The following is a 57671-nucleotide window of genomic DNA, read 5'->3' on the forward strand; positions in this document are numbered from 1 at the left end:
AGTAGTTTTTGGATAATTAGATGTATTATTTAAATTTAACATTTTATTATGAGACAATATTGTATAGAGATGTTATGATATTTACATAAACTATAAATGGAATAATAAAATTGAAAATGGATAAAAACAAAGAAATAATAGTGTGAAATTAAAAAAGACAAGATAATCGATATAATATAATTTTTTTATTTACTGAAGCAACAAAGCAAAAAAATAAAAATATTAAATCATATAGATGAGTGCAACAAATCAAATTTTTCGTATTTTCATAAAATAACAATACTAGTTGTTTTCACTTCTTTACCAAAAAACCATCTATATTGACACTATAGTTTTAATTCTCATTTTAGTTTATAACATTTAAAAGTATGAGATGGAATTCTATATTTTGCAGGTGGTAACTTCATATAATCACCATAATATTTTTTTAAATGTTTATCATAACCATTCATACAAGGATATATTTTATCTTCAAAAGGAAGATTAACTATGCCACTAAAGTATTCTTTTGGCATGATAGATTTATTTAATTCTGTCCATTCACCTATACACAAAGCCACATTTTTACAATTTTTACTAGTATATTTTAAACGCCATTTTTTTAAAAAAATCATAGTTTGCTTATCAAATATATCAGCGAAATATAAGAAGAAGTTTTTCATAAAAGCAAATTCATTAGATCTCTTTACAAAAGATCTAGTAAGTTTTTTTAAAAATTTTAATTTCTTTGATGCTTTATATATCAGTTTAAAATCATCCGGAACAAAGTCATAAATAAAAATATCTAAAAAAAGAGGGCTATTTTCTTGTTTATAATTTTCTATTAAAAATTTATGATCATAAATTTTTGCAAAATGATGAAAAAGCCCAAAATTTTTATCATATAAATTAGAAAAAGTAATATTATCCGTATCTTTCCAATATTTTACAAATTTATCATATTGATCATAATACATATAAATATCAATATCATCATCCCATGGAATAAAACCTTTATGTCTTACCGCTCCTATTAGTGTTCCGCCACCTAAAGAATAAATAATGTTATGTTTTTTGCAAAATTCATCAAAATAGTCAAGTAATTTTACCAAAGCTTTCTTTTGCTCTTCTAAAGTTACCTCTTGCATTTATTTAAAATCTCCTCGTATTCTTTTAAATTATCCATTTCATAACATTTTTCAACTTCAATTGCTTGTATTTTAAGCTCTGAGAGCAAATCCAAGACAATATTATCCCAATACATTTTCTCGTCTAACAAATAACTAGATGTAAGATATTTTTTTAAATTTTTTATTATTTTTTTACAATCTTCTGTACAAAAATAAGAAACTCCCAATAAAGCAAGTCCACTCGATAAAGTAGTATCGATTTCTTCTATCAGCCCATCTTTTGTTTTTACATACCACTCACCTTTAGAATTTCTTAGGATACAATAATAGGTACTCAAAGTTTGTTTTTGCAAAAAAATATTTTCATTTAAAACCACATCACAATCAATCACAAAACTATCACTGAAAAAACTACTAGCTTTATAAAAAGAATAAATGCTATTATATTTTCCATAATTTTCATTAAAAATTAATTTGACATTATATTTTTCTTCTAGATATAAAAATTGCTCTTTTAGATGTCCTATTACTATATAAATATCATCAACCATTGCTTCTTTAAGATAAACAATAGTACGCTCTATGTTGGCGACTCCTTGTATTTTAAGCATAGCTTTATGAGTTATCTTTGAAAGCTCTTGAAATCTGCTTCCTGACCCAGCCGCTAAAATAATCGCATTCAATCTTTATCCTTTTTAGAAAATAAAACCAAATTTGCTCCAATAAACACTAAAAAAATTAAAGCTATTTGTTTAAAGTCAAACTCACTTTGTATTATAACAAGCCATATTACATAAGAGATATTCAACATCATAGCTTTTATTAATCCAATTTTTGAAATCGTAAAATAATATAAAAAATAAGATAACCCCCAAAAAGATACAGCACATAACAGCAATACAATAAAATTAAATGATAAGATATCATCGAAAGCAAAATTTGGTTCTTGAACAAAAATTAATATCGCATATCCAAAACTTGCTCCAGTTTGCCTTGAATAATAAACACTCGTCGTAGACAACTCCTTTAAAACAATAGAACTTAAAACCAATTCAGTTCCCCAAGATAATGCACATATTAAAGCCAAAATTATCCCAAAAAAATTAAAACTTAAACCATTAAAAAATAACAAAAATAAAGATGTTAAAGCCAATAATAAACCAAAAAAACCTTGTATGTTTATTTTTTGTTTTAAAAATATAAATGCTAAAAAAGTTGCAAAAACTGGATATAAACTAGTAATTGAAGCACTGAAACTTAAGCCTATAAGTGAAATTGCATTAAGATAACAATACATTGCAACAGGACCTGCGAGCAATCCAGCGAAAAATGGAAATATAAGTTTTCTTTTAAAAATAACTTCTTTTTTAAAAAATAAAATAAGCAATGTTAAAAATAGCCAAGGTATAAACTCGATACAAAAAAGCAATATAAAAACAAAATAAGAAGAATCAACAACCTTATCTGTAACTTTTACATAAAATATTCCAGCTAAAGCCCAAAACAATCCAGATAAAATACCAGAAATATATCCTATTTTATTCATTATAAATTTAAACTTTCTAATCGCTGATATGCTCTATTAATCCTAATAAAACCATAGTCACCATAAAATTCGTTATTTTCTTCTTTTAAGGCAGTCCAAAGCGTCCATAAAACATCACACGAAAAAGCATAAAAATCTAAATGCATTTTTTCTTTTTTTGTGACCTCGCGATTAAAATAACATTCTAAAAAATATCTCTTTAACTCTTCATCCAATCTACATTCTATCATAAAATTTGCTAATTCCCATAAAATATCATTTTTTCCAGAATACTCCCAATCAATAAAATAAACTCTATCTTTTATTAAAATATTTTCAGGAACGAGATCATTATGGCACGGTAAAACAGTAATGTTTTGCTTTTGAAAATACAATGCAATTTTATTAAAAACTTTTAGAATACAATCCATTTGACCGTGATACTTGTAAAAAATACTTTTGTTGTTTAACAAAGAAAAATATTGCTCATACAAATTAAATACATTAAAGGTGTTTTTAAATTCTAAATCACTTTTGTGAAATTCTTCAAGTTTAAGTGCTATTTCTTTTAATATGGTTTTATTTTGGATTTTCTCGTGATTAAGTGCATAAGAATTATCTAGAAATTTAGTGATTTTAATCCCAGTTTTTTCATCAAAATAAACACATTCTACACTAAATTTTGCTTGACTTGCTAGAAAATCATTAATTTTTTCATTTTTTCTATGAATCAGTTGGTTTGTTTTTTGATTTGTTAATCTTAAACAATAGCTCTCTAAATTAGTGGATTTTTTTTGGATTTTCACAAGGTAGTTTTGATTTGTCATACCTCCAATTTTCTCTATACTGAAAATCTCATCCCTTGAAACTCCAAGAGCATGACTTAGAATACTTACCAATTCATCCATAAAACACTGATCCATATTTTGATTTAAAAAAAGGTTTTAATTTTATCAAATTATAACTTAAAAACTAATGCTAAATATTTCATTATTACAATACACAAAAATTATTTAAATAACTTTGTAGATCTATTTTCAATTTTCAAGATTTATACAAGTGGTGCGGATGAAAGGACTTGAACCTTCACGCATTGCTGCACCAGATCCTAAGTCTGGCGTGTCTGCCAATTTCACCACATCCGCAAAAGTGGTACGCTCAAGAGGATTCGAACCTCTGACCTACGGCTTAGAAGGCCGTTGCTCTATCCAGCTGAGCTATGAGCGCATAAAAATAAAAGTAACAATGGGCTTATGGTGCGCCCGATAGGAATCGAACCCATAACCTACAGATCCGAAGTCTGTCGCTCTATCCAGTTGAGCTACGAGCGCTGATGGGGTGAGTGATGGGAATCGAACCCACGACCCTCAGGACCACAATCTGATGCTCTAACCGACTGAGCTACACTCACCATTTATAAAAATGGTCGGGGTGAAAGGATTCGAACCTTCGGCCCCTTGGTCCCAAACCAAGTGCGCTAACCAGACTGCGCTACACCCCGATGTACAAAAATAAAGCGTTATTTTACATAAAAAAATATTAAAAGTCAAGATAAAAAAATATTTAGCATAAAAAATGCTAAATATTTTAAGAATTGTCTGTTTGTTTTTTTTGTGAAATGATATTTAAAATTTCTACTATCAAAGAAAAAGCCATAGCTGTATAAATATATGCTTTATCTATATGGATATCAAAACTTTCACATACTAAAACAAATCCTATCATTACTAAAAATGCCAAGGCTAAGATTTTAATGCTTGGATATTTTTCTACAAAATCTGCAATTGGTTTAGAGGCAAAAAGCATAACTAAAACTGCAATAATCACAGCAATAATCATAATCTCTATATCTTGAGCAATGCCCACAGCAGTAATAACACTATCAAGAGAAAATACTATGTCTATCACAGCTATTTCAGCTACTACAACCCAAAGCTTATTGCTAATTTTTATATTACTTTGACTTTCCTCTTGGTGCATTATACTTTCTTTAATTTCCTTAATAGACTTAACTATTAAAAACAACCCTCCAAGTAAAAGCACCAAATCCCTACCTGAAATTTCATTGCCTAATATACTAAGTAAAGGCGCAACAAGCTTCATCACCCAAAATAAAGACAACAATAATAAAATTCTAGTAATCATCGCAAAAGCAAGACCTAGAATTCTACCCTTATCTCTATGTTCTGGTGGTAATTTAGAAACTAAAATCGCTAGAAAAATGATATTATCAATACCTAGTACAATCTCCAAAGCTGTAAGAGTAAGCAATACCACCCAAGCATCTACACTAAAAATCCATTCAAACATTTACTTTCCTTAAACAAAAAGCGTAATTATAATGATGAAAAATTAATCATTTTCAAAAATTTTTACAATGGTTTCAGGCAAAAGTGTATGTTCGAGCTGGTGGATTTTATCTTCAAATTCTTCAAAGTTTAAATTAGCTTTTTCAAACGCCTTTTGTGCAATGATTTTACCACCATCAAGCTCTTCATTAACCCAATGCACGCTAATGCCTGCTACTTTCATATCACTTTCATAGCTTTCTTTGATAGCATGAGCACCTTTGAATAAAGGAAGCAAAGAAGGATGAAGATTAATAGCTTTTATATTTTGAGTGAAAATAGGACTTAAAATTCGCATAAATCCTGCTAAGATGGTCAAATCTGCTTGACTTTCTTTTATAATTTTTACTAATTCTGCATCAAATTCTTCTCTTGAAGTAAATTTTTCATGTTCTATGATTTTAGTATCAAGACCATATTTTAAAGCTCTTTGTATGCCATAAGCTTCTTTTTTATTGCATACACACAAAACCACTTCAAAGGTATTTTTACCAAAAGTTTTTTTATGTAATTTTTCTAAAATATTTTCCAAATTGCTTCCATTGCCACTAAATAAAACTGCTAATTTTATAAGCATTTTAACCCCTTTATTAATTTTAAAGCATCAAAACTAATTTTATTTTTCTTATAATTTTTAGCTACTAAAGCATGAGCTAATACTGCATTTTTAGCAGCTTCTAAAGCATTAAATTTAGCTCCAAGTAAGGCTGCTATCATGCCACTTAGCACATCCCCACTTCCACCTTTTGCCAAAGCTTCATTGCCACAATTTACTACAAAAAGTTTTTCTTTTTGAACGATGATGGGATTAGCCCCTTTTAACACCAAAGCACATTGGAATTTAGAACTAAATTTTCTTGCATAAAAAAAGCGTTTGTTTTGAATTTCTTCTACACTTACATCCTCATTAAAACAAAGTTTTAAAAGTATAGAAAACTCTTTAGGATGAGGGGTTAAAACAACATCTTCTCTATTAAGATATGAAAGCAAATTTTCACTTTGAAAGCAATTTGCATCTAAGACTAAAGGAATGTTTTTTAATCTTTCATCTTTTAAAATACTTAAATCATCAAGTCCCATACCTATAGCAGCTGCATTTATTTTGCCTTCAATATCATCTTTTAGCATAATCAAAGGCGAAAAGCTTTCTTTAGCCACCAAAGACACAAGCCCTGCCCCAAACTCCAAAGCACCAAGTCCAGCTAAAGCACCCGCGCTTTTATTGGCAAAAATATAAACATGGCCAAAATCACCTTTATTTGAGTTAGCCTTTTTTGTAATGAGTTTTAAATCTTTTTTTTCTAGTAAAAAGCTTGAAGTATTTTGCATATAAGGTTTTAAACCCAAATTCGCAATTTTAATTTTACCTACAAATTCTTTTGCGAAATCTTCTAATAAAATTTCTTTAATTACCCCCATGCAAAGAGTATAATCAGCCTTAAAACATAGTTCTTGTCCAAGCCCGCTAGGAATATCACAAGCTATTTTTAAAGCTTTGCTTTTAGCAATTTTTTTAAAAATTCTTTGTAAATTTTCATCTAAAGCTTTATTTAAACCACTTCCAAAAACACAATCAACTATAATGTCAAAATCTTTAAATTTAGGTTCTTTTTTTAAGAAATTAAAACCTATATTTTTTAAAATTTGCTCTTGCTTGATAAATATCGTATTTTTTTTATATGGCACAACATAAGCAAAAGCTTTTTTTAAGTGTCTAATGGCCACAAGTCCATCAGCTCCATTTCCACCAGTACCAAGCAAGAATAAAATTTTAGCATTTTTTATGTTTTTACTTTTTTTCTTAATCAAATTTGCAAGCTCTATACCTGCATTTTCCATCATTAAAAACTCATCCAAACCTTTTTCAACAAGCTCTTTTTCATAAGAAATATTATCTTTAAATACTACTTTCATCGCTCATCTCACATTTTATAAGCTTTTGGGTTTTAGCGCCTAGCTCTTTAAGCTTTATCACTCTTGAAGCGATATTTCCACTTCCATGAGTAAGTTTTGTTTGCATATTATCTACATTTGTATTTAATCTTTTGATGTTTTCTTTGATTTTTTCAAAATCATCTAAAACACCTGCAAATTTATCATGAAATTTGCCAAGCTCATCAAAAGCTTTTAAGATATTTTCATTACTTTGTATATTTTTCCATGAAATATTTATCGTATTTAGCGCCATAAAAAGAGTGTTTGGTGTAGTTAAATAAACCTTTTTTTTATAAGCGTATTGATAAATTTCAAGATCTACATTTAAAATCAAATCTAAGATATTTTGATAAGGTATAAAAAGCAAAATAAACTCATAAGTGTGTTTATCATACTGCATATAAGGCTTTTTGGCTAACTCATCAATTCTTGATTTTAGATTATAAGCTAGATCAAGACAGGTATTTTGACTAATATCTTCAAAAGCAAAATCACTTGGCAAAGAAAATTTTGCATCTATGATTATACTTTTTTGCTTATCTAAAAATACTACCGCATCAGGAATATAGGTTTTACCCTCTTCTTGAAATCTCTCTTGCAATTTATACTGTACGCCCTCTACCAAACCACTATTTTCTAAAACTGATTTTAGTTGCAATTCTGCAAAATTACCACGAATTTTTTTATCACCCTTTAAAATTTTAGCTAGCTTATCTGCATTTTCTGTCATATTTTGACTAAATTTAAACATATTATCAATATGGGTTTTAAGACTAATTTCATTTGAATTCAATCTTTCATTGTATTCTTTAACACTTTTTTTCACAGGCAAGAAAATTTCTTCTAATATTTTTTTTGTATCTTCATTAAGCATAAGTTTGTTTTGGTTTAAAATGCTAGCATTTTGTTTTTGTAAATTTTGTTCTAATTCTTGTTTTAATTCCACTAAACCTTGCTTGTATTTTTCTTCTAGTTTTATTAAAGTTTGAGTATATTCTTCTTTTAAATTCGCACGCTCTTTTAAATGTATATTTAAAAGTTCTTGTTGGGTTTGTTCTTTTTGAGCTAATTTTGCTTCTAAAGCCTCATTTTTAGATAAATATAATATTTTTTCATCTAAAAGTTTGGAATTTTTTTCCATGAGTGTAGTTTTTTCAAGCTCTAAATTAGCAAGTTGATTTTGCAATGCTATATTGTTTTGGTCTAAAAACTCCAATTTTACTTTTTCTTTTTGGCTTTTAAACACATACCATATAAAAGCTAAAATTACAACAACTAAAAAGGCTATCAAGATATTTTCCATTATCAAGCCTTTGTTTTTTCAATAAGAAAATAAATATTTTTTTCATTACCTTCTTTAAATTGTTTCATTTGTGGTAAAAACTCTTTTACTAAAGCTCTAAAATTTTTAAAACCAAAATTTTGAGGGATAAAATTTGCGTGTTTTCTATTCATATTAGTGCGAATTTGAGCATATTCAGCACGGCCTTTTTCTTCTATTAAGGCTTCTGTGATATTGATTAAATCTTTGATATATTCTTTAGTGCTTAATATTTTTTCTTTGGATTCATCTTGATCTAAATAAAAAAATTCACTAAAAGAATTCACATAAGATTTTACAGCTTGTTTTAAACCCATACCTATAACTTGCTTTTTACCCTCTTTAAGTCTTTGAATTAAACTAGTATAATCACTATCGCTTGAAACAATGACAAAAATATCAATATCTTTTTCATAAAAAAAACTCATAATCTCAGTGATTAAGTACATATCACTTGAGTTTTTATTAGCTATAAAATTAAATTGTTGCATAGCGATGATAGAATATTGTGCGATTTGTTCTTTCCAATTTTGTATATTTTTTTGTGTCCAATCTCCATAAATTCGTTTTATAACGATTTCTCCATAATCAGAAGCGATATCAAAAATAGATTTTGCATATTTTGAAGGAATATTTTCTGCATCAATAAAGATCGCCACACTTTTGTTATCCATTTTTTCTCCTATGTAGTTCTCATTCTAAAACTTAACGCTTTTAAAATATGAGTTTTTAAAATCAACTCACTTTGCTCTAAATCTGCAATGGTTCTTGCTACTTTTATGGTTTTATTTACCCCTCTTTGAGAAAGATTATATGAATTTATAGCCTTTTGTAAAATTTCATTCGCAGTAGAATCTAAAATACAAAATTGTTTCAGCTGTTCATCATTTAATTTAGCATTAAATTCTTCTTGTTTTCTTTGCTTTTGAAATAAAAATCCTTTAAAAACCATTTCACTCATTTGTTCAGAGCTTAAACTTGTTTTATCTTCATGTGAAATCTCATCCATAGCTACATAAAGATCAATTCTATCTAAAATAGGAGATGAAATTTTATTTTTATATTTTTTAATTTCTATCTCTTGGCAACGACATGTAAGACTTTTAGAAAATAAATTTCCACAAGGACAAGGATTTTGCGCACAAGCAAATAAAAATTTAGTTTCATAAATTACTTTGGTATTAACTCTTGAAATAAGAATTTTAAAATCCTCTAGTGGCTCTCTTAAACTTTCTATGATTTGTTTTGAAAAATGAGGAAACTCATCAAAAAACAAAACTCCTCCATTTGCAAGTGCTATTTCTCCTATCTTAGCATTTTTAGTTCCTCCGCCAAAAATACTAGCTCTAGTGCTTGTATGATGAGGACTTCTAAAAACCCTACTAGCACTAAAATCATCATCTAAAGAATTTAATGACTTATAGGCATTTTGGGCTAAAATTTCTTTCAAACTTTGTGGTGGCATGATGAAAGGAAGTCTTTTAGCGCACATACTTTTACCACTACCTGGACTACCTTCAAATAAAATATTATGCATACCCAAAGCTGCTATTATGCAAGCAAATTTAGCATTTTCTTGACCCTTAACTTCTTTAAAATCATAAGGATAAATAGAATTTTTTATATATTTTTGATTATTAATTTCTATGGCATTTTCAAATAAAGGATGAGCATTATTTATATGATAATTCTCATAATTTTTTTCTTTAAAAAAATCCATAGCTTGAGCTAAATTTTCCAAAGCATAGATTGTTAAGTTAGGTATCATCGAAGCTTTTTGAGCTATAGCTTTTGGCACCACTACTTTGGCATTTTGTACTTTTGCACTTAAAAAAAGTAAGATAGAAAATAAACTAGCAGTACTTTTTATACTTCCATCTAATCCAAGTTCTCCAAAAACAAAAAAGTCATCTAAATTTTCTTTTTGAAATAAAATCAAAATCGCAATAGCCAAATCAAAATGAGAGCCATTTTTAGGGATATCTGATGGACTAAGATTGATAGTGATTTTTTGAGCTGGGAAATTGAAATTTTGACTTAGTAAAGTTGCCTTAACTCTTTCTGTGCTTTCTTTGATAGTAGAATTTGCAAGGCCTACTATACTAAAACCTGGCAAACCTCTTGTGAAAGTTGATTCTACATCGATAATATCAAGCTCTGTAGAAAAACTTGCACATTTTAGTTTTTTCATTTGTTCTTTTTGGATTTTTTCTTAAAGTCTTTATCAAATTTTTGGCGTTTTAAAAAAGAAAGTTTTTCTATAAATAAATGTCCATCAAGATGATCAACTTCATGTTGAATAGCCACTGCTAAAAAATCATGCGCTTGTAAACTTTGTGGCTTGCCAAATCTATCTTGATAATCAAGTTGTATATTTTTATAGCGCATTACATCTTCATAAAAACCTGGTATACTTAAACAACCCTCGTTGCAAGAAATTTTTTCATCATCTAAAGGTGTTATAATGGGATTAATAATTTCTAAAAGAGTTTGCTTATCTTCTTTTTGCTCACCTTCTTCATCACCAATATCTACAAGCAAAGCTCTAATTGGTACATCAACTTGAATAGCAGCCAAACCTACACCCTTATTAGCTATCATTGTTTCATACATATCATCTAAAAGTATATGTAAATCTTTATCAAAATTTTCTACTTTTTTTGACTCTAAAAATAATCTTGGATTAGGATAGGTAATTATTTTTCTTATCATTTTTCTTTTTCCACTATTATAAAGGGTTCTAAATTTTTTCCTGAATCTTTTAAAGCTTCAATGCATTTTTCTATTAATTCTTCACCCTTGCTATCTTGATTAACAGCACTTATAGCCACTTCAACATCTACTTCTATTTCTTTATCTGCTAGGAAAAAATTTGAATTTTCTAAAGATTCTAAAATTTTATTGCATATTTCTTGTGCTTTTTCTAAATTTGTATGAGAAATCATCATAGCAAAAATATTGTTTCCACAATGAGCAACTATATCACTTGAAGAGACATTTTTACTAAAAATTCTACACACGCCTTTTAAAAAAGCATTTTTTTCTTTTTGAGTATAAGTTTGCTCAAGAATTTCTTCTTTTACTCTAAAAAATATTAAGGAAGTATGATAATTATATTTTGCATTGCTTTCAATGCTTTTTTCTAAATTTTCTAAAAAATATTTTTTATTATAAACTCCAAATTTAGAATCAAAATCACTTTGCTCTTCTATATGTTTATAAGTTTGTCTAACCTCATCAAAATTTTCTTTAATCTCATCTGAATATTTATCTAAAATACTAGAAAATCTTGAAAGATCTGCTTCAAGAGCGTGAATTACATTAGATACTGCTAAATTTCCTGTGCTAATTGCAAGTTCTGAATTACGTCTTCTTAGCATATCTTTAACTGTTTCAAGATGCCTATAAATCATAGCAATGTATTGTAATAATGCCGAAGTAGAACTAAAACTTTTTTTGATTTCTTGCTCTATATTTGCACGTTTGATACCATCATCATTTTGCTCAAATTCCATAATCTCACTAACTTTTTTCTTAAAAGCTACCGGACGTTCTTCAAGCATTTTTTGAAAATAAACTCCATAATTAGTTGGCGTTGGAGGTACATTATCTTTCACAAGCTCAGTCAAAATAGACTTTGCAAATTTTTCAAATTCACCTCCACTAATTTTTTGAATTTTTGGAGCTTCTTTGGCTGGAGTTGGATCGCTACTTAAATTTAAATCGGCAAATAAATCATCATCTAACATTGCTATGTTTTTCCTTATTTAAAACTTTTTTCCAAAACCTTATCGATTAAGCCGTATTCTTTAGCCTCTAGCGCACTCATAAAAAAATCTCTATCGGTGTCTTTTTCTATTTTAGAAAGTTTTTGCTTAGTATTTTTAGCCAAAATATCATTTAAAATTGCTTTTAATCTTAGAATTTCTTTTGCTTGAATTTCTATATCAGTTGCTTGTCCTCTTGCCCCACCTAGTGGTTGATGGATCATAATTCTTGAATTTGGTAAAGCAAATCTTTTCCCTGGAGCACCACAACTTAGCAAAAATGCACCCATTGAAGCAGCTTGACCAATACAAATAGTACTTACATCAGCTTTAATATAATTCATTGTATCATAAATACTAAATCCACTGGTTACAACCCCACCTGGTGAGTTAATGTAAAGATAAATATCTTTTTGAGGATCTTCAGCCTCTAAAAACAAAAGCTGAGCTACGATAGAAGCAGCAAGATCATCATTGATCTCGCCACTTAGCATGATAATTCTATCTTTTAAAAGCCTTGAGTATATATCATAGCTTCTTTCGCCCCTGCTTGTTTTTTCAACTACATAAGGTATGTATGAGCTCATTATTTTTCACTTTCTTTTTCAGTTTTCTTTTTATCGTTTTTTTTGAAAATATCAGCAAAAAGCTTTTCTTCAATTAAAGACATTTTAATGGCAGGCAATGCACCTTGTTTTTTGTAATTGTCTAAATGTTCTTGTGGGTTAAAGCCATATCTATAAGCTTCAAAGTAAATCGCTTGGATTAATTCTTGATCGCTTACTGTAACATTTCTAAGTTTTGCTAACTCATCTATAATGAAAGTTAATTTTACGCTTTTTTGTGCATCTTCTTTGAAACTTTCTCTTTTTTCTTTATATTTAGCCTCATCTTTAAATTCTTTTAATTCTTCTTCGCTTAAAGTTCTCAAAGAGCTTCTAAATTGCATATCTGTTTCTTGTTCTACTATATTTCTTGGTAAAACAAAGTCAAACTTAGCTACCAAAGCTTCTGCAAATTGATTTTTAAGCTCATCATTGATAAGTTTAAAGATTTTTTCATTTTTTAGTTGCTCTTTTAATTTTGCGTCTAATTTTTCAACACTTGGTTCTTTTTCTTCAGGCAACAAGCTTTTTAAAAGCTCTTCGTTTAATTCAGGTAATTTAAGTTCTTGAATTTCATGAATTTTTACTTTAAATACCGCATCTTTTCCTGCTAAATGCGCTGCGCCATATTCTTTTGGAAAAGTTACATTAATATCTTTTTCCTCACCTGCTTTTAAACCAACCATACCTTCTTCAAATCCTGGTATGAATTGTTTTGAACCAATTTCTAAAACATAATTTTGAGCTTTTCCGCCATCAAAAGCTTTACCATCAACAAAACCTTCAAAATCAAATTTAGCAAAATCGCCTTCTTTTAAAGCTCTTGCTTCTTTAATCGCTTCAGGAGTAGCAAATCTTTTTAATAATTCTTCTTTTTTTGCATCAATTTCTTTTTGAGTTACTTTTGGTGTATTATAAGTTGGAATTAGTTCTTCATATCCATCTAATTTTACTTCTGGTCTAAAAGATAATACCATTTGAGCCTCAATAGCACCATCTTTTCTATCAAATTTTTCAAAATATGGCTCACCTACTAAATCTTTAGCCTCTTTTTTAACCTCTTTTAAAGCACCATCTACAGCATTTCTTAAAAGATCTTGCTCCGCATCTCTTGCAAGCTCTTTTTCATATCTTTTAAGTATAGCAGCAACAGGAACTTTTCCTGCTCTAAAACCATCCATTTTCATAGTTTTAGACGCTTTTTTAGCTAATTTTTCAACTTCTGCTTTAATAGCTCCTTGAGCAATTTTCACAGTAGCATTTGCATTTGCAAAATCAATTAGTTTTGCTGTAACTTCCATAATATTTTCCCTTTTTAAATAAAATTTTTTGATAATATACCAAAATTTTCCTTATCACTTTATATAAAAATAAAAATATGTTAAAATTTTAATTTTTGATGGAGAAAAAATGCAAGAAAAATTTGAACAATCAGTAAAAAATATGTTAGAAATTATCGGGGAAAATCCACAAAGAGAAGGGCTTTTAAAAACTCCTACAAGAGTTTTTAAGGCTTTTGAATTTTTAAGTAGCGGTTATAAACAAGATCCAAAACAAATACTAAATGATGCCTTATTTGAAAGCTCAAACAATGAAATGGTTTTAGTAAGAGATATAGAATTTTACAGTCTTTGCGAACATCATCTTTTGCCTTTTTTTGGGCGCGTGCATGTTGCGTATATACCAGATAAAAAAGTCGTAGGTCTTAGTAAAATTCCACGCCTTGTAGAAGTTTTTGCAAGACGCTTACAAATTCAAGAACAACTCACAGAGCAAATCGCAGAAGCTTTGATGGAACATGTAGGTGCAAAAGGCGTTGGGGTGGTTATTGAAGCAAGACATATGTGTGTTGAAATGCGTGGGGTGCAAAAGGCAAATTCTACTACTAGCACTTCAGCATTAAGAGGTAGCTTTTTAAAAAGTGAAAAAACAAGAAAAGAATTTTTTACCTTAATTAACTCAGCAAAACAGGTTAGGTTTTAATGGGTTTAGAAAAACTTCGTAGCAAAGTTGCTTCACAAAATCTTGCTAGTGTTTTTGGGCAAATTACTAAAATTTCAAGTACTAGTATAGAAATAAATGGTTTAAAAACTAGCATAGGTGATATTATTAAAATAGTTTCTAGTGAAGATGAGAGTAAAGAAGCTATGGCTATGGTAGTAGAAGTAGATGAGAATTTAAGTTATTTAAGTCCTTTTGGTTTTGTGGAAGGTTTTAAAATAGGCGATCGCGCTTTTATTAACGATGCGGGTATGCAAATAGGTGTTAGTGATGAACTTTTAGGAAGAGTGGTTGATCCTTTTATGCGACCAAAAGATGGTAAAGGGCCTATTGAGGCAAGTAAATTTATGCCTATTATGCGTGCACCTATTGATGCAATGAAACGAGGTTTGATAGAGGAAGTTTTTCCAGTAGGTGTTAAAACAATAGATGCGCTTTTAACTTGTGGGGTAGGACAAAAGCTTGGGATTTTTGCAGGAAGTGGGGTTGGTAAATCAACCCTTATGGGCATGATAGTAAAAAATTCCAAAGCTCCTATTAAAGTGATAGCTTTAATAGGGGAGCGTGGTAGAGAAATTCCTGAATTTATACAAAAAAATCTTGGTGGCAAACTTGATGATACTGTCATCATCGTTGCAACAAGTGATGATAGCGCGCTGATGAGAAAATACGGAGCATTTTGCGCTATGAGTGTGGCTGAGTATTTTAAAGAACAAGGCAAAGATGTGTTATTTATCATGGATAGTGTAACGCGTTTTGCTATGGCTCAAAGAGAAATAGGTCTTGCTCTAGGTGAACCACCTACGACAAAAGGCTATCCGCCAAGCGTTTTAAGTCTTTTACCTCAGCTTATGGAGCGCGCAGGAAAAGAAGAAGGTAAAGGCACTATAACGGCTTTTTTTACCGTGTTAGTTGATGGAGATGATATGAGTGATCCAATAGCTGATCAAAGCAGATCAATACTTGATGGCCATATAGTACTTAGTCGCGAACTTACTGACTTTGGAATTTACCCGCCTATAAATATACAAAATTCAGCCTCAAGGGTTATGGGGGATATTATTAGTGATGAACACAAACTAGCTGCTAGAAAATTTAAGCGTTTAAATTCTTTGCTTAAAGAAAATGAAGTTTTACTTAGAATTGGTGCTTATCAAAAAGGTACCGATAAAGAACTTGATCAGGCTATCGCTAAAAAAGACTTTATGCAACAATTTTTAAGTCAAAATCCTGAAGAAAGTTTTGAATTTGAAGATACAATTAATATGCTAAAAATGATTGATACGCAATAATTGGAATGATTTTTGCTTTTTTATGATAAAAAGTCATGAAAAAAGGATGGATCATGTCAAATGTAGCATTTTTAGATCATCAGCAAAACTTAGGTTTAAAATATACTGATATTTGTCAAAATATTTTTGAAAGAGAAATCTTTACACATATGTTTTTAGAGTGCGTAAGCTTTGTTTTACTAGAAAATAAAGCTAAGCTAAAATACTTAAAGATTATTAATTCAAAAGAAGAATTTATCGTTGAATTTAAAATTAATAATCAAAAAAAATCTTTTATTATCAATGATAAAAAAAGCTTGAATGCAGAATTTAGTGCAAAAAGAATGACTCAAGATGAGTACGAAAGAGAAGTAGCTAGAATTTATCAAATAGAAAGATATTTAAAAACACAAATCAATCTTCAAAATTTTTCTAGCGAAATTAGTGCTACTATGAAAAATCTTTTTAAAGATATGGATGAGTTTAAAAACTATATCGATATGCTTGAAGCAAAAGAAAACACTCACAATCACTACTTATCAAAAATTTATAATATAGCTTAATATTAATCAAACTTTGCCGATAATATTACTAATCCAAACAAAAGGAGTATGTTATGGGCGAAGTTACTAACAATCAAGCAAGTTTAATGCTTAACATTGCAACTACTATGATGAAAAAAACTATAGAAGTTAATGAAAATGCAGTAATGCAAGTACTTGAAGGCGTAAATGCAAACCCTGCTCCAACTACTACTCCTACTGCTAGTTCAGGATTACTTGACATTTACGCTTAATTTTTCTCTTCAATTCAAAAATTTTGGCATAGCTTTTGCTTTTTTAAAGCTAAGCAATATTTTTGAAGAGAAGAGTTATGTTTGTAAATTCTAATGTTAATCCGTATCAGAATTTTGCAAATTATCCTTTTGCAAAAACTGGACACGCAGAAGAAAAAAAAGAAAATACCAATATTAAAAGTGATTTACTTGATATAAAAGGTTCTAATTTAGATTATAAAGTAACTTATGCAAGTGAATTTGGTTTTAGAATCAATGAGCAAGGTTTTTTTGAAAAAGATCTTAATAAAACAGCTGCTTTACCTCTTGATTATGATATTAATATAAAAAGTATAAGAGAAATTTCAAAACAACTTATAAAGCTTGATGAGAATTTAAACTATAACAAAATAGACTTACCAAGACTTTTAAACACTTATCACAATACATTAAAAACTATAAATCCACAGTTTCAAAACAATGACAATGATTTTTTAAGTAAAACACAAATTTCTGAGTTAAATCAAGGCTATAGCTATACTTATGAAGGAAAAATTTTAAAAGTTTATGAAAATGCCAAAAGCTTACAAAATGCAAAAGAAACAAATAAAAATCTAAATACCTTAATGCTTGATAATAAAATAGGAGATTTTGCATTCAATGCAAGCATTGAAAACACAGCTAGCAATCCTATTATAAAACCTTATTTAAACCGTCAAGGCGCAGTTTCTAAAAGTGGATTATTGCTTAATTATATATATCAAGATTTAAAAGAACAAAATCATCAAAAGGCTAATTTCTTTCTATCTCCTATTGAGTTAGATATGTCTTCTAATGTAAATTTTCAAAAACTCATGAGAGGTCAAATGAGCATGCAAGATTATCTAAGTGAAAGCAATAAAGAAAAAATGAGTTTTGATTTATACTTACATATTAATGGGGTAGATAAAAACAATACTTCAGAAGATAAGCTTTCAGTTTTCTTTCAACAATACATTAACTATCAACATAGTATCAATATGCAAGAATTTGCCAATTCAAGTTCTATTTATAGTCTTTATAGTGAGCAAATTAGCAAAGATTTTGAAGCTTTAAAAAAAGAGTTCAATCAAAATGATTCTAATATAGACCTTGAAAAAATAAACACCCAAAAAGAACTTTTAGATACTCAATTTTTAGAAAATCGCAAAAGACAAGCAAGTATTAATAAAATTTTACACTCTTATTTAAATGCTATGGCTTAAACTTGTGCTAAAATAATAACAAAAATTTTCGCACAAGTTAAAAACTTACTTGATTTAATATTAAATTTAATATTTTAGTGTATATTAACAAAAAAGATAAAAATTATCCTAATTAAAGGAGTATAATTTGAAAGTATATTTAGATAATAATGCAACAACACAGCTCGCACCAGAAGCTTATGAGCTTATGAAACCTTTTTTAAAAGAACATTATGGCAATCCAAACAGCCTTCATCAATGGGGTAGTGCAACTCATCCTGCTTTAAAAGAAGCTATGGATAAACTTTATGCAGGACTTGGAGCAAGCGATTTAGATGATATCATTATCACTTCCTGTGCTACAGAGAGTATTAATTGGGTATTAAAAGGTGTGTATTTTGATAGAATTTTAAATAGCGATAGAAATGAAGTAATTATTTCTAGTGTAGAACATCCTGCAGTAGCAGCTAGTGCTATGTTTTTAAAATCTTTAGGAGTAAAAGTCATAGAACTTGGCGTTGATCATGAGGGTGTTTCTAGTGTAAAAGATTTAAAAGAAGCTATTTCAGATAAAACTGCGCTAGTAAGCATTATGTGGGCAAATAATGAAACTGGTATGATTTTTCCTATAGAAGAAATGGCTCAAATTGCTCATGAATATGGAGCATTATTTCATACTGATGCAACTCAAGCTGTTGGGAAAATCAAGGTTAATTTTGCAAAAGCTGGGGTTGATTTTGCTTCATTTTCTGCACATAAATTTCATGGTCCAAAAGGTGTAGGTGGACTTTATATTAAAAAGGATATAGAATTAACTCCACTTTTGCATGGTGGTGAACATATGGGTGGTAGAAGAAGTGGAACCTTAAATGTACCATATATTATAGCAATGGCAGAAGCTTTAAGAATTGCAAATACTATGCTTGATTTTGAAAACTCACACATTAGAAGATTAAGAGATAAATTAGAAGATTTAATTTTAGCTATGCCTGATACAAGTGTAGTTGGGGATAGATCAAGAAGGGTTCCTAATACCATCTTAGCAAGTATTAAAGGTGTAGAAGGCGAAGCTATGCTTTGGGATTTAAACAAAAATGGTATAGCAGCAAGCACTGGTTCAGCCTGTGCTAGCGAAGCACTTGAGAGTAATCCTATCATGGAGGCAATTGGTGCTGAAAATGATTTAGCTCATACTGCTCTAAGACTTTCTTTATCAAGATTTAACACAGAAGATGAAATTGATTATGCAGCAGAGCAAATAAAAAAAGCAACGCAAAGACTTAGAGCAATCTCAAGTACTTATGCATATAAGCCTGAAAATATTTAAAGGATAAAAAATGGCAAAGAATAATTTAATTGGCGGATCAATTTGGGATGAGTATTCTCAAAAAGTACAAGATAGAATGAATAACCCTCAACATATGGGTGAATTCACACAAGAAGATGCACAAAAAGCAAATGCAAAACTTATTGTTGCAGATTTTGGAGCTGAAAGCTGTGGCGATGCGGTTAGGCTTTATTGGTTGGTAGATGAAAAAACTGATAAAATCATTGATGCTAAATTTAAAAGCTTTGGCTGTGGTACAGCAATAGCAAGTAGTGATACTATGGTTGATCTTTGTATAGGTAAAACTGTAGATGAGGCTGTAAAAATTACAAATTTAGATGTTGAATTTGCTATGAGAGATAACCCTGAAACTCCTGCGGTTCCACCGCAAAAAATGCACTGTTCGGTTATGGCTTATGATGTTATCAAACAAGCTGCAGCGCATTATAAAGGTGTTAATCCTGAAGACTTTGAAGATCAAATTATAGTTTGTGAGTGTGCTAGGGTAAGCCTTGGAACCATCAAAGAAGTAATCAAACTAAATGATTTACATACAGTAGAAGAAATCACGCAATTTACTAAAGCAGGTGCTTTTTGTAAATCTTGTGTTAAGCCTGGAGGACATGAGAAAAAAGATTATTATCTTGTAGATATTTTAGCTGAAACTAGGGCTGAAATGGAAAGAGAAAAGCTAAAAGATCAAAGCAAAACAGATATTGCTTTTGATGATATGACCATGGTTAAACAACTAAAAGCAGTAGAGACTGTTTTAGATAGCGATGTACGTCCTATGCTACACGGTGATGGTGGAGATTTAGAAGTAATTGATATACAAAAAAGTGAAAATAAAAATATAGATATTTACATACGCTATCTTGGAGCATGTAGTGGCTGTTCAAGTGGGAGTGGTGCAACCTTATATGCTATAGAAAATATCTTACAAGAAGAACTTAGCCCAAATATACGCGTTATACCTGTTTAAGCAGTTTTTCTGCTTAAACTTTAAATTTCAAGCCTTTTTATGTTAAAATAACACGTTAATAAAAATTTAAAAAGGCTATTTATGCAAAGACTTCAAACCTTTGTTAAAAGTGAAACTTTTCCTGGTGTTTTGCTAATATTTTTTACCGTACTTGCACTCATTTTACAAAATAGTTCTTTAACGGATCAATATACCAATTTTTTAAATATTCCTTTTGGTTTTCAAGCAGGAAGTTTAGAAATTTTTAAACCTTTGCTTTTGTGGATTAATGATGGACTTATTGCGATTTTTTTCTTTGCCATAGGGCTTGAATTAAAATATGAAGTTACAAGAGGACAACTCAATAGTATAAAAGCTATGTCTTTACCTGTATTTGCTGCACTTGGCGGTATGATAGTACCTGCTTTGATTTTTGCGTTTTTTAACTATAAAGATCCTTTTGCTTTGCAAGGTTGGGCTATACCAACAGCTACTGATGTGGCTTTTGCGGTTGGTATTTTAATGCTTTTAGGTAAAAGAGTGCCTACTTCTTTAAAATTATTCTTACTTTCTTTAGCTATTTTTGATGACTTGGGTGCGATTATTGTGATTGCTTTATTTTATACAAGCGAACTTTCAGTTTTTGCTATGATTGCTGCCTTGGTGTGTATTTTAGCGCTTTATTTGCTAAATCATTTCCATATTACTAAAAAATCTTTTTATATCATCATAGCTATAGTATTTTGGATAAGCATGTTAAAAAGCGGGGTGCATGCGACTTTAGCAGGTGTGATTACTGCTTTATTTATACCACTTCAAACAAAAAGTGGTGAGTCTTTTTTAAAAGAAATAGAACATGACTTAGCACCTTGGGTGAGTTATTTCATCTTGCCTATTTTTGCTTTTGCAAATGCAGGCGTTGATTTAAAAGATATGGATCCAAGCTTTATGTTTTCTTCGGTTAGCTTAGGTATTATTTTAGGATTATTTTTAGGAAAACAAATTGGAGTATTTTTATTTTCATATATTAGTATAAAGCTAGGACTAGCAAAACTTCCACAAAATGTTAATTTCAAACAACTTTACGGGGTTTGTATACTCACAGGTATAGGTTTTACCATGAGCTTTTTTATAGACGGCCTAGCTTATCAAAATAGTGACATTTTTGCGTATTCAGACAAGCTTGCTATTTTAGTAGCTTCATTATTAAGCGCTATAGTTGGATATGCTTACTTAAAACTTATTTATAGTTTTAAAAAATGAAATTGAAAAGTTTCCAAAACTTTTTATCACTTGAAATTTTAGGAGGATTGTTGCTTTTATTAGCAACAATCTTTGCCCTACTACTTAAAAATAGTCCTTACGGGCAACATTATATGGACTTTTTAAGTGTAGAAATGGGTGTAAAAGTGGGTGCTTGGGAACTTTTCAAGCCTTCTTTATTGTGGATTAATGATGGTCTTATTGCAATCTTTTTCTTTGCCATAGGACTTGAATTAAAAAAAGAATTTGTTCAAGGAGAGTTTAAAACTCTTAGTAATATTACCCTACCCTTAATGGCTGCTATAGGCGGTATAGTTGTGCCTGCTTTAATATTTTGTGCTATCAATTTTAACGATGCTTATGTTTTAAAAGGTTGGGCTATACCTACTGCAACTGATACTGCATTTGCTCTAGTTATACTTGCAATGCTAAAACAACGCATACCAAGTTCTTTAAAAATATTCTTAGTATCTTTAGCAATTTTTGATGATGTAGGAGCTATTTTAATCATTGCTATTTTTTATACAGGAGAGCTTTCAACTTTAGCCTTTTTTGTTGCCTTTTGCTGCATTGTAGGTTTATTTTTACTTAATCGCTTGGGTAATGAAAGAAAATCATTTTATTATATACTTGGAGCATTGCTTTGGCTTAGTGTATTAAAAAGTGGAGTGCATGCAACTTTAGCAGGTATCATCACAGCTTTATTTATACCTGTATTTACAAAAAACAATCATGCTTTATTAGAGGAAATCGAGCATGGTTTAAAATTTTGGATAGCTTTTATAATACTACCACTTTTTGCTTTTGCCAACGCAGGGGTTGATCTTTCAAAAATTGAAGCACATATGCTATTTAGCGGTGTAAGTGTAGGGATTTTCTTGGGCTTATTTGTTGGAAAACAACTAGGTGTATTTGGCTTTGCTTATATAGCAATTAAACTTAAACTTGCAAAACTGCCAAAAGATGCTAATTTTAAACAACTCTATGGAGTTTGCATACTCACAGGTATAGGTTTTACCATGAGCTTTTTTATAGACGCCCTTGCCTATGAAGTAAGTGATATATTTAATTTTGTAGATAATTTTGCTATTTTACTAGCTTCCTTAGCTTCAGGTGTATTTGGCTATTTTTATCTGCGTTTTGTAAAATAATTAAGCTTTTTTTAAATTAAATAAGATATAATTTCATTTCTTAATTTAATGTTTTGGCCCATTCGTCTAGCGGTTAGGACATCGCCCTTTCACGGCGGTAACACGAGTTCGAGTCTCGTATGGGTCACCACTTTTAACCTCTAATTACAAAATATTATAAATAGTGATTTTCCATAACGAGGTTTGATTTATAATCAATACATCAAATAAATATTTTAAAAGCAAAAAATATAAATAAATTTACCTACTAACAAGCTTGTAAGATTTTATGAAAATACTATGGATAATAAGGCTTATCCTTTAAGAGTTTATAAGATAAAATTTTAACTTTCTTTATTTTCTCCATCTTTAAAAGAAAATATGGGCAAACTTAAACCATAATATATAGCCAAAAGTCTTGCTATGGTTCCTACAATCAATGAAGCAAGAATTACCCATAACTCATCTACGCCCAAAATATACAATATATAATACAAAGCCCCTGTTAATATAGCAACACCCGCATAAATTTCTTTTTGAAATACAAGTGGTATCCTAGCACATAGTATATCTCTTAATATCCCACCAAACACACCAGTAATCACAGCTGAACTCACAGCCACTATAAAACCATACCCCATTTCTATTGCAATTTGAGCGCCTAAAACACTAAAAACAACCAAACCTATAGCATCTAAAATCAAAAAAAGTTTTTCAAGTTTTATAACATATTTAGCAATTTTTGTTGTAATCATAGCTGCAACACAAATTAAAATCACATACTCAGGAGTTTTAATCCAAGTTAGCGGATGATGATCAAGTAAAATATCTCTAATCGAACCTCCGCCAATAGCTGTTACCAAAGCTATAAATATCACTCCAAAAAGATCCATTTTATGTCTTCCTGCAGCAATAGCTCCTGTCATCGCATCAACAGTAATTCCAATAATATAAAGTATAGTTAAAAGCATAATGAGTTTAAAAAACCCTTGTTAAAACAAGGGTTAATTTTTACTTACAATATCAATGATATTTTGAGCTACTTTTTTAGCAATAGGCTCAACAAATTCAGCAGGAGAGGTAAATCCTACGCAAGAGCAATTAATCTCACCTAAAACATATTTATCTTTACCATTTTCATCTGTATCTAAGATAAAATCAGCAGTCCAAATCAAAGGAATATCATAATTTCCAAGTTTTGAACGAATTTCAGGTAAGGTTGCTAAAAACCAATCTACTAATTCTTGCCAATCTTTTGGCTCATCATATCTGTATTTTGCACCCGAAAAAAGTGTAGCAGAGAACGCATCAGCACCTTCTGCAGGCTTTTTATGCACTACATAAATTGGAGTATGATAAAGCATTAAAATTCTAATTTCACCTTCTTTAATACGCGGTAAGAAAGTCATATCTACAAGCATACCATTATCACCTATAATGTATTGCTCACAAAAGTCCATAAACTCACCAAGTTCTCTTTCTTCTGTGTGATTATCTTTTGCTTCTGTGCATTTGATTTTTGCATTTAATGGCACGCTCACAGCTCCTGCTGGTAGTTCATCTATCAATCTCACACGCCAAATTCCCTCACCCGTTGAGCCACGATTTTGTTTTAAAACCCTCTCGCCCTTTGCTAAAGTTTTTGGGAAACTTTCTTTAAAAGTTTTAATATCATAATACGCATAAGTATCTTCAGGTACTAAAGCTGTTTTATTAAGCTTAGTAAGCGCATCTTTAGCGCCATATCCTATCATCGCATCAGGATGAGGCATACCTATAACACCATTTGCACAAAGTTTTCTAAGCATATCAAAATACTCATTTTCTTCTTTTAAATTTCCTGGGTTGATTCTAGAAACATAAGCATCAGCATTGTTTTTTACATATTCATAAATTTCGTCTTTCTTTTCTACTTCAAAAAAGATAACCTCAGCATTCCAACCTTGTTCTTTTAAGGCATTTACCATAGGCATAGTATCTTTTCTATGACCATCCTCGCCTTTATCGCTACCACCTCTAACTTCAAAAAACACAATATTTTTTTTCATATTTCTCCCTTTTTAAAGATATTTTATCATCATATCTAAATAAGTATTAAATTTTTATTTATTTTTTACATAAATACGTTGTAAATTTTGCAAATTTGAACTTGCATTTAAAAGCAAAGCATCAGCCATGCAAATTGCCACCATAGCATTTACCACAACACTACCTCTTATACCCACACAAGGATCATGTCTACCTTGTAACTCGTGTATAATATTTTCTCCTTGAATATTTTGTGTTTGTTGGGGTAAAAATATAGAAGGAGTTGGCTTAAAATATGTTTTTATATCAATAAAATCCCCATTAGAAATTCCACCTAAGATCCCGCCGCTATGATTGCTTAAAAACACCCCATCTTTTAGCTCATCATTGTTTTGACTTCCATACATATAGCTACTTTGAATGCCACTTCCTATTTCTATAGCTTTAACCGCATTTACCCCCATAATCGCATGAGCAAGTTTAGAATCAAGCTTATCATACAAAGGCTCACCTAAGCCTTTTATAGGGTTTTTTACTCTAGTAAAAACTCTAGCACCTATGCTGTTTTTAGCTTTTTTAGCTTTTAAAATTTCATCTTTAAAACTTTGCTCTAAATTTTTATCTAAAGCATAAACTTCACTATTTTTAGCATAATCAAAATCAAACTCATCATTACTAAGTTTGCTATCAATGCTTCCTACTCCAAAAACCCCACTCATTATCTCTATGTCAAATTCTTTTAAAAGCATTTGTGCCACAGCTCCTGCTGCTACTCTTGCTACACTTTCTCTAGCACTAGCTCTTCCACCGCCTCTATAATCTCTAATGCTATATTTGTGATAATAAGTAAAATCAGCATGCGCAGGACGAAATACATCTTTTTCATAATCTTTTGAGCGTGTATTTTCATTATACACCAAAACACTTATAGGGGTTCCTGTTGTATAACCCTCAAAAACCCCACTTAAAACTTGAGCTTTATCTTCTTCTTTTCTAGGGGTGCTAAATTTATTTTGACCTGGTTTTCTTTTATCTAGCATTTCTTGTAAAAAATCAAAATCAAATTTCACCCCTGCTGGCATACCATCTATCACACAACCTATAGCTTGACCATGAGATTCGCCAAAGCTTGCAAATTTAAATCTTACTCCAAAGCTATTCATAGTTTTCCTAATTTCTCAAGTGCGATTTTAGCACATTGTTGTTGGGCTTCTTTTTTACTACCTGCTGTAGATCTTGCTACTTCTATGCCTTGAATTTTCACTGCGATTTCAAATTGCTTTTTATGATCAGGCCCAAAAGCCTTTACTACAATATACTCAGGTGTGCCTGCCATATTTGCTTGTGTGATTTCTTGCAATCTTGTTTTATAGTCTTTAAACAAACTTTGTGTATCAATATGTGGATAAACCTCATTAAGTAAATTTAATGCTATGTTTTTAGTTTTTTCAAAACCTATTTCTAAATACAAAGCCCCCATTAGTGCTTCAAAAGCATCAGAAAGTATGGAAGGTTTATTGCGTCCATCGTTATTTTCTTCTGCAATAGACATAAAAATACATGCTCCAAGATCAAGTTTTTGCGCTAAAGTTGCAAAAGATTTTTCATTCACCAAAGCTGCTCTAAGTTTAGAAAGATTTCCTTCTGAGTCTTTTTGAAATTTAAAAAACAAAAACTCCCCTACCACTAAATCCATCACAGCATCGCCTAAAAACTCTAATCTTTCGTTATTATAAGGCTTTTTATAGCTTTTATGCGTCAAAGCTTCGATGAGTAATTGCTCATTTTTAAAATGATAATTTAATCTTTCTTGGAGTTTTTTAAGCATTTATTGACCTTTCTTCTTGGAGCTTTAAGGCTGCATTTCTTGCTAGCTCATCACAACGCTCATTTAATTCATGGCCATTGTGTGCTTTGATCCAAAAAGCAGTTATTTTATGATCTTTAGCTACATTTAAATACTCTTTCCAAAGATCAATATTTTTTTTACCTTTAAAATCTTTTTTTACCCAACTTTCAAGCCATTCATTAATACTTTGCACCATTAAATTTGAATCTGTGTATAATTTTACCTCACATGGTTCTTTTAAAGCTTTTAAAGCCTCTATAATAGCCATTAACTCCATACGGTTATTTGTTGTATTCTCACACGCCCCACTTTGTTCTTTTTGATGATTTTTATAAGTTAAAACATAAGCCCACCCTCCAAAGCCAGGGTTGTTTAAACAAGAACCATCAGTATAAATTTCAATATTTTTCAAGCTTTTACCTCATAATAAATCTCACATTTTCCAAATTCATAACAAAATGGACAATGATAAAAAAACAAAGGACTTTGATTTTTACAATTATTACACACATAAGTAAAGCTAAGATTTGCACTTAGCTCATTATCGTTTAAAATTTTTAAAATTTTTAGTTTATGATTTTTAATAGAAATAGCTTTGGTGCTTAAATTTTTTGCATAAAAAAACTCATGGTATTTTTCATCTTCAAGATTAAGCGGACTTTTGCATTCATTAAGCAAATCAATGACATTTTCAAATTGAGGCATTTGAGTAAGTTTATCTTTATAGTGTAAAAAACAAAGTCTTAAAATATACTCATTATCCTTGCTCAAAGCTAAAATTTCTTTTAGTTTTTGCTCTTGCTCTTTAGAACTTGCTTGAATTTTCAAAGCTTTTATCAAAGCTTTTTCTGCATATATATTTTCTCCTAGCTCAAACAAACACTCTAAAACATCTAAAACCTTATCATAATCTTTGAGTTTTAAATAAACAATTTTTAAAAGTTTTAAGCTTTCTTTATTACGTGCTTTGATTTTTAAAGCATTTAATAAAGCCTCTACGCTACGCTCTAAAAACCCTGCTTTTAAATAAACTTGTGCTAGTGAAAAAAAGATAAATTCTTTTTGGCTTGCTTCATTTGCTTTTTGCAAAGCTATGAGATAAATCCCCACAGCTTTTTCAAATTCACCGCTTTTAGTAAAAATTTGAGCTAAGAAATTTAAATTTTCTATGCTTAAATTAGCATTTTTTAAAATTTGTTGGTGTGTAGAATTAATTTCAAATTTTTTTACAAAACGATCAAGTTTGCTTTTTTGGTCTTTACTTGCAACAATACGCCATATATAATGTGAGCTAGCTATGATAAAAACCAAAGCAGTTAAAACAATAAGACCAAATAAAGGATCGCGGTATTCTACAAAGAAAAAATCCATAACCTTGCAACTTAATTTTCAAATTTATAACAATTATAGCTAAATGCTTATATAATTTTCTTTAAGGTTTACAAGATGATAGAACAAGCAAGTATAGAACAACTTTTACAAAAAACAGATATTGTTGATATCATAGCTCATTATGTTGAAGTAAAAAAACAAGGCTCAAGCTATGTTTGCGTTTGTCCTTTTCATGATGATAAAAATCCTAGTATGCATATTAATTCTATTAAAGGATTTTATCATTGTTTTGCATGCAAGGTTGGGGGTAATGTTTTTAAATTTGTAATGGATTATGAGAAATTAAACTTTGTTGAAGCGGTGGAAAAAGTTGCTTCATGGAGTAATTTTTCACTTACTTACACCTCGCAAAAACAAGATAATAAAAAATCTATCATTCATATCTTGCCTACTCTTAATGCTTTTTATAAGCAAAACTTAGCTAAAAACAAAGAGGCTTTAGCTTATCTTTACAAAAGAGGCTTAAATGATGAGGATATTAGAACCTTTGAGCTAGGTTTTGCACCAAGTTCTAATGAAACACTAAGACTTTTACAAAATGAGCAAATCACTCAAGAAGAAGCTCTAGAGGTAGGTGCGATAAAACAAAATGAAAATGGTGCTTATGCAAGCTTTATTAATCGCATTACTTTTAGTATTTATGATCATAAAAATTTACTCATAGGCTTTGGTGGTAGAACTTTAGATGAAACAAATATGGCAAAATACGTTAATTCTCCCCAAAGCAAACTTTTTGATAAATCACGCGTTTTTTATGCACTTAATTTAGCAAAAGATGCCATTTATAAACAAAAAGAAATGATAATTTGCGAGGGCTATATGGACGCTATAGCCTTTCATAAAGCAGGATTTAAAAATGCTGTAGCGGTTTTAGGAACAGCTTTGGGTGAAAATCACATACCTTTGATAAAAAGACTAGAAGCAAGAGTGATTTTGTGTTTTGATAATGATAATGCAGGGCTTAATGCTGCTGTGCGTTCGGCACATTTGCTTAGTTTAGCAAAAATTGATGGAAAAGTGGTCTTAATAGAAGGTGGAAAAGATCCGGCTGAACTCGTAGCAAGCCATCAAGAAAAATTACTTTTTAATATTTTAGAAAAAGGCATAGAGCTTGGAGAATTTTATATAAGAAGTTTGATTGCAAGTTGTGATTTAAACTCAGCACTTAGTAAGCAAAAAGCCTTAGAAGAGGTACAAAAATACACTTTTAATCTTGAGCCTTTAGTAGCAAATTCCTACACTATCTTAGTAGCAAATCTTTTGGGTGTAAATATTAATGATATTAAACTTTCTAAAAATACAAGAAAAAACATAAACTTTACTAATCCCATCAAACAAAGTAAAATCAATAATATAAGCGAGTTAGAGCTTTTGAAATTTTTATATGAAAATAATGAAATCATAGGGCTTTTTAAACTTTTAAGCGCAAAAGAATATTTTTTACACCAAGATATTACTAAAGCTATTTTAGAGCAAAAAAACTTTGAAGATCCTAGTATAAGAGAGCTTTATGAATTTGAAAATATCAAAAACTTAAGCAATTTAGAAGAATTTTTATATGCTATTTGCAAGATCAACCTTGCATATTTTAATAAATTAAAAAGTTTAAATTTAAAACAAGCCTTTAAAAAACAAATTTATAATTTGCTCAATCAAAATTTAGAAAAAATCAAAAAAAGCTATCAAAATGATGAAGTTTTTTTTAATCACTTGATAGAAGTTTTAAAAAGCGTGCATTTTTTAGATGATGAGGAAAGCTTGGAATTATTTTTAAATAGACTACAAAAAAATATCAAAGATAAAAAAGCAATTCATTACAACTTTGAAGAAGAAGTTTTTTAAATAAAAACTTGCATAAAAATTAAAAAATATTCATTACAATATGCCAAAAATTTCGAAAGGAAAAAATGAAAGCATTAGCACTTTTTAGTGGCGGGCTTGATTCTATGCTTGCTATAAAACTCATAAGCTCTCAAGGCATAGAAGTAAAAGCTTTAAATATCAATATAGGCTTTGGTAGCACAAGCGATAAAAGCGAACTCATGGCAAAACGCGCTGCTATGGCAGGGGCTAGTTTTGAAATGATAGATGTAAGAAATGCATATTTGCAAGAAGTTTTATTTAACCCTCAATATGGATATGGAAAGCATTTTAATCCTTGTATAGATTGTCATGCTTTTATGTTTAAAACTGCTCTTTCTATGTTAAAAGATGAAAATGCAAGTTTTATCATCACAGGAGAAGTAGTTGGTCAACGCCCAATGAGCCAAAGAAATGATGCTATGGCTAAGGTTAAAAAACTAGCACTTGATGAAGAAGATTTAATCTTGCGTCCAATGTGTGCTAAAAATTTACCTTTAACCAAACCTGAGCGTGAAGGTTGGGTTGATAGAGAAAAGTTAGAAAACATAAGTGGAAGAAGCAGAAAAAGACAACTTGAACTAGCCGCCAAATTTGGTTTTGAAGATTTTGAAAGTCCAGGTGGTGGATGTTTGCTCACACTTGAGAGTTTTTCAAATAAAATCAAAGATTTCATTAAATTTGATAAAAATATGCAAGTTAATGATGCGCAACTTTTAAAATACGGACGCCACTTAAGACTTCCAAATGGCTCTAAAATGATAGTGAGTAGAAATGAGCTAGAAAATCAATTTTTAAAAGAATTAAAAACTCAAAAGTATGAAGAATTAAAACTTTTTGATTTAATAGGTGCTTATTCTTTAGTAGATGAAAATATTAATCCACAAGATCTTGAACTTGCTCTAAGCATAGCACTAACTTATGCTAAAACTCAAAATAATACAAAATACAAAATAGGCTTTAAAGATAAAATTTTCCAAAGTATGGCTTTTGAAGATAAAAATAAAATTCAAGAGTATTTTATAAATTAAACTACCCTTTAAAGGGTAGTTTTTTAGAATTTCTTTCTTCTAACTTCTGCTACAATATCAGCTGACATAGAATCAACTTCATTTGCTACAGAATTAGTTGCATGGGCAATTTGTGAGTTTTCTTTAGTTAAACCATCAATTACTGAAACAGATTGATTAATTTGTGAAATTCCTAAAGCTTGTTCTTTAATACTCTCACCCATTTCATTAATAGATTGAACTAAGATATTAGTATTAGCTTCAATCTCACCTAAAGACTTTTGAGTTCTTTCTGCTAGATTTCTAACTTCATCAGCAACAACAGCAAAGCCACGTCCATGTTCTCCTGCGCGTGCAGCTTCAATAGCAGCATTTAATGCAAGCAAGTTAATTTGATCTGCAATATCTCTAATAACATCAGTTACATCTTTGATATCACTACTTTGTTTAATAACTTCTTCAGTTCTTGCTGCTACTGCATTCATAGAAGCACTCATTTCTTCAACCGCAGCAGCACTTTCTTGTAAAGAATCAGCTTGTTTTTGCGCACCTTCATTAAGTTTTAATACACTTTCTTTTAAGGAATCAGCCTTAGTTTGAAGCATTTCACCTTGACTTAGTGAAGCTTGAAGCATTTTTCTAATCTCTACACCTACTGCATTAAGTGATTTTTCTATCTCACCTTCTGCATTATCAAGTTTATCTGAAAAGTCAAGATTTTGAAAGCTAGCAAAAACTCTTTCTATTTCATTTAAATCTTTGCCTATTTTCATTTGCATATCTTCAAGCATTTTGTTTAACACTTCTTTTAATTCTACAAGTTTTGGATTTACAGGATTTGCTTCTATTCTTTGGGTAAAATGTCCTTTTTCTATATCACAAGAAACTTCTAAAATATTTTGCACAGTAATATCATCTTTTTCTAAGCATGTATGAATATATTGAACATTATCATTAATCATTAATGCCATTTTCCCAAGCTCATCGTTATATCTAGGTGTTAAAACTTCAACAGTAGACACCTCATGATTTAAGTATTTAAAGAATTTCATCATATGCTCTTGCAATCTTGTAATTCTATTTGTTATTATAGTTTTCATACTAATTCCAAGAACTAATATTATAACAACTATAGCAACTAAGCCGCTTATTAGTATAACATTTCTTAACTCAGCAATAGGCGCATTAATAACCTTTTGCGGTGCAGTAGCAAGCATAGACCATAAAATTCCTGTATTAGGCCATACTTCAAAAACTCTTATCGCACCATGATATTTCGAGCCATCATCTGCAATATAATCAATACTTGTAACTTGCACTTTCTTTGTTACTTCTAAAATATTAGTAGCGTTTTTATTTACTTCTATGATTTTTTTAGTTACAAAATCTTCATTTGGGTGTGTAGCTATAACTCCACCATTTGATAATAATATTCTTCTATCTCCTTCAAAAACAGATCTAGAAGGATCATTAAAATCATTAGCTAATACTTTCATGTCAAATATCATACCAAGCACACCTAACACTTTTCCTTTTTTATCCATCAAAGGCATAGCTATATTTGAGCCAAAGATTTTTTCTCCATTAATATTAAACCATCTAGGCTCTCCAAAATACATTTTATCGCCACCCATAATATGCCCAATACCTCTTAACTGAGCTATATCACTACTTGCTTGTAAAGTTCTCATGCCTCCAGGTTTCAATACATCTGAGTCTTTCATTAATACCATAAATTCATTCTTACTTGTAAAGTATTTATTATCCAACCCCATATTTTTGTAAGTCGATCCATCTTTTAAATAATAATACCCATAAGCAATAGTAGAACTAGCATCTATAGTTTCACCAAGAATATTTTCTATTCTTTTTTCTGATATAGGACCTTCTTCAAGTAAAGTATTGAATATTTTTTGTGCCCCAATAGCAGAAATAAAAAATGATTTTATAGCAGCTTCAGCAGAATTTGTATAACGAAAAACTGAAGTAATAAGCGTTTTATCAATCTGCTGAGTTAAAGTATTTGTAGATTTTTGCACAATCAACAAAGACAAACTAGCTAAAATCAAAACAACTGTTGCAACAACAATAGCAATAACTTTTGTACTAAGTTTTAATTGCTTCCACATTATAATACTCCTTAAACGTAATAAAATATTTTGCAATTATAAAAACTTATTATTAAACTAAAATAAAAAAATATTAACTAAAATAAAAAAATATTAAACATTTAACTATATTACTCAAATATCTATAAAATGGGGGGGGGGAATGGATTTTTAGCTAATAAAATTTATTATTTATATTTAAAATATATTAAAATTGATAAAATCATTTTGTCCGTTTTCGCTAATAATATTAAGAGTATATTTACCTTTTTTTAAATCTAAAGATAAACTTTCTTCTTTTCCTTCAAAAATCAATTCTTGATTTAAATACCAAAAAAGTTTTTCTTTTTTAGGATTTATAAGTTTAATTAACAATTTTTGCTTACTTTTTAAATCTTTTGGCAAAATGATATTAAGATTATTTAGCGGATATATGATTTTTAAATTTTGACTAGAACTTTGCAAATTTTGCTTTTCTTTTGCAAAAAAAGCTTGTGCATTAAAAGGTAAATTTAAAATAGTCTTTTTCTTTGCATGGATGAAATTTTCATCTAAAGAATCAACTTCTTTGTTTTTATACATAAAAACTTCCTTTAAAAATGGTGAAGTTCTTAAAACATTTGCACTTTGTGGGTAAAGTACTTCTTTAAAATCAAATTTATAATCATATCTATACCCTGTTTGATTTTCTATCTTAATAGAAATTAGATCACTAGGCTTTTCAAATTCTAAATTAACCCCATCAAGTAAAGATAAAAGCTCAAAAAACAATTCTCCCGCTATATTTACTCCATATAAATTTGCATTTGCTTCGCCATTAAAATTTCCAACCCATACTCCTAAAGTGTATTTTGGAGAAGTTCCTATAGCCCAAGCGTCTTTTCTGCCATAACTTGTGCCTGTTTTCCAAGAAATGATAGTATTAAAATCATATTGTCTTAAACCTGCTCTATCTAAATCCTTTAAGGTTTGTAAGGTTAAAAAGCTTGCTCCATCACTAATAAGTTTTTTATTTTCTTTAGTAAATGTATTTTCTTCATACAAAAGCTCTTTAAAGTTTCCATAATTTCCAAGCCCTAGATAAATTTTTACCATATCTTCTAAACTAAATTCTTTTGTACCCAAAATCAAAGAAAGTCCATATTTTTTAAAATTTTCATCTTCAAAATCTAAAATATCTTTGAGTTTATAAAAAAACTTCTCATACCCATATTCTGCAAGCAAGCTTACGAAAGGGATATTAAGTGATTTTTGCAAAGATTCTTTTGCACTAATAAAACCATGATATTTTTTATTTGCATTTTGCGGGGCAAAGTTAGAAAAAAATGTAGGTACATCAAGCATTAAAGATTCAGGCGCTATAAGCCCCTCATCTATGGCAAAAGCAAAAAGCAAAGGTTTTAAGGTTGAACCCACACTACGCTTTGCTATCACTCCATCAACTTGACCAAAACTTGTAAAATCATAAAAATCATTAGAACCTACATAAGCTAAAACTTTATTTGTTTTAGTATCTGCTAATAATATAGCTAAATTTTTTATACCCTTTTGCTCTAATTTATAAGAATATTCTTTAGCTTTTTCTTCAAATTTGATTTGAATTTTTTTATCTATACTAGAAATGATTTTTTCTTTATCCGCTAAAAGCCTACGCGCTAAATGCGGAGCTAAGTTTTTTCTTGCTTTAAAGCTAGGAAGTTTTTCAGCCTTTGCAAGAGTTAAGATATCTTTAGAAAAATATCCCTTTTCAAAAAGTCTATCAAGCAAAGCATTGCGTTTTTTTAAAAGCTTATCTTTGTTTTTTTCAAGATTAATCAAACCTGGATTATTAGGAAGCACTGCAAGCAAAGCTGCTTCACTCCAAGTAAGATCTTTTAAATCTTTTTCAAAATAAAACAAACCCGCACTTGCAACACCTACTAAATTTCCTCCATAAGGAGCATTGTTTAAATAAAGCTTTAGAATTTCATCTTTTTCGTAAGCACTTTCTAAAGCAAAAGCTTTGATGATTTCGTTAAATTTATTAAAATATGTGCGTTTATTTTGCTCTAGAAGTTTGATTGTTTGCATAGAAATCGTGCTTGCACCACTTCTTTTACTTGAAAAAAGATTATTTTTAAAAGCTCTTATAAGTGCTAAAAAATCTACTCCATAATGAGAATAAAAATTTTTATCTTCATACAAAATAACTGCATTTTTTAATTTTTGTGGTATAAAATCACTCTCTAAATGCCATTGTTCATTAGCATCTAAAAATACACTAAGAATTTCTTTGTTTTTATTAAGCAAAACCTTGCTATAAGTGCCTTTAAATAAATCCTTGCTATCAAAACTAAAATAAACTAAGCCTATGTAAAAACATAGGCTTAAAAAGCATATCGCAAGGCTTATTTTGATTTTCACTGCACTACTTTGACTCTTTTACTCTCACTTAAAGCTTTATAAGCATTATCATACATTGCTTCAGCATAAGCTCCACTCAAAGTATAAACACCTGGAGTAACAGCACTTAATTTCACAAAAAATTCTCTTGATTCATCAGAATATAAAGGAAAGAAATACATGATTTTATCATCTCTTATATCGACAAAGTCATAATAAGAATTTTTCACAAAATCAGGAGTTTCATCATCTAAAAGATCATGCACTATCTCCCATCCACTTGGTAAAATTTGAGTTAAAGCTATATTAGAAGCGCCTGGATAATTTTTATTTGATATTTTTAATTTCATATAAAAAATTTGAGAACTTTTTATAGCACTTTCATCTATTTCATTTCCATTTTCATCATAAAAACTTCTTTCTATATACATACGCTGCGCAAAAGGTTCAGCAATACCTTTTTTAATACCCTCTACTCCAAAATGTACATAAGTATCTTCTTTAGCTTCTATCAAAGCGCTGCCTTGATTAAACTCAAATTTAGAAAAACTTGTATTGAGCTTTTTACTCTCATCATTAATTTTTACTCTTGCATTGATAGTTTTAGAACTTTCATCACTAAAACTATTTGCCAAAGCATATAAAGCATAACCTGCACTTTGAGTGCTAAGCCAAACTTGGCTTTCTAAAGTTTTTTTAATATCATCTAATAATTCATCATTATCTTTACCATAGATTATTTTATACGCATTTGCAATAATAGCTTCATCTCTTAGAAAAGATCCATAAGTATGAGTATAATTAGCTTTTTCATCAGGCTTTGTGCTTAAATTTTTAGCTATATTTAAAGCTACCTCATCAAAACCTGCTAATTTATAAGCTGCGCTAAGTTGCCAGAGACTTACATTATTTAAGCTTTGCAAATAAGTACTATCTTCATAAATAGCATTCATTATGCTTAAATTTGGCTCTTTAGCTAAAGCTAAAAGATATAAAGAATTTATTCTAATTTCTTTATTTGTTTGAGCTTTTAAAACATAGCGTTTTTGATAATCAAGCCATGCTTTAAACATTCCCTCACTCACATAATAACCTCTTTCTTTGGCTAAAATCATAAACATACCCGCATAATTACTTCCCCAAGCATCAGAATCTTTAAGTCCTTGCCAATAAGCAAAGCCACCATTAGCAGTTTGAAAATTTGCGTATTTACTTAACAATGCATTGATATTGTTAATATTTTTTTGCTCATTTGCCCCTTGATCAAGTTTTTGTAAAAAAAGTTGTGGTAAAACTGCTGAAGTACTTTGCTCTATACATCCATAAGGATAATTTTGCAAGTATTTTAATCTATGATTTATATTTAAAATAGGCTTAGAACTCACACTTAAAAATGCCACTGGATTAATATAATCTTGTGTGATTTTAAATTCCATAGAAGTATTTGCAGGAATTTTAAAAGATTTACCCTCATAAGTAATGGTATTTAGCGCTTTTATATCAATTTGCGTATTTTGAGTATAGGTGTAATCTTTTGCATTTAAACTTAACTCTATTTCTTCTACTCCAAGCTTGTTTGAATTTACTTTTGCATTAACATAAATATCTTTGCTTTTTTCATCACCAAAGTCAATTAAAATTTCATCGTTTTCAAAATTTATGAGTGAATTTTTTGTTTTTAATTTAAGTTTTACATTTTTTACATCATCATCTACTTTAAATACTTGCACCAAAAGCTTAAACTCATCATCAAGCCTTAAAGCCCTTGGCAAAGTTTCAAGCATTACAGCAGGTGCGCTAACTTGGATATCTTTAGAAGCGCTGCCAAAACCTGCTAAGTTGTTTGCCACCACCATAACTCTAACCGAACCTAAGTATGATGGCATATTAAATTTTAATTTTGCATAACCATTTTCATCACTTTGTACTGGCTCTTGAAACAACACAACAGGTTTAAAGCGTCTTGCTTTTTCATCATTTTTGCTTTTATTTGCTCTACTTTCTAAGAAAACATCACCACCCGTAGTTAATACCTTAGAAGCATTAGAAATATTTTTAGCAATGATTTTATCATAGGTATCATATATGCTCATGTTAAAGCGTGTTTTTTGGTAAAAATATCCCCAAATATCTGGGGTTTTAAAAGCATTCACATCAAGCAAGCCCTCATCTACAATAGCTACAGTATAAGTATAACTTTGCTTGTTTTTACTTTGAATTTCTACTTCAAAATCTTGTTTTGGCATGATTTTATCCGGTACTTTTAAATCAAACTCGATTTTACTTTGCTCATCTACTACATTTAAAGGCACCACGCCAAAAAGTCTTAAAGCTCTATCGTTAGTGTATTGATCATAATCTTGAAGTAAAATCACACTCACATAAACATTTGGCATATATTCTTTAAGAATAGGAATTTCAACCTTTGTAATATCTTCATGTGTATCTATCACAAAGCGTTTTAAAACCTTTGCATTATCATTTAAAGTAACAATAGCTTTTGCGCCCTTAACACTTTCAAATTCAATATAAGCTGTTTCGTTTGGTTTGTATTCTTTTTTATCACTTTTAATCTTTAAAGAACTCACTATATCAGCATTACTTGGCGTACCAAAACTACTAATATAAAAAAACTCTCCTGTGCTTGTTTTACTTTGTACATCTTCAAGTTCTATGAACATTTCACCATGATATTCTTTTGGATCAAATTCTATTTTAACCGGTTTATCCTTACTTAAAATACTTCCTTGAGTAACGATTTGTGTGTTTTTATCTTTTTTGAGTGATTTTAAAAAATCATCATAATTATCATAATCCCACCACCAAGAATAATCATTTGCATAAATAGTATATTTAATTTCCCTATTTGCTATCAAATTCTCATCTAAATCACTTACAATGGCTTCAAAATTGATAATAGAACCTGAGCTTAAATAGTGATTTTTTAAACGCTTAATACCTACAAAATATTCATGCAATATTACTTGTGAATTTACAAGCGCTTCAACTGATCTTGAACCTTTTTCAAAAACCCTGGCTCTTATGCTAGCTTCTAAATTATATGGAGTATTTTTAAAAAAGTCATTTAAAGCAAATTCTTGCTTTGTAAAGCCATTTTCATCTAACATACCTTTTAAATTATCTTGATATTTTTGCACTAAAACACTAGGATTTGAAAAAATATATTCTGGGTATTTTGAATTTTTATATTCTTTTTTACTCACAAATAAATCAGCTTGATATTGTAAATTACTCGCTGGTGTTCCAAAAAGATATTTTGAGCTAATATTAAAATCTAATTTTTCATTTTCTTTTATACTTTTTGGAGCTTGCATAGATACTTTTATACGATTTGGCACTATATTTTGCACTAAAATTTCTTTATCAAAAATCGTATTTGCAAATTCAACCCTAGTTAAATACACTCCACTTAAAGCTTGTTGATCAAGTGAAACCTTTTTGTAAAAAGTTCCATTACTTAAAGGATCAAGTTTAATTTTATCTAAAAGCTTTTTATTGCGTGGATCAAAAAAACTTAAAAATATAGGGTGATTAACAGCTCCTTTATCATTTCTTGCAACCATAGTTAAATAGATATCATCACCTGGTCTATAAACCCCTCTTTCTGTGTAAATAAATACTTTATTTTGAGAAGTTAAATCAAAACCATCTACATCAAAACCATCATATAATAAAGGTGAGCTTAAACGTAAGATAGAAGCTTGTTTATCTTTTGAAGCAATGATAAATAAAGCTTTCGATTCATCAATATCATCAAAAACAGCCAAACCATTATCATCACTCATTTTAGAAGCTAAAACTTGATTACTTTTACTAATCACATCAACCTTAACCCCATCTAAAGCCTTTTGCGTAGTAAAATCTCTCACATCTACAAATAGCTTTTTGTTTAAATTTTGAGCAATCAAAGCTATATCTGAAAAAATTAAATTCTTACTTACTTTTGCTTTTTGATTAAAAAATCTATATTTTTTCCAACTCTCCATTCCCTCATCAAAAGCATAATCAACATCTTCTTCTTTAAAATAAAGCTTGACTATAAACACACCACTTAAATCTTTTAAACCATCTAGCACTATTTCATTTTCTTGCCATTGATTTTTAGTATTTTTTATATCAAAGTCTTTTTTTAACACTATTTCGCTAGTATAATCACTCTCTGAAAAAATATCACTATCATAATCACTTAAATTTTTAGCACCTTGAAGATTTTTATATCTTAAATATTCACTTAAATTATTTGAAAACACTTGATGAACTTCCAAATGAACCTTTTTAATATTCATACTCTTAAAAGCTATTTTTTTACTTGCTTTGCTAGATAAAAATACACCTTGATTTGTAAAACTTATAGCAGGTTCATAGTCTTTTAAGCTTACTTGAGTTTTATAATCTTCTTTTGTGCCAATTCCATCAGCACTTTTAATCCCTTGAGCAAGTTGAATTTCATAAGTTTTATTTGGAGAAAAATCACCTGTAAGTTTAATTTTATTTCCAAAAGCTAATGCTTTAAAATCTACTTTGGGAGTAATAAAAATCAATTCTTTTAAATTTTGATCTTGCGAAATATTTTGAGAAAAAAGTAATTCTATGTTTTTATTAACTATATTTGCATTTTGAAAAACAAATTCGCTCTTTGCAAGCAAAATATATTCTAAATCTATATTGTTTTCTAAACCTAAAATGTCTTTATTAAAAACCACTTTTACATTAGTATTAGTATTTTTAATACTCAGCGCTTTAGAATACACACTTGCCATATCACCTTGAATGATAATTTTATCTATTTGAATTTCTTTTTCTTGTGCAGTAATTTTAATAGCTTTTAACAATTCGTCTTTATCAAAAGTATAAAAACTTTGAACATTTAAAACTAATACACTCTCATCATTTGAAATATTTTGAAAATATCCTTTAATATCTAGTTTTTCAAAAGGAGTTTGGACTTTTAATTGTACTTTTTCATTTGCTAAAATATCATTTAAGTCTATAAAAATATCATATTTTTGATTTGCTTTTAAAGCTGTAAAAATATTTAATCTTGTAGGCGTTTCAAGCTCATATTTTACTTTTGTCTTTTGACTATTAACAACAATTTCTCTTTCTTTTACAACGCCTATTTCTTGATTAATAATATTAGTATTAAACTCTATAAAAATACTTTGTGTATTTTCATTAAAACCATAAGCTCTTATAGCAGAACTTTTATCCTCATTTTTAGAGCAAGCAAACAATAAACTTGCAAGCAAAAAAGCAAAAAAATAATGTAAAAATCCTCTCATATAAACCTCATTTAGTAAATTTTTCAAATTATATCTAAATTCACTCTTGCTTCACTCAAAAAATTATATAATTCTTGCATAAAAAATAAAGGAGAAAAAATGAAAAAGAAAATCGCTACATTATTAACGGCTTTAAGCCTTTCAAGTCTTGCTTATGCAGATGGAATTTATGGTGTAATAGTAGATGTAAATGATGGTGCAAAGACTATTTTAATTGACACTACTTATGGTCAAAAAATGAATGTAAAAATTCTACCAAATACAGAGATTGATATGGATGATTGTGGTATTTTTGGTATGGATAAATACGGCACTTTTAGAGATTTAAAAGTAGGAACTTTTATAGAAGCTGAAGTTTTCCATGGTTATGCTCAAACAACACCAAATCCACAAACACCAAATCAAGTTCAAAATATAACCGCTAAAGAAATCAAAATCGAATGCAAAAAAAGAGCTTATTAAGCAAAATAACTCCTAAAAAGGAGTTATTTTAATGCGTTTTTTTCTTATATTAATTTGCATTAGCACTTTTGCATTTGCCTATAAAGTTCAAGGTATCTTAAAAAACACCACTGCAAATACATTAAGCATTCAAACAAGTTTTGACAATAATTTAATCATCACGGTTTTACCCCAAACACGCATTGATATTTATAGCTGTGGAATTTTTGGAAGCAATAAAAAACAAGCTAACGTACAAGATTTAAAAAAAGGAAGTCTTGTTAAAGTTAAGGGTAGTAAAAATGGAAGTATTATCATCGCTGAGAAAATTATAGTAGAATGTGATGATCAAAGAAGAGCTTATTAAGATAATAACTCTTCTTTATCTTCTTTGTTGATTTTTTCTATATAAAGGCTTTGTGAAGGAAAAGCAAAGCTAAGCTTATTTCTTTCAACAATTTTCATCAACTCAAGCAAAATACTTTGTCTTGCCTCTCTAAAACCTGCAGCATCTACTGCTTTAGTATAAAAATATACTTCTATATCAATGGAGCTTGCACCAAAACCACTCACAGCCACATAAGTATTGTTTTTATACCCTTCTAAGTCATTTACTGAAACTAAATTTTGTCTGTATCTAGCACGGGTTCCACCATGATTTAGCGCACTATCATCAACTTGAGCTATCAAAGGACTAGTTGCTAATAAATATCTTATATCTTCTACACATTGTTCAAGTTGCTCAGGTCTTGCATCATAAGTTACACCGATAAATAATTTTACATGACGCCCTATTTTTCTTTTGCTCCAATTTTTTATATTTGTTCCCATGATGGTTGAGTTTGGTAAAAATACTAAAGAGTTATCAAAAGTTCTAATAGTAGTTTTTCTAAGTCCAATTTCTACTATAGTTCCTTCTACACCTGAAATTTCCACCCAATCACCTTGATTAAAACTATTATCAAAAAGCAAAAGCACAGAAGCAAAGAAATTTGCGATAATATCCTTAGCTGCTAATGCTACAGCCAAACCACCAATACCTAAAGATGCAATCAATGCTGAAATATTAAACCCTAAATGCGCTAAAACAAATAAAACAGCTATCACTATAATGATAAAATATAAAATTTTAATGATTAAATTTACTACCTCACGTTTGCCACTTTTTTCAGCTAGCTTTGCTACTATCACCATGCCATAACTATCAAAGATATTTATCACAAGCCAAGCAGTTAAAATAACATAAACAATTGATAAAATATTACCAATTCTTACATCAACAGGCGCAGGATAGTAAAAAATAGTAAAACAAATTCCTATAGCATAAGCAAACAAAAACCAACCCACTGGCCCTTGGAGCTTTTCTAGAAAATAAGTTTTTATTTCCATATTATCTGAATTTTTTCCAAGCAAGCGTATAAGTATAAAATACAAAATCTTTGCTAGATAAAACTTCAAAGAATAAAAAAAGACAATTACAACAATAGAAATAACTATTTTTCCAACATTTACACTACTAATAGAAATTTGTTCATTGATATAATTAATTGCATTTTGCAAGCCCAAACCTGCAAATAAAAAGTTAGTTTCAAGTAAATTTGCATTGTTTCTTAGATAAACTAAAATTTCATTATAAGATTTAATAGCATTTCTTAAATTATTTTCATTGATTTCTAAGGTTCTAAGCTGAGCAATATCATTAATTTTTTCTTTATCTAAGGTAAAATTAAACACCATATCTTCTTTAAGCACATCAATACTTTTATCAATAATGCTTCTTATAGTCTGACTTTGTGCTCCTTCGATAAAAACTTTTTCTAATTCAAAGATACATAAATAAAAATGCTCCGCGGAAGTTAAATTTAAAAGTTTGATTTTATTATCCACATAATCATAATATCTTTTTTTAGCTTGAGCATTTTCAACACTTTTTTGTAAAGCATTTTTAGTTTTTAAAAAATCTTTTGCTTCTTTATCATCAATTTTTTGAGATACCATTTTTAAAGGTAAAGTAGTTAAAATCGCAGCTTTTTGTTTTTCTATTTCTTTAATATTATCTTGAAATTCGCTACTATTTGTATCACTATTTTTAAAGCTTTCCAAAAGTAAATTAAGCTCTATATAATTTTGCACTAGGGCAAAAATACTATTTTTATTTTCTAAAATATTTTTTTCTTGCGCTTGCAAGGTATTAATAAATAAAAAAAATAAAACAATACTAATAATCTTTTTCATACTTTTTTTACCCTCTCTTGAATTAAAACAAAATTTTCAAAATTAAAATCATATTCATAAATTTCACCTGTTTCTATAATGTAATACCAAGCATGAAGTTCAATTTCTTTTTTATTTAAAGCCTCTTCAACACCTGGATAAGTTAATAAATTTTGCAAAGAATTTACCAAATTCATTTTTTCAGTCATCCAAGCACGCATAGCTAAATCATTACCCGCAACTTTTAAAACCTTATTTTTTATAGGCTCAAGTAAGGTAAGCCATTTTTTAACATTAGGCATATTTTTTAAATCATTTTTATTTGCATATAAAGCCGCACAGCCACCACAATTACTATGACCACAAACTATAATATTTTTTATATGTAAAGAATTAAAAGCATACTCAATAGCTGAAGTTGTTGCTAAAAAATCATCTCCTACTCTATAAGGTGGGACTATATTGCCTATATTTCTAACAACAAAAAGCTCCCCTGGCCCTGTATTAGTGATTAAATTTGGTATCACCCTTGAATCAGCACAACCTATAAAAAGCGTATGAGGATTTTGCTTGTTTTTTAAACTTTCAAAAAGCTCTGCATGCTCTTTAAAATCTTCTTGCATAAATTTTAAAGCACCTTCGATCAAGTCTTTCAAGAAAAGTCCTTTTTTGGTTTTAATAAAACATTATACTAAATTATTTTTACTTAAAATAAATCTATAAATTTATTTTTTGTTGTATTTTTATGTGGTTTTAATCTTTCATTTATCTTTTTTTTGTAAATTTTAGTTTTAAAAATTATTGGAGGATTTTAATGAGTCTTTATGATAGAGATTATTCTAACTCTAAAACTCAAGAATTTGAAGGTTATGCTAGAAGTGATTTAAGCATTTTTATAAAACAAACTTATCAGCTTTTTGCTGCTTCATTGTTAGCTGCAACAGCGGGTGCTTACATAGGAATTTTTGCCCTAGCGCATTTATTTGCACAATCTCAAGCAACTTTTTGGATTTTATTTATCGTTGAAATTGGTTTATTGTTTGCATTGCAATGGAAAAAAAGAGAAGCTCCGCTTAATTTAATTTTGCTTTTTGCCTTTACTTTTGTTTCAGGGCTTACTTTAACACCGCTTTTATATTCAGTTTTAGCGCTTCCTGCAGGGGCTAGCATTATTGCTCAAGCTTTTGCTTTAACAACAGTAGCTTTTGGTGCTTTAAGTGTATTTGCTATGAATACAAAAAGAGATTTCACTATGATGGGAAAAATGCTTTTTATAGCTTTAATCGTTATCGTAGTAGCTTCTTTAATTAATCTATTTTTCCAAAGCTCACTTGTGAGTTTAGCTATTTCTGGTATTGGTGCAATTTTATTTTCTTTTTATATCCTTTATGATACTCAAAACATCATTAGAGGAAATTATGAAACACCGATCGAAGGCGCAGTTGCACTTTATCTTGATTTTATCAACCTTTTCATCTCTCTTCTTAATATTTTAAGAAGCTTTAATAGCAGATAAAAATTTGCGAGATTTTTTCTCGCAAATTTTCTTTACCTCTTTCAAGTTTTTATCAAACTTTTTAAGTTAAAATACTCATTTTATTTTCAATAAGGAAAATTCATGACTACTCTTTTAATTATTTTGCAATTTGCAATTGTTGTGATTATTTGTATTGCAGTTTTATTACAAAAAAGTTCAAGCATAGGACTTGGAGCTTATAGCGGAAGTAATGAAAGTTTATTTGGAGCAAAGGGTCCTGCAGGATTTTTAGCTAAATTTACTTTTGTAATGGGTGTTTTACTTATTGCTAATACAATTGCTCTAAGCTATATGTATAATAATGCTAATTCTAACTCACTTGCTGAAAAAGCAGAACAAATTTTGCCAAAAGCACCTGAAACAAACACAACTAGCATTCCAGTTGCACCAAGTGCCCCAATTAGCGAAAGTAATACTAGCAAATAAAAAGGAAAAATCATGCTAAATGAAATTTATACCAAGCAAAAACAACAATCAGATAAAAGCTTAGAGGCTTTAAAAAAAGATTTTACCACTATAAGAACTGGTAAAGTAAATATCAATATACTTGATCATATTCATGTAGATTATTATGGTAGTGCAACCCCACTTAATCAAGTAGCAACAGTTTTAGCAACCGATGCTTCAACCATTAGCATTACTCCTTGGGAAAAATCAATGCTAAAAGCCATAGAAAGTGCTATAGCCGCAGCAAATATAGGAGTAAATCCAAACAATGATGGCGAAAGTGTAAAATTATTCTTCCCTCCTATGACAAGAGAACAAAGAGAAGAAAATGCTAAAAATGCCAAAGCTATGGGAGAGAAAGCTAAAGTAGCCATTAGAAACATTAGAAAAGACGCAAATGATGCAGTTAAAAAACTAGAAAAAGATAAAGCAATTTCAGAAGATGAAGCTAAAAAAGCTTATGATGAGGTTCAAAAACAAACTGATAGCTACACAGCAAAAGTAGATGAATTAGTTAAAAATAAAGAAGCAGAACTTTTAAAGGTTTGATAATGAACTTAGAACAAATTTATAAAGATTGTGGAGCATACCTACAAGGACATTTCTTGCTTAGCTCAGGAAAACACTCTGAGTTTTACCTTCAAAGCGCTAAAGTTTTAGAAAATCCAAAACTAGCAGGTGAGCTTTGTGATGAGCTTGCAAAAGTTATTGCTAGTTTTAACATTGAATTTGATAGTATTTGTTCTCCTGCTTTGGGTGGAATTTTAGCAGGTTATGAGCTTGCTAGAGCTTGCGATAAACGCTTTATTTTCACTGAGCGCGTAGAAGGAGTGATGAGTCTTAGACGTGGTTTTGAAGTAAAAAAAGGCGAGAAATTTATCGTTTGTGAAGATATTATTACAACAGGTGGTTCTGCACTTGAGAGTGCAAAAATCATCGAAAGTTTAGGTGGAAAAGTAGTAGGTTTTGCAGCTTTAGCAAATCGTGGTTTTTGCGCGGTAAAAAATTTAAATAATCCAAGAAAAGAAAATGCAAAATTGCCTGAAAACTTACCACTTTTTGCACTAGGAAATTTTGAATTTGATATTTATGAAGCAAATGCTTGTCCACTTTGTGAAAAAGGCACCAAAGCTATCAAACCTGGTAGTCGTGGAAACTAATGAAAACTAAAGCAAAAATAGCTACTCGCTTTTTAAGATTTAAAGCTTTTTTGATTGATCTATTTTTGCTTTATGTGCCTGTTTTATATTTATTTTATTTTACACTTGGCTCTAAAGAAGCCTTTTTAAACAATCAACTTATAATTTTTTTATGTTCTTTGCTTTTTGGGCTTTTACAAGCCTTATTTTTAGCAAAAAAAGCTCAAAGTCCTGGACTTAAAGCTTATGATTTATATTTAATTGATCTTAAAAATGGCCAAAAACTTAATTTTTTTAGAATACTCTTACGCTATATGATTTTTATCGTAAGTTTTGGTTTATTAATCGGCTTTTTGGTAAGTTTTTTAAGAAAAGATACTTTGGCTTTGCATGATATTTTAAGTCAAAGCGTTATTGTCACAAAGGTAGAAAAATGAATAGAAAAAGAATTTACAACCCAAAATCAAACGAAACTTTAAATGATAGAAAAGTATTTAATGGTAATCCTCATGGGATTTTAAATTTTACTAAAGCAAAATACACTTGGGCTTTAAAGCTTTGGGATTTAATGGAGGCAAATACTTGGTTTCCAAAAGAAGTAGATACAACCAAAGACGCGCTTGATTATCGCTGTAATCTAACCGTAGCAGAAAAAAGAATGTATGATTTAGTTTGGTCTCAACTTATCTCAATGGATAGTTTTCAAACAAACAATCTTGCTGATAATATTAATCCTTACATCACAGCACCTGAAATCAATGCAGTTTTAGCAAGACAAGCTTATGAAGAAGCAAACCATTCAAAATCTTATGCAGTAATGGTTGAAGCAATCTGTGAAAATACAGACTTAATTTATGAAATGGAAAAACATGATGAGACTTTAAGAGAAAAAAATGATTTCATTTCAAGCATTTATGAAGAATTAGCCGGTGAAGTGGATGATAATAAACTTTTGCTTGCAATGGTAGCAAATCAAATCTTAGAAGGAGTATATTTTTATAGTGGTTTTACTGCTATTTATGCTTTAGCGCGTGCAGGGAAAATGCTAGGATCAGCACAAATGATACGCTTTATACAAAGAGATGAGATTACACATTTGTTATTATTTCAAAATATGATTAATTCTGTACGCAAAGAAAGACCTGATTTATTTAATGACACTAATGTAAATAAAATCTATGATATGTTTAAAAAAGCAGGCGAACTTGAAATTAAATGGGGTAAATACATCACTCAAAATCAAATCATGGGCTTTACAGATGATATTATAGAAGAATATATTCATTATCTTGTTGATCAAAGACTAATTGCTATTAATCTTGATAAAATCTATAATGCAAAACATCCTATTAAATGGGTGGATGATTTTTCTAAATTTAATGATCAAAAAAGCAATTTCTTTGAAAGCAAAGTTACAAATTACTCCAAAGGAAGCTTAAGTTTTGATGACTTCTAAGTCACAAAACTACTCATTTTTTATACTTTTTAAATCAAATCTCTTTTTTAATTTAATATTTTATTTTTATTTATTCTAATATAGTAAAATCGGCGGTTTTTATTTTATTTATAAGGAGTAATTATGGAGTTTTTAGAACTTTTGTTAATCTTTATCGCCATAGTTCTCATGATAGTTAAACCAGAAAAAGAAAAACTAGCTTTTTCTATACTTGTAATTTCATGGGCTATTATGGTATTTGACTATTTAGGTCGTAAATCAGGCGCAATCTTAGGCCTAATGAATCTATAAGGTGGCAAATATGTGTGATATTAACAAAACTAAATTCTTTTACTTTTTAATGTGTTTAGCAGGCTTTTTAGTTATCTTAATGCCTGTTGGAACTGCAAACTTAATTTTTGGCTATATGCTAGGTGATAGCCCTTGTACTTCTTGTTGGGGTCAAAGAGAATCAATGATTTTCATCGGTGTAGCGGCTTTATTTATTGTGCGCTATGGTGTGAAAGGTAAATTTTTAGCTTTCCTTTTAATCGCAACTGCTTTTGGTTTATGGCAATCATTCAACCATGTTAGTTGGCATGCGCATCGTGATCTTGATCAAGGTTTTGGCTTACCTATTTTTGGCTTACATACTTATTTTTGGGCTGAAGTAGTATTTTGGGCTGTAGTTTTATTGCTTGGTGTTATTTTTGCTTTTGCTCCAAAATTTGGTTCTTTTGAAAAAGAAATGGAAGGAGCTAGCTTTAGAAAACTAACCAAATTTAACTTAGCTGCTATGGTTATTGTTGCTTTTATCGTAGCTTCAAATGTATTCCAAGCTTTTGTAAGTACTGGTCCTATCCCATATAGCGGACAAGGCGATCCAGTTCGTTTTAGTTTAAATCCTAAATACATCATTTGGTCTGATTCAGGTTGGAGTAAAAGCTGGAAAAGTTTCTCTATACTTGGAGCACGCGATGTAAAAGAACCTGATTTTGCTTTTGCACCTGCTAGCGAGAAACTAGGTATTCAATTTGATAATAATATTAGTAATGCTCCATTTGCAAATATCGATGAGAGCTTAAAAATAGCTAGCGAAACCAAAATAGAATTCCCTAAAGCTATCAATACACTTGATTATATCAATGGAGAGTATGTTGCAAGTTCAAAATGGGAAGTATTTTTCCTAGATAATAATTTTAGCACTAAAGTTGATTTTGTTTTAGATCCATATTTTTCAGCTACAATCAACCCTATCGTAGGAATTATCCCTTATTTAGATAACAAATACATCTTAATGGGTTCTAATAAATCTTTCTTAAGATTTGCTCAAAATCCTAACGCAGATGATGCTTTACAATATGCACACTTTATGAAAGGTGCAGATAAATTTGAAGGAACTGGCAAGGATTTGGGTCGTGGTAGAATTGATACAGTTAGAGCTAAATTCCACCATATCTTAAGTACAACTACCGATGGAAAATATATGTACACAGCAACTGTTCCAAACAATAAAGACGCAAAAACTTTTGTAATTTCTAAAATTTCTTTAGCAGATAGAGTTCTTTCAGCTGAATTTACTCCTAAAGCTAACTTAAAAGAAGGAAAAACTTTAGGCGATCTTTATATAACTTCAATGGCATTTAAAGATGGTAAAATTTATGCATTAAGTAAAAAACATAATGTTATTGCTGTAATTGATCTAGATAAAGAAGAAGTTGTAAAAACTATTTCTTATCCAGAAAATATAACTAACGCAAGAAGCTTATTCTTTAAAGATGGCAAAATGCACATCTTATCTTATCAAGATGGATCAAACATCCTTTATACACTTGATTAATCTTAAGGCGTTTTTACGCCTTAAGGATTTTAAAGCTAGATAAATAAAATTTAAGATAAAATAACGCTTTTTATCAAGGAGTGCTTATTGATTCATATATTTGAACAAAAACAATGCCAAACTATGGCAGAAGAAATTCGCAAAAATACTTTCATCAATGAAGAATTATTTGAAGCTTTTTGTTCTACTCCAAGAGAAATTTTCTCACCTTTAAAAATGCATGCTTATAGACTTGATGCACTTCCTTTAATGGGTAATCAATGGATAAGCTCGCCTTTAACCGTGGCTAAAATGACTATGGCGCTTGATTTTAAAGATGCTGATAGTGTTTTAGAAATAGGTTGTGGTAGCGGGTATCAAGCTGCGATTTTAAGTAAGCTTATTAGAAGAGTTTTTACCATAGAGCGCATTGAAAAACTTGCGATTAGCGCTATAGAAAAATTTAAAAAACTAAACTATGCTAATATTCATGTAAAATTTGATGATGGGCAAAATGGTTGGAAAAATTATGCACCTTATGATAGAATTTTACTCTCAGCTTATATAGAGCATATCCCAAATGTATTATTTGATCAACTTGAAAACAATGGAATTTTAGTAGCTCCTTTACTCATAGGAAATCAACAATTCATCACTAAATTTACCAAAAAAGATGATGAGATTAGCAAAGAAGTTTTAGATGAATGCCTTTTTGTGCCTATTAAAGATGGTAAAGAATAATCTTGCTAATTTTTAAGATAAATATTTAATTTTAATATAATTATTTTTAAACATAAGCTTTTTATAGGGGATGTTTTTTTATAATTATGCTAAAAAAGGAATATTATGAGTTTTAAAAAAATACTTTTTGGTTTATTTACCACTAGCATGCTTTTTGCCTATGAGCAAATGCCTCAAAATGCCTCACATGGAAATTTCATAGACAAAGACAAATGGAAAAATTTAGATAAAAACTGGATTTATTGTGAAAGTGGTTTAAATCAAGATTTTATCAATATAAACAGTAAAAAGGCTACAAACAAAAATCATTCTTTAGAATTTAACTACTCAAATGATTCTTTTGGCTTAATAAATGATGGTTATACCATAAAAATGCATTTTGCAAGCAATGGAAGTCATATCATGCTAGATAATACAGCTTATAATTTATCTCATTTTCACTTCCATAGTCCATCAAAGATTTCTATTGATAAAAAATCTTATCCTTTAGAAATTCATTTTAGTCATGTAAGTCAAAAAGGTGATATAGCAGTGGTTGTGCTGTTTTTACAAGAAGGTGCGGAAAATCCTTTTATTAAAAAAATCATCCGTGCTTTTCCTAAAAAAGAAGGCGATAAACTTTATGTTCAAGGCTTAAGTGCTAATGAGTTATTACCAAACAATCTTCAATCTTTTTATATCTTTAAAAACAAACTCAACAAGCCTTGTAATCAAAAAATCACTTGGATAGTTTTAAAAGACATAAGCTATGCCTCTAAAGAGCAAATCCAAACCATACAAAATTTAATGGGAAAAAATGAGAATTTAAAAATACAAGAAATTAATAATTTAGAACAAAATGATTAAGTAAGCTAAACTTAATCATGTATAAAAGCTTGAATTTTTTCTAAATTAGTTCTAAAAAGTTTAAAATTTAACTCGCTTGAAATTTTTAAATCAGCAAAAAAAGGATTTTTCAAACTTGCTATGAGCAAATAATCATCTTTTTTCAAAACTCTTTGTGTAGAAAATTCTTTATCCTTTACTTTTTCAAAAATACTTTCATTTGAGTTAATATCTTCTTTTAATTTCTTACTATAAAGCAAAATTCCACAAAAGAAATTCCCAAATTCATCTTTAAATTTCACATCATAAAGAATAAAATCATCAAAAATAAAAGAATTTTGAGAATGATAAGTTTTTAAAGAAAAATCAAAAGTAATTTTTTCAAAATCTTTTTGATCAAAGCCTTGTTTGTCAAATTTAGCATTGTTTTGCTTTAAAAATTCCTCACACATTTTAAATACAAGCTCATTGCGTCCCCACATAAGCTTTCTTCCTAAAATTCTAAAAAACAAAACTCCTGCTAAAACAGCAAAAAACAAAGCTATAATCACATCCTTACTAAATTGAAAAGCAAGAAAAAATATAACCAAAGCTTCAGCAAATGCTAAAATTTGCAAAGCTTTGAGTCTTTTATTTAAAGCTTGTCTTATGGCTTCAAAATCCATTAAGACTTAGCCTTTTCCATTCTTTTTCTTTGAGTAGGATCAAGATATCTTTTTCTAACTCTAATATTTTGTGGAGTAACCTCTACAAGCTCATCTTCTTCTATCCACTCTAATGCTCTTTCAAGGCTTAATTTTCTAGGTGGTACAAGCTTAATTGCATCATCACTTCCACTTGCTCTAACATTCGTTAAATTTTTACCTTTAATCGGATTAACATCTAAATCATTTGGACGCGAATGCTCACCTATAATCATACCTGTATATACTTTTGTTTGAGGATCGATAAACAATACCCCTCTATCTTGTAAATTAAATAAAGAATACCCTAGCGCAACACCATTTTCCATAGAAATTAACGCACCATTATTTCTTTTTTCAACTGCTCCACTAAATGGACGAAACTCTAAAAAGCTATGGTTCATCACACCCTCGCCTTTGGTATCTGTTAAAAATTGCGATCTAAATCCTATAAGCCCACGCGCAGGAATTTCAAACTCAAGTCTTGTTTGGCCATCTCCAGTTGGTGTCATAGTTTTCATTTCAGCTTTTCTTTTACCTAGTTTTTCAATCACAACCCCGGTAAAATCATCAGGCACATCAATCACTAAGTGCTCAAACGGCTCTGTTTTAACTCCATCTTCTACCTTAACGATAACTTCAGGTCTTCCCATACAAAACTCAAAACCTTCTCTACGCATATTTTCAGCCAAGATAGTTATTTGAAGCTCGCCTCTTCCGCTTACTTTAAATTTACCCTCACCTGTGCTTTCATATTTCATAGCAATATTAGTTTTCATCTCAGCTTCTAAGCGTTCTGCGATTTTATTTGAAGTTACATGCTTGCCTTCAGTACCCGCTAAAGGACCATCATTTACTGAAAATACTATACTTAAAGTTGGTTCTTCTATATGTAAAGGATCAAGTGGCATAGGGTTGTTTGGATCTACAACGCTATCTCCTACATCTAAAGCTTCAAAACCTGCAATCGCTACAATATCGCCTGTCCCTGCTTCTTCAATATCCATTTTTTCTAGACCCATAAAACCAATAAGTTTTGAAATTCTTCCATTGATTTTAGAACCATCTGCCTTAGCAAGCATTACATTTTGATTTTTCTTTACTTTACCATTAAAAATTCTTGCAATTCCTATTTTACCAACGAAATTATCATAACCTAGAGTAAAAACTTGAAGCTGTAAAGGATTTTCATCACTACCACTTGGAGCAGGTACGCGCTCAAGTATAGTCTTAAACAACGGCTCCATATTAGTGCTTTCATCTTCAAGTGCAAGTTTTGCATAACCATTTTTAGCAGCTGCATAAACCACTGCAAAATCAAGTTGCTCATCATTTGCCTCTAAAGCCACGAAAAGATCAAAAATTTCATTGATTACTCTTTCAGGATCAGCAGCTGGTTTGTCAATTTTATTAATAACAACAATAGGTTTAAGCCCTAAAGATAAAGCCTTTTTTACCACAAATTTAGTTTGAGGCATAACCCCTTCTTGCGCATCAACTAAAAGCAAAACTCCATCAACCATTTTTAACACACGCTCAACTTCACCACCAAAATCAGCATGGCCTGGAGTATCTATGATGTTTATTTTGGTGCCTTTATAATTAATAGCAGTATTTTTAGAAAGTATAGTAATACCTCTTTCTTTTTCTATATCGTTGCTATCCATTACGCGCTCTGCTATTTGCTCACGCTCGTTAAAAGTTCCTGATTGCTTTAAAAGCTCATCTACCATTGTTGTTTTACCATGATCAACGTGAGCTATAACGGCTATATTTCTAATATTATCCAAGTTTTTCTCCAAAGTCTTAAATTTAAAATCTAATATTATATAAAAAAAATGCTTAAAAATTAAGATTAGCAAATTGGAACACTTGTTGCTTTTGTCTTGGATAAGAATTATTTTTAAGGAGAAAAATATGTCAAACCTAAATACTCAAATCTTTAACGCTAACTTAGAAAAACAAGGAACTTCAGTTTTAAATAGTAAGCATTTTATGGAACTTTTAAATTATTTAGAAGTTGTAAATTCAAACGAAGAAAAAGAACTAAACTATGCAAAGCTTTCAAGCAAAGTAAGTGAAATTTTAGATGATGCTCATAATGAAAATGCAGTTTTAAATGCTAAAAATATAGAAGAATTGTTAGTAATATTTAAAAACTTTAATCTTTCTCATGAAAATTTAAAACTTGATTGTGCAGCACAATTACAAAATTTATTTCCAAATTTAGCAAAAAATAATTTTTTAGTAGGTTAATTAATGTCAAATATCCAAGCAGGCGATGCTTTAAACTTACTAAGCATCGCTCCACAAAATGAAAATCCTAGCAAAGAAAGTACTAATTCACAAAGCGATGGAGAGGAATTTTTAAATTCCTTATTGCAAGCAATAAACGAAAAAGATGGAAGTTTACCAAAAGACTTTAAAGCACCACAAAAAGAAAATAAAAACGAGAGCTTAAAAGAAGCCATTGATGATAAAGCTCAACTAGATGAAAAAGATGCTATAAAGCTTTTTGAAGGTGCAAGTTTTATGCAAATTCTTTCTTTATTAGAGGTTTTACAAAGCGATAGCAAGGATATAAAATTAAATAAACTTGTCCAAGATAATACTGCTATTTTAGCTCTTGAAAAAAACTTACACAAGCTTAAAAATATCAAAAATATTAATGAGCTTTTTAATATAGCAAAAGAGCTTGGATTAAATATCAAAAATATAAAATTTGAGCAAATTAAAGATTTAAAAGAAGTCTTTCCAAATCTTGACAAAAAAGGCTTCTTTAAAACACCAAATTTAAATAATAAAGACTTAATTGAACCACAAAAACAAAACAATACTAATGTTTTTCAAGATTTAATCAATCAAAAAATTACCAAACTTTTAAAAGAAGAACCAAATACAAGCAAAAATGCAAAAAGCAAAGAAAATGAAGGTGTTTCTTTGCTTTCTTCTGCTTTAAAAAACATAGAACTTCCAAAAAAAGATGTAAAAGCAAAAGAAAATATTCAAAACATAGATTTTAAAGAAAAACTAGTAGAAAAAATACAAGATAGCAAAGAAATCAAAGACACAAAAAATATAAAAAATATTAGTAAAAATGATAAACTAAATGATATTGAGCTTATCAATCTAACTCAAAATCCAAACTTAAAAAAAGAAATTAAAAACAAAGAAAAGATAGATTTTAAAGAAATATTAAAAAATGAAAAATTAACCACTAGCGAAGATAGCTTTAGTAAAAAAATAAGTTCTGTTTTAGAAAATTCAAAAGATTTAAAAACCGAACTAACAAATACAAAAAATATCCAAAATTTACAAAATCAAAATCAAGATTTGAAAATTAACTTAGAAAATTTACTAAACACTCAAGACAAACAATTAAAAACAGACAAAAATACTCAAAACACAGACAGTTTTAGTGATATTTTTAAAAGCACTAAAGAAGTTATAAAAGATGAAAAAGATCATAGCGAAGAAAATTTAAATTCTTACGTGAAAGAAATGAATAGAGTTTCTAATAATTTTGTAAAAAATCAAAATATTCCTATGAAAGAAACTTTCAATGATTTTGCTCAAGAATTTAAAGAAAAACTAGAAAGTTATAAAGCGCCTATAACACGCTTTAGTATAACTCTAAACCCACACAATCTTGGAGAAGTAGAAGTAACTTTAGTCCAAAGAGGATCTAACCTAAACATCAGCTTTAATTCTAATCAAAATACTTTAAATCTTTTCATACAACATCAAGCTGAGTTTAAAAATGCTCTTGTAAATATGGGCTTTACAAATTTAGAAATGAATTTTAACAACCAAGAAAGAAAAGAGCAGAATAATCCACAAAAACAAAAAAACAATAATAATAAAGAAGATAAGGTGAATTTTGAAAAAGAAATTCAAGAAAAACCAAGCTTAGAGATGGTTTTAGCTAAATATTTTTAGTATGGAATATTTTTTGCTTTAAGCTTTAAAAACATATAAAAAAGGATTTTTATGTCAAATATAAATACACAAACTCTTCAAGGTCCTTTAGCAGCACTTAACACCAAAGATATGCCAAATGCTAAAGGAAATGCTAGAGCTGGGGAAGGCGATAGTGGGTTGATTTATAACCCTGGAGCAGAGCTTGACAAGGATGCATTTTTAAAGCTTCTTTTGATAGAACTTCAACATCAAGATCCAACTGATCCTATGGATACTGAAAAAATGCTTACTCAAACAGCACAACTTTCAGCACTTGAAATGCAAGATAATACTAATAAAACTATGACTCAGCTTGTAGTAGCAATGACTAAATTACAAAATTCTATTGCAGCAAGTACTGGTATGAGTGCATTAGCTGCGGTTGGAAAACTTGCAACGGTTAAGGATAATTATCTTGTAGTGGCAGATGATGATATACAATTTCAAATTAATATGTATTTACCACAAGAACCACAAAAAGGTAAAAAGACTGATATTGATATTGAAGGTTTTGAACTTAAGAAAAATGGTGAAGATAAACTAGATATCACAGGTAAGGTAGATAAAGAAATAGCAGGACCTGGAGAAACTATATATGTAAAATTAGTTGATGATAAAGGCCAAGAAGAAACTGTTAAAGCAGTAGTTGGAGAAGATCAAACCTTTAAGGTTATAGGACATACTCCAAGCGTTGATATCAAAACAGCTAAGATTGATTCAGCTTATAAATCAGATAGTGAACCTGTAACATTTACTATTTATAATGAAGCAGGCGATCCTGTAAGAACAATGAAAGTTAAAGATATGACTGCAGGTATGAAGCAAATTGTTTGGGATAGAACCGATGATAGTGGAAATCCTGTACCATCTGGCAAATACTATGTAAGAGCAAGCTATATAGGCGAAGATGGAACGACAGTAAACTCAACTTACGGTGCATACCCGATTACCGGTGTTAAATTTGAAGATGGCGAAGCTCTAGTTGGTATGGGCGGTAGCTGGGTTAAATGGGAAGATATTAAAGAAATTACAGGATAAAATCATGTTTACAGCATTTTATAATGGAGTAAATGGAGTAAAATCCCAAAGTTATGGTATAGATAATACTGCTCATAATATAAGCAATGTCAATACAGTCGGTTTTAAATACTCTGATGTAGCTTTCAAAGATGTATTTTATAGCACCATAACAACGCAATCCTATAATAAAGGTCAAACTGGTTATGGTAGCGTAGCAGGAGCTACTAATGATATTTTTGAACAAGGACCATTAGTTTCTACTGATAATGAATTTGATGTGGCTATTGCCGGAAAAGGCTTTTTTGGTGTAAGTAATGGCAATGGAGTTTATTATACTAGAAATGGTGCTTTTAAACCTGATGCAAATGGCTTTTTAGTAGATTCAAACGGAAATTATGTGCTTGGAACTATGAATCCATCATTAAAAGAAATTCAACTAAGCGATAGGGTTTCAAATATGTTTGGTCAAGTTATGGGACAAAAAGTTACCACAGCTTGGAGTGGAACACCTGGACAGAATTTCCAAATGGGTGGAGTTAATACTCAAGGACCTATTTCTGTACCTAAAAATCTTTATTTGCCACCTCAACCAACGCAAAATATCACTTGGAGTGGCAATTTAGACACAAGCACCAAAACAGAAGCAGTAAATGTAGATGTAGATGCTTCTAAATTTGAATTTAGTAAAAATGAAGATGGTAGTGTAAAAATTTCAGGTAGTGTAAAAGATGAGCAAATTTATGGCTTAAAACCTGGCGATACTATATATTTTAAAATTACTGATGAAAAAGGTGCTAGTCAAACATTACAAGCTACTTTAGATGAGAATTTAGCTTTTAGTATTGATAATCAAAAACTAGATAAAGTAGATTTAGAAACAGCTAAGTTAGAATCATCTCATTTAAGCGTAGAAAAAG

53 protein-coding genes, 6 tRNA genes and 2 pseudogenes (1 of these 61 running past the window's edge) are annotated in these 57671 nt (G+C 29.7%); 28 read left to right on the forward strand and 33 right to left on the reverse strand.

Translation table 11 applies throughout. The features are described from left to right. Positions 1-341: 341 nt before the first annotated feature. The 19 genes from L8V88_RS05805 to tig form a co-directional block, all read right to left on the reverse strand. The gene (locus L8V88_RS05805) at positions 342-1127 is read right to left on the reverse strand and encodes a LicD family protein (RefSeq protein ID WP_257396130.1); all 786 of its coding nucleotides are present in this window, start codon (positions 1125-1127) and stop codon (positions 342-344) included. Next, complete coding sequence (locus tag L8V88_RS05810) at positions 1115-1792, reverse strand: NTP transferase domain-containing protein (protein ID WP_263727220.1); 678 nt, start codon at positions 1790-1792, stop codon at positions 1115-1117. The genes L8V88_RS05805 and L8V88_RS05810 overlap by 13 nt, the downstream gene beginning before the upstream one ends. Then, complete coding sequence (locus L8V88_RS05815; RefSeq protein WP_263727221.1) at positions 1789-2655, reverse strand: DMT family transporter; 867 nt, start codon at positions 2653-2655, stop codon at positions 1789-1791. Before L8V88_RS05815 ends, L8V88_RS05810 begins: the two co-directional genes overlap by 4 nt. Next, positions 2655-3542, reverse strand: a complete 888-nt coding sequence (locus tag L8V88_RS05820) for a choline kinase family protein (RefSeq protein ID WP_047208673.1) — start codon at positions 3540-3542, stop codon at positions 2655-2657. Before L8V88_RS05820 ends, L8V88_RS05815 begins: the two co-directional genes overlap by 1 nt. A gap of 152 nt (positions 3543-3694) precedes the next feature. Beyond that, positions 3695-3779: transfer RNA gene (locus tag L8V88_RS05825), tRNA-Leu, on the reverse strand. 5 nt (positions 3780-3784) lie between these two features. Continuing rightward, positions 3785-3861 (reverse strand) — tRNA-Arg (locus L8V88_RS05830). Between the two features lie 27 nt (positions 3862-3888). Beyond that, a tRNA-Arg gene (locus tag L8V88_RS05835) sits at positions 3889-3965 on the reverse strand. A gap of 3 nt (positions 3966-3968) precedes the next feature. Further along, a tRNA-His gene (locus L8V88_RS05840) sits at positions 3969-4045 on the reverse strand. 12 nt (positions 4046-4057) lie between these two features. After that, positions 4058-4135, reverse strand: a tRNA-Pro gene (locus L8V88_RS05845). A gap of 86 nt (positions 4136-4221) precedes the next feature. Continuing rightward, the gene (locus tag L8V88_RS05850) at positions 4222-4944 is read right to left on the reverse strand and encodes a TerC family protein (protein ID WP_263727222.1); all 723 of its coding nucleotides are present in this window, start codon (positions 4942-4944) and stop codon (positions 4222-4224) included. 42 nt (positions 4945-4986) lie between these two features. Next, entirely contained in the window at positions 4987-5559 is a 573-nt protein-coding gene (gene purN, locus L8V88_RS05855) for a phosphoribosylglycinamide formyltransferase (RefSeq protein ID WP_263727223.1), read from the reverse strand. Continuing rightward, positions 5550-6896: an NAD(P)H-hydrate dehydratase gene (locus L8V88_RS05860; protein WP_263727224.1), complete on the reverse strand. Its 1347-nt coding sequence runs from the start codon at positions 6894-6896 to the stop codon at positions 5550-5552. Before L8V88_RS05860 ends, purN begins: the two co-directional genes overlap by 10 nt. Further along, complete coding sequence (gene rmuC, locus L8V88_RS05865) at positions 6880-8220, reverse strand: DNA recombination protein RmuC (RefSeq protein WP_263727225.1); 1341 nt, start codon at positions 8218-8220, stop codon at positions 6880-6882. Before rmuC ends, L8V88_RS05860 begins: the two co-directional genes overlap by 17 nt. 2 nt (positions 8221-8222) lie before the next feature. Then, on the reverse strand, positions 8223-8912 hold the full coding sequence (locus tag L8V88_RS05870; RefSeq protein ID WP_039619378.1) for an NYN domain-containing protein: 690 nt from the start codon (positions 8910-8912) through the stop codon (positions 8223-8225). An 8-nt stretch (positions 8913-8920) separates the two neighbouring features. Beyond that, positions 8921-10429: a YifB family Mg chelatase-like AAA ATPase gene (locus L8V88_RS05875; protein WP_263727226.1), complete on the reverse strand. Its 1509-nt coding sequence runs from the start codon at positions 10427-10429 to the stop codon at positions 8921-8923. Next, a complete protein-coding gene (def, locus tag L8V88_RS05880) occupies positions 10426-10950 on the reverse strand; it encodes a peptide deformylase (protein ID WP_039642414.1) in 525 nt (174 codons plus the stop codon). The genes L8V88_RS05875 and def overlap by 4 nt, the downstream gene beginning before the upstream one ends. Then, positions 10947-11987: a GGDEF domain-containing protein gene (locus L8V88_RS05885; RefSeq protein ID WP_126341147.1), complete on the reverse strand. Its 1041-nt coding sequence runs from the start codon at positions 11985-11987 to the stop codon at positions 10947-10949. The genes def and L8V88_RS05885 overlap by 4 nt, the downstream gene beginning before the upstream one ends. Before the next feature lie 14 nt (positions 11988-12001). After that, positions 12002-12592, reverse strand: coding sequence for an ATP-dependent Clp endopeptidase proteolytic subunit ClpP (gene clpP, locus L8V88_RS05890; RefSeq protein WP_039619386.1), 591 nt, complete (start codon positions 12590-12592; stop codon positions 12002-12004). Further along, positions 12592-13911 carry a trigger factor gene (tig, locus tag L8V88_RS05895; protein ID WP_263727227.1) on the reverse strand — a complete coding sequence of 440 codons (1320 nt, stop codon included), beginning with the start codon at positions 13909-13911 and terminating at the stop codon, positions 12592-12594. The genes clpP and tig overlap by 1 nt, the downstream gene beginning before the upstream one ends. A gap of 109 nt (positions 13912-14020) precedes the next feature. Between tig and folE the strand changes: the two genes are divergently transcribed. The 10 genes from folE (at position 14021) to L8V88_RS05945 (ending at position 22712) form a co-directional block, all read left to right on the forward strand. Continuing rightward, on the forward strand, positions 14021-14593 hold the full coding sequence (gene folE, locus L8V88_RS05900; RefSeq protein WP_039619389.1) for a GTP cyclohydrolase I FolE: 573 nt from the start codon (positions 14021-14023) through the stop codon (positions 14591-14593). Then, a complete protein-coding gene (gene fliI / locus L8V88_RS05905) occupies positions 14593-15903 on the forward strand; it encodes a flagellar protein export ATPase FliI (protein WP_263727228.1) in 1311 nt (436 codons plus the stop codon). Before folE ends, fliI begins: the two co-directional genes overlap by 1 nt. 53 nt (positions 15904-15956) lie before the next feature. Next, a complete protein-coding gene (locus tag L8V88_RS05910) occupies positions 15957-16445 on the forward strand; it encodes a hypothetical protein (protein ID WP_263727229.1) in 489 nt (162 codons plus the stop codon). Positions 16446-16498: 53 nt separating this feature from the next. Next, positions 16499-16678: a putative motility protein gene (locus L8V88_RS05915; RefSeq protein WP_220566468.1), complete on the forward strand. Its 180-nt coding sequence runs from the start codon at positions 16499-16501 to the stop codon at positions 16676-16678. A 77-nt stretch (positions 16679-16755) separates the two neighbouring features. Then, positions 16756-17901, forward strand: a complete 1146-nt coding sequence (locus tag L8V88_RS05920) for a hypothetical protein (protein ID WP_263727262.1) — start codon at positions 16756-16758, stop codon at positions 17899-17901. Between the two features lie 127 nt (positions 17902-18028). Next, positions 18029-19207: a NifS family cysteine desulfurase gene (locus L8V88_RS05925; RefSeq protein WP_115646283.1), complete on the forward strand. Its 1179-nt coding sequence runs from the start codon at positions 18029-18031 to the stop codon at positions 19205-19207. Positions 19208-19217: 10 nt separating this feature from the next. Then, positions 19218-20189: an iron-sulfur cluster assembly scaffold protein gene (locus L8V88_RS05930; protein ID WP_263727230.1), complete on the forward strand. Its 972-nt coding sequence runs from the start codon at positions 19218-19220 to the stop codon at positions 20187-20189. Between the two features lie 81 nt (positions 20190-20270). Continuing rightward, the gene (gene nhaA, locus L8V88_RS05935) at positions 20271-21431 is read left to right on the forward strand and encodes a Na+/H+ antiporter NhaA (RefSeq protein WP_263727231.1); all 1161 of its coding nucleotides are present in this window, start codon (positions 20271-20273) and stop codon (positions 21429-21431) included. After that, positions 21428-22582, forward strand: a complete 1155-nt coding sequence (nhaA, locus tag L8V88_RS05940) for a Na+/H+ antiporter NhaA (protein WP_263727232.1) — start codon at positions 21428-21430, stop codon at positions 22580-22582. Before nhaA (L8V88_RS05935) ends, nhaA (L8V88_RS05940) begins: the two co-directional genes overlap by 4 nt. 55 nt (positions 22583-22637) lie before the next feature. Next, positions 22638-22712, forward strand: a tRNA-Glu gene (locus L8V88_RS05945). A 193-nt stretch (positions 22713-22905) separates the two neighbouring features. Here L8V88_RS05945 and L8V88_RS05950 read toward each other — a convergent pair. From L8V88_RS05950 to L8V88_RS05975, 6 genes are read right to left on the reverse strand one after another with little or no spacing between them, the layout of a single operon-like run. Then, positions 22906-23532, reverse strand: coding sequence for a trimeric intracellular cation channel family protein (locus tag L8V88_RS05950; RefSeq protein ID WP_039627190.1), 627 nt, complete (start codon positions 23530-23532; stop codon positions 22906-22908). Between the two features lie 33 nt (positions 23533-23565). Further along, positions 23566-24609, reverse strand: a complete 1044-nt coding sequence (locus L8V88_RS05955; RefSeq protein ID WP_214097910.1) for a Cj0069 family protein — start codon at positions 24607-24609, stop codon at positions 23566-23568. Between the two features lie 54 nt (positions 24610-24663). Beyond that, positions 24664-25752, reverse strand: coding sequence for a chorismate synthase (gene aroC / locus L8V88_RS05960; RefSeq protein WP_263727233.1), 1089 nt, complete (start codon positions 25750-25752; stop codon positions 24664-24666). After that, complete coding sequence (gene rnc, locus L8V88_RS05965) at positions 25749-26417, reverse strand: ribonuclease III (protein ID WP_039619409.1); 669 nt, start codon at positions 26415-26417, stop codon at positions 25749-25751. Before rnc ends, aroC begins: the two co-directional genes overlap by 4 nt. Further along, positions 26410-26850, reverse strand: a complete 441-nt coding sequence (rnhA, locus tag L8V88_RS05970; RefSeq protein WP_263727234.1) for a ribonuclease HI — start codon at positions 26848-26850, stop codon at positions 26410-26412. The genes rnc and rnhA overlap by 8 nt, the downstream gene beginning before the upstream one ends. Beyond that, the gene (locus L8V88_RS05975; RefSeq protein ID WP_263727235.1) at positions 26847-27809 is read right to left on the reverse strand and encodes a hypothetical protein; all 963 of its coding nucleotides are present in this window, start codon (positions 27807-27809) and stop codon (positions 26847-26849) included. Before L8V88_RS05975 ends, rnhA begins: the two co-directional genes overlap by 4 nt. A 75-nt stretch (positions 27810-27884) precedes the next feature. Between L8V88_RS05975 and dnaG the strand changes: the two genes are divergently transcribed. After that, positions 27885-29672 carry a DNA primase gene (gene dnaG, locus L8V88_RS05980; RefSeq protein ID WP_263727236.1) on the forward strand — a complete coding sequence of 596 codons (1788 nt, stop codon included), beginning with the start codon at positions 27885-27887 and terminating at the stop codon, positions 29670-29672. 65 nt (positions 29673-29737) lie between these two features. Beyond that, on the forward strand, positions 29738-30721 hold the full coding sequence (locus L8V88_RS05985) for an MnmA/TRMU family protein (protein WP_263727237.1): 984 nt from the start codon (positions 29738-29740) through the stop codon (positions 30719-30721). 23 nt (positions 30722-30744) lie between these two features. On the opposite strand, the pseudogene L8V88_RS08010 reads toward L8V88_RS05985, so the two are convergent. The 4 genes and pseudogenes from L8V88_RS08010 to L8V88_RS06000 form a co-directional block, all read right to left on the reverse strand. Then, positions 30745-31125: pseudogene (locus L8V88_RS08010) on the reverse strand (methyl-accepting chemotaxis protein); the annotation flags it as partial. A gap of 1068 nt (positions 31126-32193) precedes the next feature. Next, positions 32194-32829 (reverse strand): annotated as a pseudogene (locus L8V88_RS08015) (PDC sensor domain-containing protein); the annotation flags it as partial. Between the two features lie 177 nt (positions 32830-33006). Continuing rightward, on the reverse strand, positions 33007-35211 hold the full coding sequence (pbpC, locus tag L8V88_RS05995) for a penicillin-binding protein 1C (RefSeq protein WP_263727239.1): 2205 nt from the start codon (positions 35209-35211) through the stop codon (positions 33007-33009). Then, the gene (locus L8V88_RS06000) at positions 35208-40520 is read right to left on the reverse strand and encodes an Ig-like domain-containing alpha-2-macroglobulin family protein (protein ID WP_263727240.1); all 5313 of its coding nucleotides are present in this window, start codon (positions 40518-40520) and stop codon (positions 35208-35210) included. Before L8V88_RS06000 ends, pbpC begins: the two co-directional genes overlap by 4 nt. A gap of 72 nt (positions 40521-40592) precedes the next feature. On the opposite strand from L8V88_RS06000, the gene L8V88_RS06005 reads away from it, so the two are divergent. Together L8V88_RS06005 and L8V88_RS06010 are read left to right on the forward strand one after the other, a co-directional pair. After that, entirely contained in the window at positions 40593-40955 is a 363-nt protein-coding gene (locus tag L8V88_RS06005) for a hypothetical protein (protein WP_263677494.1), read from the forward strand. A gap of 31 nt (positions 40956-40986) precedes the next feature. Then, complete coding sequence (locus L8V88_RS06010) at positions 40987-41301, forward strand: hypothetical protein (protein ID WP_263675006.1); 315 nt, start codon at positions 40987-40989, stop codon at positions 41299-41301. Here L8V88_RS06010 and L8V88_RS06015 read toward each other — a convergent pair. Continuing rightward, positions 41298-43169, reverse strand: coding sequence for a mechanosensitive ion channel family protein (locus L8V88_RS06015; RefSeq protein WP_263727241.1), 1872 nt, complete (start codon positions 43167-43169; stop codon positions 41298-41300). The genes L8V88_RS06010 and L8V88_RS06015 overlap by 4 nt on opposite strands. After that, positions 43166-43804 (reverse strand): carbonic anhydrase, encoded by a 639-nt coding sequence (locus L8V88_RS06020; RefSeq protein WP_263727242.1) that lies wholly within the window; start codon positions 43802-43804, stop codon positions 43166-43168. The genes L8V88_RS06015 and L8V88_RS06020 overlap by 4 nt, the downstream gene beginning before the upstream one ends. A 158-nt stretch (positions 43805-43962) precedes the next feature. On the opposite strand from L8V88_RS06020, the gene L8V88_RS06025 reads away from it, so the two are divergent. From L8V88_RS06025 to L8V88_RS06070, 10 genes are all read left to right on the forward strand, one after another. Beyond that, complete coding sequence (locus L8V88_RS06025; protein WP_039619421.1) at positions 43963-44664, forward strand: Bax inhibitor-1/YccA family protein; 702 nt, start codon at positions 43963-43965, stop codon at positions 44662-44664. Positions 44665-44766: 102 nt separating this feature from the next. Continuing rightward, complete coding sequence (gene secG / locus L8V88_RS06030) at positions 44767-45111, forward strand: preprotein translocase subunit SecG (protein WP_133319019.1); 345 nt, start codon at positions 44767-44769, stop codon at positions 45109-45111. Positions 45112-45123: 12 nt separating this feature from the next. Continuing rightward, on the forward strand, positions 45124-45681 hold the full coding sequence (gene frr / locus L8V88_RS06035) for a ribosome recycling factor (protein WP_257397221.1): 558 nt from the start codon (positions 45124-45126) through the stop codon (positions 45679-45681). Between the two features lie 2 nt (positions 45682-45683). Beyond that, positions 45684-46292 (forward strand): orotate phosphoribosyltransferase, encoded by a 609-nt coding sequence (gene pyrE, locus L8V88_RS06040; protein ID WP_263727243.1) that lies wholly within the window; start codon positions 45684-45686, stop codon positions 46290-46292. After that, positions 46292-46708, forward strand: coding sequence for an RDD family protein (locus L8V88_RS06045; protein ID WP_263724439.1), 417 nt, complete (start codon positions 46292-46294; stop codon positions 46706-46708). The genes pyrE and L8V88_RS06045 overlap by 1 nt, the downstream gene beginning before the upstream one ends. Continuing rightward, a complete protein-coding gene (locus L8V88_RS06050) occupies positions 46705-47727 on the forward strand; it encodes a ribonucleotide-diphosphate reductase subunit beta (protein WP_263664043.1) in 1023 nt (340 codons plus the stop codon). The genes L8V88_RS06045 and L8V88_RS06050 overlap by 4 nt, the downstream gene beginning before the upstream one ends. Positions 47728-47850: 123 nt before the next feature. Further along, positions 47851-48018, forward strand: coding sequence for a hypothetical protein (locus L8V88_RS06055; RefSeq protein WP_039619427.1), 168 nt, complete (start codon positions 47851-47853; stop codon positions 48016-48018). A 10-nt stretch (positions 48019-48028) separates the two neighbouring features. Then, a complete protein-coding gene (locus L8V88_RS06060) occupies positions 48029-49546 on the forward strand; it encodes a disulfide bond formation protein B (RefSeq protein WP_263692707.1) in 1518 nt (505 codons plus the stop codon). A 90-nt stretch (positions 49547-49636) separates the two neighbouring features. Further along, a complete protein-coding gene (locus tag L8V88_RS06065) occupies positions 49637-50266 on the forward strand; it encodes a protein-L-isoaspartate(D-aspartate) O-methyltransferase (protein ID WP_263727263.1) in 630 nt (209 codons plus the stop codon). Positions 50267-50371: 105 nt separating this feature from the next. Beyond that, a complete protein-coding gene (locus L8V88_RS06070) occupies positions 50372-51112 on the forward strand; it encodes a carbonic anhydrase family protein (RefSeq protein WP_263727244.1) in 741 nt (246 codons plus the stop codon). 11 nt (positions 51113-51123) lie between these two features. On the opposite strand, the gene L8V88_RS06075 is transcribed toward L8V88_RS06070, so the two are convergent. Together L8V88_RS06075 and typA are read right to left on the reverse strand one after the other, a co-directional pair. Then, positions 51124-51756: a poly(A) polymerase gene (locus tag L8V88_RS06075; RefSeq protein WP_263727245.1), complete on the reverse strand. Its 633-nt coding sequence runs from the start codon at positions 51754-51756 to the stop codon at positions 51124-51126. Further along, positions 51756-53564, reverse strand: coding sequence for a translational GTPase TypA (gene typA, locus L8V88_RS06080; protein ID WP_220567072.1), 1809 nt, complete (start codon positions 53562-53564; stop codon positions 51756-51758). Before typA ends, L8V88_RS06075 begins: the two co-directional genes overlap by 1 nt. Positions 53565-53691: 127 nt before the next feature. On the opposite strand from typA, the gene L8V88_RS06085 reads away from it, so the two are divergent. The 4 genes in view from L8V88_RS06085 to L8V88_RS06105 are tightly spaced (at most 51 nt apart) and all read left to right on the forward strand, a layout consistent with a single transcriptional unit that may run on beyond the window. Beyond that, positions 53692-54030 (forward strand): hypothetical protein, encoded by a 339-nt coding sequence (locus tag L8V88_RS06085; protein ID WP_039619431.1) that lies wholly within the window; start codon positions 53692-53694, stop codon positions 54028-54030. 3 nt (positions 54031-54033) lie between these two features. Continuing rightward, positions 54034-55713: a flagellar hook-length control protein FliK gene (locus L8V88_RS06090; protein ID WP_263727246.1), complete on the forward strand. Its 1680-nt coding sequence runs from the start codon at positions 54034-54036 to the stop codon at positions 55711-55713. Positions 55714-55764: 51 nt separating this feature from the next. Continuing rightward, positions 55765-56772, forward strand: coding sequence for a flagellar hook capping FlgD N-terminal domain-containing protein (locus tag L8V88_RS08020; protein ID WP_412175268.1), 1008 nt, complete (start codon positions 55765-55767; stop codon positions 56770-56772). A gap of 4 nt (positions 56773-56776) precedes the next feature. Beyond that, positions 56777-57671, forward strand: the 5' portion of a protein-coding gene (locus L8V88_RS06105; RefSeq protein WP_263677507.1) for a flagellar hook protein FlgE. 731 nt of this gene lie beyond the right edge of the window; the window shows 895 of its 1626 coding nt (coding positions 1-895); the start codon lies at positions 56777-56779; the stop codon falls past the right edge of the window.

This window comes from Campylobacter sp. IFREMER_LSEM_CL2101, assembly GCF_025771825.1.
Classification (GTDB): Bacteria; Campylobacterota; Campylobacteria; order Campylobacterales; family Campylobacteraceae; genus Campylobacter_D; species Campylobacter_D lari_C.

Bases quoted from the DNA above. Each gene is read 5' to 3' on its own strand.
- L8V88_RS06045 (WP_263724439.1), top strand. From the start codon at position 46,292: ATGAAAACTAAAGCAAAAATAGCTACTCGCTTTTTAAGATTTAAAGCT.
- L8V88_RS05915 (WP_220566468.1), top strand. From the start codon at position 16,499: ATGGGCGAAGTTACTAACAATCAAGCAAGTTTAATGCTTAACATTGCA.
- L8V88_RS05820 (WP_047208673.1), bottom strand. From the start codon at position 3,542: ATGGATGAATTGGTAAGTATTCTAAGTCATGCTCTTGGAGTTTCAAGG.
- L8V88_RS06055 (WP_039619427.1), top strand. From the start codon at position 47,851: ATGGAGTTTTTAGAACTTTTGTTAATCTTTATCGCCATAGTTCTCATG.
- L8V88_RS06085 (WP_039619431.1), top strand. From the start codon at position 53,692: ATGTCAAACCTAAATACTCAAATCTTTAACGCTAACTTAGAAAAACAA.
- purN (WP_263727223.1), bottom strand. From the start codon at position 5,559: ATGCTTATAAAATTAGCAGTTTTATTTAGTGGCAATGGAAGCAATTTG.
- L8V88_RS05815 (WP_263727221.1), bottom strand. From the start codon at position 2,655: ATGAATAAAATAGGATATATTTCTGGTATTTTATCTGGATTGTTTTGG.
- L8V88_RS06075 (WP_263727245.1), bottom strand. From the start codon at position 51,756: ATGGATTTTGAAGCCATAAGACAAGCTTTAAATAAAAGACTCAAAGCT.
- fliI (WP_263727228.1), top strand. From the start codon at position 14,593: ATGGGTTTAGAAAAACTTCGTAGCAAAGTTGCTTCACAAAATCTTGCT.
- L8V88_RS05955 (WP_214097910.1), bottom strand. From the start codon at position 24,609: ATGAAAAAAAATATTGTGTTTTTTGAAGTTAGAGGTGGTAGCGATAAA.
- pyrE (WP_263727243.1), top strand. From the start codon at position 45,684: ATGAACTTAGAACAAATTTATAAAGATTGTGGAGCATACCTACAAGGA.
- L8V88_RS05860 (WP_263727224.1), bottom strand. From the start codon at position 6,896: ATGAAAGTAGTATTTAAAGATAATATTTCTTATGAAAAAGAGCTTGTT.
- folE (WP_039619389.1), top strand. From the start codon at position 14,021: ATGCAAGAAAAATTTGAACAATCAGTAAAAAATATGTTAGAAATTATC.
- L8V88_RS05850 (WP_263727222.1), bottom strand. From the start codon at position 4,944: ATGTTTGAATGGATTTTTAGTGTAGATGCTTGGGTGGTATTGCTTACT.
- L8V88_RS05930 (WP_263727230.1), top strand. From the start codon at position 19,218: ATGGCAAAGAATAATTTAATTGGCGGATCAATTTGGGATGAGTATTCT.
- tig (WP_263727227.1), bottom strand. From the start codon at position 13,911: ATGGAAGTTACAGCAAAACTAATTGATTTTGCAAATGCAAATGCTACT.
- L8V88_RS06060 (WP_263692707.1), top strand. From the start codon at position 48,029: ATGTGTGATATTAACAAAACTAAATTCTTTTACTTTTTAATGTGTTTA.
- aroC (WP_263727233.1), bottom strand. From the start codon at position 25,752: ATGAATAGCTTTGGAGTAAGATTTAAATTTGCAAGCTTTGGCGAATCT.
- L8V88_RS05885 (WP_126341147.1), bottom strand. From the start codon at position 11,987: ATGTTAGATGATGATTTATTTGCCGATTTAAATTTAAGTAGCGATCCA.
- L8V88_RS08020 (WP_412175268.1), top strand. From the start codon at position 55,765: ATGTCAAATATAAATACACAAACTCTTCAAGGTCCTTTAGCAGCACTT.
- rnc (WP_039619409.1), bottom strand. From the start codon at position 26,417: ATGCTTAAAAAACTCCAAGAAAGATTAAATTATCATTTTAAAAATGAG.
- L8V88_RS06025 (WP_039619421.1), top strand. From the start codon at position 43,963: ATGAGTCTTTATGATAGAGATTATTCTAACTCTAAAACTCAAGAATTT.
- L8V88_RS06070 (WP_263727244.1), top strand. From the start codon at position 50,372: ATGAGTTTTAAAAAAATACTTTTTGGTTTATTTACCACTAGCATGCTT.
- L8V88_RS05975 (WP_263727235.1), bottom strand. From the start codon at position 27,809: ATGGATTTTTTCTTTGTAGAATACCGCGATCCTTTATTTGGTCTTATT.
- L8V88_RS06010 (WP_263675006.1), top strand. From the start codon at position 40,987: ATGCGTTTTTTTCTTATATTAATTTGCATTAGCACTTTTGCATTTGCC.
- def (WP_039642414.1), bottom strand. From the start codon at position 10,950: ATGATAAGAAAAATAATTACCTATCCTAATCCAAGATTATTTTTAGAG.
- rmuC (WP_263727225.1), bottom strand. From the start codon at position 8,220: ATGGAAAATATCTTGATAGCCTTTTTAGTTGTTGTAATTTTAGCTTTT.
- L8V88_RS06015 (WP_263727241.1), bottom strand. From the start codon at position 43,169: ATGAAAAAGATTATTAGTATTGTTTTATTTTTTTTATTTATTAATACC.
- clpP (WP_039619386.1), bottom strand. From the start codon at position 12,592: ATGAGCTCATACATACCTTATGTAGTTGAAAAAACAAGCAGGGGCGAA.
- L8V88_RS05950 (WP_039627190.1), bottom strand. From the start codon at position 23,532: ATGCTTTTAACTATACTTTATATTATTGGAATTACTGTTGATGCGATG.
- nhaA (WP_263727232.1), top strand. From the start codon at position 21,428: ATGAAATTGAAAAGTTTCCAAAACTTTTTATCACTTGAAATTTTAGGA.
- L8V88_RS06005 (WP_263677494.1), top strand. From the start codon at position 40,593: ATGAAAAAGAAAATCGCTACATTATTAACGGCTTTAAGCCTTTCAAGT.
- L8V88_RS05870 (WP_039619378.1), bottom strand. From the start codon at position 8,912: ATGGATAACAAAAGTGTGGCGATCTTTATTGATGCAGAAAATATTCCT.
- L8V88_RS05805 (WP_257396130.1), bottom strand. From the start codon at position 1,127: ATGCAAGAGGTAACTTTAGAAGAGCAAAAGAAAGCTTTGGTAAAATTA.
- nhaA (WP_263727231.1), top strand. From the start codon at position 20,271: ATGCAAAGACTTCAAACCTTTGTTAAAAGTGAAACTTTTCCTGGTGTT.
- L8V88_RS05920 (WP_263727262.1), top strand. From the start codon at position 16,756: ATGTTTGTAAATTCTAATGTTAATCCGTATCAGAATTTTGCAAATTAT.
- L8V88_RS06050 (WP_263664043.1), top strand. From the start codon at position 46,705: ATGAATAGAAAAAGAATTTACAACCCAAAATCAAACGAAACTTTAAAT.
- L8V88_RS06090 (WP_263727246.1), top strand. From the start codon at position 54,034: ATGTCAAATATCCAAGCAGGCGATGCTTTAAACTTACTAAGCATCGCT.
- L8V88_RS05875 (WP_263727226.1), bottom strand. From the start codon at position 10,429: ATGAAAAAACTAAAATGTGCAAGTTTTTCTACAGAGCTTGATATTATC.
- secG (WP_133319019.1), top strand. From the start codon at position 44,767: ATGACTACTCTTTTAATTATTTTGCAATTTGCAATTGTTGTGATTATT.
- dnaG (WP_263727236.1), top strand. From the start codon at position 27,885: ATGATAGAACAAGCAAGTATAGAACAACTTTTACAAAAAACAGATATT.
- L8V88_RS05985 (WP_263727237.1), top strand. From the start codon at position 29,738: ATGAAAGCATTAGCACTTTTTAGTGGCGGGCTTGATTCTATGCTTGCT.
- L8V88_RS05910 (WP_263727229.1), top strand. From the start codon at position 15,957: ATGTCAAATGTAGCATTTTTAGATCATCAGCAAAACTTAGGTTTAAAA.
- frr (WP_257397221.1), top strand. From the start codon at position 45,124: ATGCTAAATGAAATTTATACCAAGCAAAAACAACAATCAGATAAAAGC.